51 protein-coding genes and 2 tRNA genes (1 of these 53 running past the window's edge) are annotated in these 55839 nt (G+C 69.1%); 34 read left to right on the plus strand and 19 right to left on the minus strand.

Annotated elements, in window-relative coordinates:
- The 3 genes in view from BHS09_RS12945 to BHS09_RS12955 are tightly spaced (at most 26 nt apart) and all read right to left on the minus strand, a layout consistent with a single transcriptional unit that may run on beyond the window.
- Positions 1 to 68, minus strand: the 5' end (the start) of a protein-coding gene (locus BHS09_RS12945) for a DUF3108 domain-containing protein (RefSeq protein ID WP_140790098.1). 829 nt of this gene lie to the left of the window's left edge; the window shows 68 of its 897 coding nt (coding positions 1–68); it begins with the start codon at positions 66 to 68; its stop codon lies beyond the left edge, outside the window.
- A 17-nt stretch (positions 69 to 85) separates the two neighbouring features.
- Positions 86 to 1774 carry a DUF4091 domain-containing protein gene (locus tag BHS09_RS12950; protein ID WP_140798020.1) on the minus strand — a complete coding sequence of 563 codons (1689 nt, stop codon included), beginning with the start codon at positions 1772 to 1774 and terminating at the stop codon, positions 86 to 88.
- 26 nt (positions 1775 to 1800) lie between these two features.
- Positions 1801 to 2604 carry a DUF3108 domain-containing protein gene (locus tag BHS09_RS12955; RefSeq protein WP_140790102.1) on the minus strand — a complete coding sequence of 268 codons (804 nt, stop codon included), beginning with the start codon at positions 2602 to 2604 and terminating at the stop codon, positions 1801 to 1803.
- 306 nt (positions 2605 to 2910) lie between these two features.
- Here BHS09_RS12955 and BHS09_RS12960 point away from each other — a divergent pair, with 306 nt between their 5' ends.
- Complete coding sequence (locus BHS09_RS12960) at positions 2911 to 3132, plus strand: hypothetical protein (protein WP_140790104.1); 222 nt, start codon at positions 2911 to 2913, stop codon at positions 3130 to 3132.
- On the opposite strand, the gene BHS09_RS12965 is transcribed toward BHS09_RS12960, so the two are convergent.
- Both BHS09_RS12965 and BHS09_RS12970 read right to left on the minus strand, forming a co-directional pair.
- Entirely contained in the window at positions 3119 to 3802 is a 684-nt protein-coding gene (locus BHS09_RS12965) for a YggS family pyridoxal phosphate-dependent enzyme (RefSeq protein ID WP_140798021.1), read from the minus strand. The genes BHS09_RS12960 and BHS09_RS12965 overlap by 14 nt on opposite strands.
- Positions 3799 to 4395, minus strand: a complete 597-nt coding sequence (locus BHS09_RS12970) for a Maf family protein (protein ID WP_140790108.1) — start codon at positions 4393 to 4395, stop codon at positions 3799 to 3801. The genes BHS09_RS12965 and BHS09_RS12970 overlap by 4 nt, the downstream gene beginning before the upstream one ends.
- A 53-nt stretch (positions 4396 to 4448) precedes the next feature.
- Between BHS09_RS12970 and BHS09_RS12975 the strand changes: the two genes are divergently transcribed.
- The gene (locus BHS09_RS12975; RefSeq protein WP_140798022.1) at positions 4449 to 5543 is read left to right on the plus strand and encodes a GGDEF domain-containing protein; all 1095 of its coding nucleotides are present in this window, start codon (positions 4449 to 4451) and stop codon (positions 5541 to 5543) included.
- Positions 5544 to 5648: 105 nt separating this feature from the next.
- Here the strand turns inward: BHS09_RS12975 and BHS09_RS12980 are convergent, their stop codons facing one another.
- The gene (locus BHS09_RS12980) at positions 5649 to 7214 is read right to left on the minus strand and encodes a peptidylprolyl isomerase (RefSeq protein ID WP_174260533.1); all 1566 of its coding nucleotides are present in this window, start codon (positions 7212 to 7214) and stop codon (positions 5649 to 5651) included.
- 211 nt (positions 7215 to 7425) lie between these two features.
- On the opposite strand from BHS09_RS12980, the gene mreC reads away from it, so the two are divergent.
- The 5 genes from mreC to BHS09_RS13005 all read left to right on the plus strand — a co-directional run bounded on the left by mreC (position 7426) and on the right by BHS09_RS13005 (position 12770).
- Complete coding sequence (mreC, locus tag BHS09_RS12985; RefSeq protein ID WP_140790114.1) at positions 7426 to 8286, plus strand: rod shape-determining protein MreC; 861 nt, start codon at positions 7426 to 7428, stop codon at positions 8284 to 8286.
- Complete coding sequence (locus tag BHS09_RS12990; protein ID WP_140790116.1) at positions 8283 to 8783, plus strand: hypothetical protein; 501 nt, start codon at positions 8283 to 8285, stop codon at positions 8781 to 8783. Before mreC ends, BHS09_RS12990 begins: the two co-directional genes overlap by 4 nt.
- Positions 8780 to 10819 carry a penicillin-binding protein 2 gene (gene mrdA, locus BHS09_RS12995; protein WP_140790118.1) on the plus strand — a complete coding sequence of 680 codons (2040 nt, stop codon included), beginning with the start codon at positions 8780 to 8782 and terminating at the stop codon, positions 10817 to 10819. The genes BHS09_RS12990 and mrdA overlap by 4 nt, the downstream gene beginning before the upstream one ends.
- A 7-nt stretch (positions 10820 to 10826) precedes the next feature.
- Positions 10827 to 11954, plus strand: a complete 1128-nt coding sequence (gene rodA / locus BHS09_RS13000; RefSeq protein WP_140796438.1) for a rod shape-determining protein RodA — start codon at positions 10827 to 10829, stop codon at positions 11952 to 11954.
- 126 nt (positions 11955 to 12080) lie between these two features.
- Entirely contained in the window at positions 12081 to 12770 is a 690-nt protein-coding gene (locus BHS09_RS13005) for a PilZ domain-containing protein (protein WP_140798024.1), read from the plus strand.
- A 55-nt stretch (positions 12771 to 12825) separates the two neighbouring features.
- On the opposite strand, the gene BHS09_RS13010 is transcribed toward BHS09_RS13005, so the two are convergent.
- A complete protein-coding gene (locus tag BHS09_RS13010; protein ID WP_090489138.1) occupies positions 12826 to 13161 on the minus strand; it encodes a hypothetical protein in 336 nt (111 codons plus the stop codon).
- 177 nt (positions 13162 to 13338) lie between these two features.
- Here BHS09_RS13010 and BHS09_RS13015 point away from each other — a divergent pair, with 177 nt between their 5' ends.
- Positions 13339 to 14040, plus strand: a complete 702-nt coding sequence (locus BHS09_RS13015) for a polyphosphate kinase 2 family protein (RefSeq protein WP_174258756.1) — start codon at positions 13339 to 13341, stop codon at positions 14038 to 14040.
- A 78-nt stretch (positions 14041 to 14118) separates the two neighbouring features.
- Here the strand turns inward: BHS09_RS13015 and trxA are convergent, their stop codons facing one another.
- On the minus strand, positions 14119 to 14451 hold the full coding sequence (trxA, locus tag BHS09_RS13020) for a thioredoxin (protein ID WP_011552722.1): 333 nt from the start codon (positions 14449 to 14451) through the stop codon (positions 14119 to 14121).
- A gap of 100 nt (positions 14452 to 14551) precedes the next feature.
- Between trxA and BHS09_RS13025 the strand changes: the two genes are divergently transcribed.
- From BHS09_RS13025 to BHS09_RS13050, 6 genes are all read left to right on the plus strand, one after another.
- Positions 14552 to 15013 carry a hypothetical protein gene (locus tag BHS09_RS13025; RefSeq protein ID WP_140790123.1) on the plus strand — a complete coding sequence of 154 codons (462 nt, stop codon included), beginning with the start codon at positions 14552 to 14554 and terminating at the stop codon, positions 15011 to 15013.
- Positions 15014 to 15047: 34 nt separating this feature from the next.
- Positions 15048 to 15866: a cytochrome C assembly family protein gene (locus tag BHS09_RS13030; protein ID WP_140790125.1), complete on the plus strand. Its 819-nt coding sequence runs from the start codon at positions 15048 to 15050 to the stop codon at positions 15864 to 15866.
- A 2-nt stretch (positions 15867 to 15868) separates the two neighbouring features.
- Entirely contained in the window at positions 15869 to 17194 is a 1326-nt protein-coding gene (gene hemA / locus BHS09_RS13035; protein WP_140790126.1) for a glutamyl-tRNA reductase, read from the plus strand.
- Complete coding sequence (hemC, locus tag BHS09_RS13040) at positions 17191 to 18135, plus strand: hydroxymethylbilane synthase (RefSeq protein WP_140790128.1); 945 nt, start codon at positions 17191 to 17193, stop codon at positions 18133 to 18135. The genes hemA and hemC overlap by 4 nt, the downstream gene beginning before the upstream one ends.
- 12 nt (positions 18136 to 18147) lie before the next feature.
- Positions 18148 to 18918 carry a uroporphyrinogen-III synthase gene (locus BHS09_RS13045; RefSeq protein ID WP_140798025.1) on the plus strand — a complete coding sequence of 257 codons (771 nt, stop codon included), beginning with the start codon at positions 18148 to 18150 and terminating at the stop codon, positions 18916 to 18918.
- A 181-nt stretch (positions 18919 to 19099) separates the two neighbouring features.
- A complete protein-coding gene (locus tag BHS09_RS13050; RefSeq protein ID WP_140798026.1) occupies positions 19100 to 20947 on the plus strand; it encodes a GspE/PulE family protein in 1848 nt (615 codons plus the stop codon).
- Between the two features lie 80 nt (positions 20948 to 21027).
- Here BHS09_RS13050 and BHS09_RS13055 read toward each other — a convergent pair whose 3' ends face one another.
- From BHS09_RS13055 to BHS09_RS13065, 3 genes are all read right to left on the minus strand, one after another.
- Positions 21028 to 22563, minus strand: coding sequence for a hypothetical protein (locus BHS09_RS13055; protein ID WP_140790134.1), 1536 nt, complete (start codon positions 22561 to 22563; stop codon positions 21028 to 21030).
- 77 nt (positions 22564 to 22640) lie between these two features.
- Positions 22641 to 24611, minus strand: a complete 1971-nt coding sequence (locus tag BHS09_RS13060; RefSeq protein WP_140790136.1) for a single stranded DNA-binding domain-containing protein — start codon at positions 24609 to 24611, stop codon at positions 22641 to 22643.
- Positions 24612 to 26996, minus strand: coding sequence for a bifunctional metallophosphatase/5'-nucleotidase (locus BHS09_RS13065; protein ID WP_140790138.1), 2385 nt, complete (start codon positions 26994 to 26996; stop codon positions 24612 to 24614). It abuts the gene before it with no gap.
- A 143-nt stretch (positions 26997 to 27139) separates the two neighbouring features.
- Between BHS09_RS13065 and BHS09_RS13070 the strand changes: the two genes are divergently transcribed.
- From BHS09_RS13070 to BHS09_RS13100, 7 genes are all read left to right on the plus strand, one after another.
- Complete coding sequence (locus tag BHS09_RS13070) at positions 27140 to 27820, plus strand: NUDIX hydrolase (protein WP_140790140.1); 681 nt, start codon at positions 27140 to 27142, stop codon at positions 27818 to 27820.
- Positions 27821 to 27899: 79 nt separating this feature from the next.
- Positions 27900 to 29363, plus strand: coding sequence for an MFS transporter (locus tag BHS09_RS13075; protein ID WP_140790142.1), 1464 nt, complete (start codon positions 27900 to 27902; stop codon positions 29361 to 29363).
- 74 nt (positions 29364 to 29437) lie between these two features.
- Positions 29438 to 31003, plus strand: a complete 1566-nt coding sequence (locus BHS09_RS13080) for a hypothetical protein (protein WP_140790143.1) — start codon at positions 29438 to 29440, stop codon at positions 31001 to 31003.
- A gap of 100 nt (positions 31004 to 31103) precedes the next feature.
- Positions 31104 to 31850: an HAD family hydrolase gene (locus tag BHS09_RS13085; protein WP_140790145.1), complete on the plus strand. Its 747-nt coding sequence runs from the start codon at positions 31104 to 31106 to the stop codon at positions 31848 to 31850.
- 136 nt (positions 31851 to 31986) lie between these two features.
- The gene (pdhA, locus tag BHS09_RS13090; RefSeq protein WP_174258757.1) at positions 31987 to 33108 is read left to right on the plus strand and encodes a pyruvate dehydrogenase (acetyl-transferring) E1 component subunit alpha; all 1122 of its coding nucleotides are present in this window, start codon (positions 31987 to 31989) and stop codon (positions 33106 to 33108) included.
- 53 nt (positions 33109 to 33161) lie between these two features.
- Complete coding sequence (locus tag BHS09_RS13095; protein WP_140790149.1) at positions 33162 to 34148, plus strand: pyruvate dehydrogenase complex E1 component subunit beta; 987 nt, start codon at positions 33162 to 33164, stop codon at positions 34146 to 34148.
- Between the two features lie 6 nt (positions 34149 to 34154).
- Entirely contained in the window at positions 34155 to 35753 is a 1599-nt protein-coding gene (locus tag BHS09_RS13100) for a pyruvate dehydrogenase complex dihydrolipoamide acetyltransferase (protein WP_140798027.1), read from the plus strand.
- A 74-nt stretch (positions 35754 to 35827) separates the two neighbouring features.
- On the opposite strand, the gene BHS09_RS13105 is transcribed toward BHS09_RS13100, so the two are convergent.
- Positions 35828 to 36076 carry a hypothetical protein gene (locus BHS09_RS13105; RefSeq protein WP_140790152.1) on the minus strand — a complete coding sequence of 83 codons (249 nt, stop codon included), beginning with the start codon at positions 36074 to 36076 and terminating at the stop codon, positions 35828 to 35830.
- A 183-nt stretch (positions 36077 to 36259) separates the two neighbouring features.
- Between BHS09_RS13105 and BHS09_RS13110 the strand changes: the two genes are divergently transcribed.
- Both BHS09_RS13110 and BHS09_RS13115 read left to right on the plus strand, forming a co-directional pair.
- Positions 36260 to 36544 carry a DUF2795 domain-containing protein gene (locus BHS09_RS13110; RefSeq protein ID WP_140790154.1) on the plus strand — a complete coding sequence of 95 codons (285 nt, stop codon included), beginning with the start codon at positions 36260 to 36262 and terminating at the stop codon, positions 36542 to 36544.
- A gap of 165 nt (positions 36545 to 36709) precedes the next feature.
- Positions 36710 to 37867: a sensor histidine kinase gene (locus BHS09_RS13115; RefSeq protein ID WP_140790155.1), complete on the plus strand. Its 1158-nt coding sequence runs from the start codon at positions 36710 to 36712 to the stop codon at positions 37865 to 37867.
- On the opposite strand, the gene BHS09_RS13120 is transcribed toward BHS09_RS13115, so the two are convergent.
- Complete coding sequence (locus tag BHS09_RS13120) at positions 37839 to 38423, minus strand: hypothetical protein (protein WP_140790156.1); 585 nt, start codon at positions 38421 to 38423, stop codon at positions 37839 to 37841. The two genes, BHS09_RS13115 and BHS09_RS13120, sit on opposite strands and share 29 nt — an antisense overlap.
- Before the next feature lie 51 nt (positions 38424 to 38474).
- Here BHS09_RS13120 and BHS09_RS13125 point away from each other — a divergent pair, with 51 nt between their 5' ends.
- Positions 38475 to 39464 (plus strand): response regulator, encoded by a 990-nt coding sequence (locus BHS09_RS13125; protein ID WP_140798028.1) that lies wholly within the window; start codon positions 38475 to 38477, stop codon positions 39462 to 39464.
- Positions 39465 to 39608: 144 nt separating this feature from the next.
- Here the strand turns inward: BHS09_RS13125 and BHS09_RS13130 are convergent.
- The 4 genes from BHS09_RS13130 to gltX all read right to left on the minus strand — a co-directional run bounded on the left by BHS09_RS13130 (position 39609) and on the right by gltX (position 41856).
- Positions 39609 to 39680, minus strand: a tRNA-Glu gene (locus BHS09_RS13130).
- 130 nt (positions 39681 to 39810) lie between these two features.
- Positions 39811 to 39881 (minus strand) — tRNA-Gln (locus BHS09_RS13135).
- A 69-nt stretch (positions 39882 to 39950) separates the two neighbouring features.
- Positions 39951 to 40358 (minus strand): hypothetical protein, encoded by a 408-nt coding sequence (locus tag BHS09_RS13140; RefSeq protein ID WP_011552742.1) that lies wholly within the window; start codon positions 40356 to 40358, stop codon positions 39951 to 39953.
- 58 nt (positions 40359 to 40416) lie between these two features.
- On the minus strand, positions 40417 to 41856 hold the full coding sequence (gltX, locus tag BHS09_RS13145) for a glutamate--tRNA ligase (protein WP_140798029.1): 1440 nt from the start codon (positions 41854 to 41856) through the stop codon (positions 40417 to 40419).
- 87 nt (positions 41857 to 41943) lie between these two features.
- On the opposite strand from gltX, the gene BHS09_RS13150 reads away from it, so the two are divergent.
- The 4 genes from BHS09_RS13150 to BHS09_RS13165 are packed head-to-tail and all read left to right on the plus strand — an operon-like array spanning position 41944 to position 45053.
- Positions 41944 to 42498 carry a hypothetical protein gene (locus BHS09_RS13150; RefSeq protein ID WP_011552744.1) on the plus strand — a complete coding sequence of 185 codons (555 nt, stop codon included), beginning with the start codon at positions 41944 to 41946 and terminating at the stop codon, positions 42496 to 42498.
- On the plus strand, positions 42495 to 43382 hold the full coding sequence (locus tag BHS09_RS13155) for a myxosortase-dependent metalloprotease, MXAN_2677/MXAN_2678 family (RefSeq protein WP_140798030.1): 888 nt from the start codon (positions 42495 to 42497) through the stop codon (positions 43380 to 43382). The genes BHS09_RS13150 and BHS09_RS13155 overlap by 4 nt, the downstream gene beginning before the upstream one ends.
- Positions 43340 to 44323 (plus strand): myxosortase-dependent metalloprotease, MXAN_2677/MXAN_2678 family, encoded by a 984-nt coding sequence (locus tag BHS09_RS13160; RefSeq protein WP_140798031.1) that lies wholly within the window; start codon positions 43340 to 43342, stop codon positions 44321 to 44323. The genes BHS09_RS13155 and BHS09_RS13160 overlap by 43 nt, the downstream gene beginning before the upstream one ends.
- Positions 44324 to 44333: 10 nt before the next feature.
- Complete coding sequence (locus tag BHS09_RS13165; protein ID WP_140798032.1) at positions 44334 to 45053, plus strand: HAD family hydrolase; 720 nt, start codon at positions 44334 to 44336, stop codon at positions 45051 to 45053.
- Between the two features lie 39 nt (positions 45054 to 45092).
- On the opposite strand, the gene BHS09_RS13170 is transcribed toward BHS09_RS13165, so the two are convergent.
- On the minus strand, positions 45093 to 47150 hold the full coding sequence (locus tag BHS09_RS13170; RefSeq protein WP_140798033.1) for a TonB family protein: 2058 nt from the start codon (positions 47148 to 47150) through the stop codon (positions 45093 to 45095).
- Between the two features lie 245 nt (positions 47151 to 47395).
- On the opposite strand from BHS09_RS13170, the gene BHS09_RS13175 reads away from it, so the two are divergent.
- The 6 genes from BHS09_RS13175 to BHS09_RS13200 are packed head-to-tail and all read left to right on the plus strand — an operon-like array spanning position 47396 to position 54768.
- Positions 47396 to 47962 carry a chemotaxis protein CheW gene (locus BHS09_RS13175; RefSeq protein ID WP_140790166.1) on the plus strand — a complete coding sequence of 189 codons (567 nt, stop codon included), beginning with the start codon at positions 47396 to 47398 and terminating at the stop codon, positions 47960 to 47962.
- Positions 47959 to 49605 (plus strand): CheR family methyltransferase, encoded by a 1647-nt coding sequence (locus BHS09_RS13180; protein ID WP_140798034.1) that lies wholly within the window; start codon positions 47959 to 47961, stop codon positions 49603 to 49605. Before BHS09_RS13175 ends, BHS09_RS13180 begins: the two co-directional genes overlap by 4 nt.
- A gap of 21 nt (positions 49606 to 49626) precedes the next feature.
- Positions 49627 to 51243, plus strand: coding sequence for a methyl-accepting chemotaxis protein (locus BHS09_RS13185; RefSeq protein WP_140790170.1), 1617 nt, complete (start codon positions 49627 to 49629; stop codon positions 51241 to 51243).
- Positions 51240 to 51623, plus strand: a complete 384-nt coding sequence (locus BHS09_RS13190; RefSeq protein ID WP_011552752.1) for a response regulator — start codon at positions 51240 to 51242, stop codon at positions 51621 to 51623. Before BHS09_RS13185 ends, BHS09_RS13190 begins: the two co-directional genes overlap by 4 nt.
- A 4-nt stretch (positions 51624 to 51627) precedes the next feature.
- Positions 51628 to 52212, plus strand: coding sequence for a chemotaxis protein CheW (locus BHS09_RS13195; protein WP_140790172.1), 585 nt, complete (start codon positions 51628 to 51630; stop codon positions 52210 to 52212).
- A gap of 9 nt (positions 52213 to 52221) precedes the next feature.
- Entirely contained in the window at positions 52222 to 54768 is a 2547-nt protein-coding gene (locus BHS09_RS13200) for a hybrid sensor histidine kinase/response regulator (protein WP_140798035.1), read from the plus strand.
- A 12-nt stretch (positions 54769 to 54780) separates the two neighbouring features.
- Here the strand turns inward: BHS09_RS13200 and BHS09_RS13205 are convergent, their stop codons facing one another.
- The gene (locus BHS09_RS13205; RefSeq protein ID WP_237080341.1) at positions 54781 to 55815 is read right to left on the minus strand and encodes a sensor histidine kinase; all 1035 of its coding nucleotides are present in this window, start codon (positions 55813 to 55815) and stop codon (positions 54781 to 54783) included.
- Positions 55816 to 55839 lie beyond the last annotated feature (24 nt).

Consider the following 55839-nt stretch of genomic DNA (forward strand, 5'->3'; position numbering starts at 1 on the left):
AACTGGGCCCAGGCGCTGACGCTGGACAGTGACAACAGGGCCGCGAAGAGGGTGCGCAGGGGGCTCATCCTTTTCCTTCCAGGGACTACGGGGTGCTCTGCGGCGTCTGACGGTCCGGGCGCTTCGCATATTCGGATTCCGCCCAGCGCTTCCGGAGCCGGGTGGTGACTTCCTCGCGGACCGCCTCCCATTCTCCCGCATCCGCGTTGATGTCCCAACCGGTGCGCGCCAGCTTGCGCGCGGCCGTCCGGGCGAAGGTGGCGTCACCCAGCTCGGCGAGCAGCCGGAGGTACTCGTAGTCCTCCAGTCCGTCCCGGATGTGCTTCAGCCGCAGCGTGAGGATGGGTTGGTGGCCGGAAGGACCCACCCTGGCGGGTGTCCCCGGGTAGAAGAGGGTGCCGTCGCCGTTGCCGCCGAACTCGAAGACGTCCTTCCAGGGGTCCTTCTTCGTGTTGTAGGCGAAGACGGTGTCGAAATAGAGCTCGCCGTCCACGCCGGAGGAGAAGGCGAGCACGCCCATGGCCCGGTTGAGCGGGGCGGGGTGGTCCACCATGTACGAAGCCCAGCCGCTGTAGGCCGCGTCCACCGCCTTGTCCGCAGGGGGGCCGCCGTTGCAGCCGTGCGAATTGCAGCTCTGGTACCACCACACCCGGGTGTCACCTGCCAGCCGTTTGCGCAGCGCGCGCGTCTCCACCACGCTGCGGCACGTCTGCGGCCCGGGGCGCGGATAGAAGCAGTTGAGCGTGGGCGTAAGGATGTCCGCCGAGCCGTTCAGCGCGTCATCCAGCGGGCTGGTGACGAGCACGGGAATCGCGCCCGCCGCGCGCACTCGCGTGGACTGGGCCTTCACCAGCGGCACGTCCTCGGGCTTGGGTTCGTCCTTGGCGTAGAAGAAGAGCTGCGCGGGCCAGCCCTTCTGGCGGAAGTGCTCGGCGAAGGCGCGGTAGTACGCCGTCTTCTCCGCGTCCGTCTTCGCCTGCTTGCTGTCACGCACGTCGGTGCTGGTGAAGCGGGCGCCGGAGGGCAGCAGGCTGCCGTCCAGGAAGGGCGCCATCTCCGCGTCGTACTCGCGCCAGTCCAGCACCGCGCGGCCCTTCTCGAAGCGCACGGGAGGCGGCGTCATGCTCATGCCATGGGCACTCACCCGGTGCTCCAGGAGCGCGCGTCCGTAGTCACGCAACAGCTTGCGCGCCTCCGCCGACTCCGGCGCCACGCCGTGGCCCCGGGCGATGCTGTACATCGACACCCCGAAGCTGTTGGGCAGCGAGGACGTGGCGGGCAGGGCGAAGGGCTGCACCTCGGCGGTGAATGGCACCGGCCGGACCTTCGCGTCACCCGCCTTCACCAGCAGCTGTCCCCGGTACGTCCCCGGCTCCTGCTTCTCCGGGGCGCACACCTCCACGTAGAAGACGGTGGGCAACTTCGAGTCATGTCCCGGCGCATCCACCGGAACCAGCGCGTCCGGCCACGGGCCCTTGCGGCCCTGGCCGTTGGACGGCGTCTTCACGTCGATGAAGGCCTCGCGCCAGACGCTGGCCTTCAGCACCGCGCCCGGGCCCTTCAACGTCAGCGACTCCACGGCGGGGCGCTCCACCCGGCCGGGAAGCGCCACCTGCACGGCCTCACACTCACCGCGCGCGAGGCTGAGGCGCGCCTCCTTGCGTCCCTTCACGGCTTCGCCCGGCCGGACCTTGACCAGGGGCGACACCACCTGAGGCTCCTGCGTGGCGGACATCGCCGCCGCCACCACCGCCCACGCCCATCCTGCGCCCATCCGCCCCCTTCACTCTCCGGCGGGTGCTACCCGCCATTCTCGGCGCGGGCCACCGTCATGCTCCGGCCCGGCTTGTAGTCGGTTATCTCCGCGACGATGGTGCCCAGCGCGAACTCCGCCTCCACCCGCACCGGCACGTGGCTGGGGTCCGTGGTGAAGTAGACGAACATGTCCCGCTTCGAGGCGAGGTTGCCGCCGAACTCCGTCTTCACGCTGAGCTTGAAGACCTCTTTGTCGCCCAGCGCCGTGCCCAGGACTTCACGCCCTTCCACCTTCGCGCGGAGGGTGAACTGCTTGCTTCCGGTGAAGACGGGATAGGCATACTCCTGCCCCACGACCAGCTCCCGGTTGCGCAACGCGAACGTCGCACCGGTTACATCCAGCGTGCCCTCCGTCACCTCGCGGGTGGACTCGCGCGGGGACTCGCCTTCCTTCTGCTTCACCACGAAGGCCGTCTTGCCGTCCGGCTCCATCTTGATGCGCTGCCGGCGGCGTGAGCCGTTCTCATCCGCGTGCAAGTCACTGCCCACCACGCGCTGGCTCTCCGGCTGCCAGTAGGACACGAACTTGTCCTTGATGGGCCACACGCCCAGCATGTCGTTGGAGCGTGCCACCGCGACGATGGGCCACACGTCCTGGCCCCACTGCTTCATGTGGGCGCCCACGGTCACCTGCGCGGTTCCCGCGGTGATGCCCAGGTACCTGACGCGGTAGGAGCTCTGCTCCCCAGGGCCGAACGCCGGGTTCACGGATTCCTGGGCCATGGCCGTCGCCGACCAGACCAGACCCGCGAGCGCCGCCGCGAACCCCCACTTGGACTGCGTTTGCATCGGGTGAGCTCCCTCGCTTGGAAATTAGGTAGCCTGGCCGCACCGCGCTAGACCCGGCTTGGAACCATTCCCGCCACCGCCCATTTCCACTGACGCGGTTGTTGACCAGCCATTCAATTGATGGCCGCTCACTTCACGGGGAGGCACACTTTCCCACGTCACGCTCCCGCGCGCCTCCTCCCGGCCGGGGCCTGTTCGCCCGGCAGGCGGGAGTGCCGCGCAGCGGCGTGTCCACTCGACGACACCGCTGGTAGCCTTCGCGCGAGGCAGCCCGCGGTGTCGGGCGCCATCCCGCAGGAGGGGCACATGTCTGGTGGTGGCGGTTCGTTCGACTTCGACGATGACGAGAAGGAGTCCGCGCGCGGAGGTGGCAAGGCGCACAAGGACTTCGACTGTCCTTCGTGCAACGCCAACAACCCCGTGGATGAAGCGCTCGCCCACGGGGACGAGGTGCGCTGCAACTACTGCGGCTCCGAGTTCAGGGTCAGCGTGAACTCGGAGGGGCGGGTGAAGTTCAAGGAGATTTGAGCGCGCGCTCGCCGAAGATGGCGGTGCCCACGCGGACGACGGTGGCCCCTTCTTCAATGGCCCACTCGAAGTCATGGGTGGTGCCCATGGACAGGCCCGGCAACCCGTGGACACGGGCCAGCTCGCGCAGGGCCTGGAAGTCCGCGCGGGCCCGGACCTCGTCCTCCGTGGGGGGCGGCAGCGCCATCAGCCCCACCGCCTGGAGGCCAGGCAGGGCGCGGACCTCATCCAGGAAGGCGCCGAGCGCGTCGGGTGCCAGGCCGCTCTTGGTGGCCTCGCCGCCCACGTTGACCTCGACGTAGACGGGCAGGGGCGGGGCGCCGTCGCGGCGCTTCGACAGCTCGCGGGCGACCTCCAGCCGGTCCAGGGCGTGGAAGGCCCCAGCCACCCGCGCCACGTACTTCACCTTGTTCGTCTGGAGCGCCCCAAGGGCATGCCAGCGCAGGCCGTCCAGGTCCGCCAGCTCCGCGGCCTTGTCCCGCAGCTCCTGCGCGTAGTTCTCCCCGAAGTCGCGCTGGCCGGCGGCGTAGGCCTCGCGGATGAGGTCCGCGGGCTTCAGCTTGGACACCGCCACCAGTGTCACAGACTCCACGGGCCGCCCCGCCCGGGCACAGGCCGCCGCCACCCGCTCCCGCACCGACGCCAGCCGCTCCGCCACGCTCCCGCTCATGAGGCCCTCCAGGGAAGGGGCACGCCGGCCCGCTCCAGCAGGGCCACCGTCTCGCCCAGCGGCAGGCCCACGACGTTGGACGTGCTGCCTTCCACGCCCGCCACCAGGAAACCGCCCTTGCCCTGGATGGCGTAGGCACCCGCCTTGTCCAGGGGCTCGCCGCTGTTCGCGTACCAGGACATCTCCCCGGGGCTCAGGGCGCGGAAGGTGACGCGGGTGTGGACCACCAGCGTCTCCTCATGCCGGCCTGCCAGGGCCACGCCCGTGTAGACGTCATGCGTCCGCCCGGACAGGCGCGTGAGCATGGCCTGGGCCTCCTCGGCGTCGCGGGGCTTGCCCAGCAGCTCGGCGCCCAGGGCGACGGTGGTGTCGGCGGCCAGCACCCAGGCGCCCGGGTGGCGGGAAGCCACCACGCGGGCCTTCTCCCGGGCGAGCCGCCCGACATAGGCCTCCGCCGCCTCACCGGCGTGGGGCGTTTCGTCGATGTCCGCCGCGGAAACGGTGAAACGGAGGTCCAGCTGTGACAGAAGTTCCCTGCGTCGCGGCGACGCCGAGGCCAGGACGAGCAACGTTTGATCTGCGTTCATGTGCATGTTACGGCTCGGTCCGGCCTTACCAGACTTGTGCCCCGGAGTGGACTCTACGGATGAATCCCGCGGACCTCCTGTCGGCCATGAAGCGGACAGTGGAGCAGTTGGCCGCCTTCAATGAGATGGCGAAGGCCCTGACGTCCACGCTCGAGCTCCGCGAGGTGCTGGCGCTGGTGATGCAGAAGGTCAGCAGCCTGCTGCTGCCTCGCAACTGGTCGCTCATCCTCCAGGACGAGCGCACCGGAAAGCTCTACTTCGAAATCGCGGTGGGTGACGGCGCGGACGTGCTCAAGGGCCTCCAGCTCAACCCGGGCGAGGGCATTGCCGGCGCCGTCTTCACGTCCGGCGCGGCCCGGCTCGTCCATGACGTGGGCGGGGACCCCAGCTTCTCGCCGCGCTTCGATGAAGCCTCCGCCTTCCACACCCGCTCCATCCTCGCGGTGCCGCTGCTGGCCCGGGGCCGGGTGCTGGGCATCATCGAACTGGTGAACGGGCCCATGGACCCACCCTTCACCAACGAGGACCTCACCATCCTCACCGCCATCGCGGACTACGCGGCCATCGCGATTGAGAACGCGCGCAACTTCCGGCGGGTGCAGGAGCTGACGATTACGGACGAGCACACCGGCTGCTACAACGCCCGGCACCTGCGCGCCTTGCTGGACCAGGAGGTGAAGCGCTCGGAGCGCTTCCGCCACCCGCTGTCGCTCGTCTTCCTGGACCTGGACCACTTCAAGAGCGTCAACGACACCCACGGGCACCTGGTGGGCAGCGCCACCTTGAAGGAAGCGGGGGACCTGCTGATTACCCTGGGCCGGCAGAACCTGGACGCCGTCTTCCGCTACGGCGGCGACGAGTTCGCCATGTTGCTGGTGGAGACGGACCAGGAGGGCGCGGCCGTCATCGGCCAGCGCGTCTGCGAGGCCTTCCGGGGGCGGGGCTTCCTCGTGGAGCAGGGCCTGGACGTGCGCCTCACCGCCAGCGTGGGTGTGGCCACCTATCCGGACCATGCCTCGTCCGCGCTGGACCTCATCCGCGCGGCGGACTTCGCCATGTACGCGGCCAAGGCCCGGGGGCGGGACGCGCTCTGCATCGCCGAGCCCATTGCGCCCAACGGCGGCACGGGCTCCCACGAGTTCCCGGAGCGGTAGCTGGCGCTCCGGCCCTGTTGGCAGCGAAGCCCGCAATGAGAGAGGGCCGGGGAGGGGAGTACCCTCGGCCCGGCCCTCGGGGGCGTCACGGTTGGACGCCGGGACTCACCCGGTGCCCACCACGGAGTCGATGGCAGCGGTGTTCGTCACCACCGAGCCCTGCTCACGCAGCGCCTTGAGGAAGGACTCCGTCAGTTCAATCTGCTTGGCCTGACGGGCCTGGGTGCGCAGCTCCTCCTTGCGCTTCTCGAAGCCCTCGGCGTCCGGCTTCTGGCGCTCCACCACCTGCGCCACCACGAAGCCCTCACCCATGGGGAACACGCTGTCGAGCGGCTGCGGGGCGCTGACGGCGAAGGCCGCCTTCACCAGTTCGGGCGCGGGGCCCAGGTGCGGCACCGCCTCACCCTCGGCGGTGAAGCTGTCCGTCTCCACGGCCTCCGGGCGCGTCTCCGTCTCGAAGCGCAGCAGCGCGGGCTGCTCCTTCTCCGGCGGGAAGAGCGTCTTCAGGCCCTGGCCCGACTTGACGGAGGCCAGCGCCTTCTCCGCCTCGGCGCGGGCCTGCTGCTTGGCGCGGTCCTGCTTGTAGAGCGTGGTGGCAATCTCGTCCTGGACGTCCTCGAGCTTCTTGTCCTGGGCGGCTTGCTTCTCATCCACCTTCACCAGGTGCACGCCGAACTTCGTCTCCACCGGCTGCGTCACCTCGCCCTGCTTCAGCGCGAAGGCCGCGTCCGCCAGCGCCGGCTCCCAGCTGCCGCGCTCCACCCAGCCCAGGTCGCCACCGCGCGTCTTGCTGCCCGGGTCCTCGCTGCTGTCACGCGCCACCTGGGCGAAGTCCTTGCCGCCCTCGATTTCCTTGCGCAGCGCCTGCGCCTTCTCCAGGGCCGCCTTCTTCTGGTCGGCGGTGGCCTCCGGGGGCAGCTTCACCAGCACCTGCCGCGCACGGATGCGCTCCGGCTGCTGGTACACGAAGCGGTTGGCCTCGAAGTACTCCTTGATCTCCTTCTCGTGCGCCTTCTTCCACTCGGCCAGCTGCGCCGCCGTGGGGTTGGGGACCTTGTCGGCGTACATGGCCGGCAGGAAGCGCGCGAAGACGACCTTCGCCTGGTTGCCTTCCTTCTCGAAGCGGGCGCGGACCTCGTCGTCCGACACCACCGCGTTGGCGCGCACCACGCCCATCATCTTCTGGGCCGCCAGCTGCCGGCGCAGCTCCAACTCGAAGTCCTGCGGGGTCTTCCGGTAGAAGTCGCGCAGCACCTGCTGGTAGCGCTCGAAGTCGAACTGGCCATCCTTCTGGAAGTCCGCGTTCTGGTGGATGAGCTTGCGCAGCTCTTCGTCGGACGGGTTGATGCCGTGGCGCTCGGCCGCCTGGGCCAGCAGCTCCGTGTTCACCAACCGGTCGAGCACCTGGTTGTGCATGCCGAACTGGCGGGCGAGCGACTCGGGCACCGGGCTGCCCTGGGAGCGCAGGAAGCTCATCTGCTGGGCCCAGGCCGCCGCGAAGTCACGCAGCGGGATTTCCTTGCCGTTCACCGAGGCCACCGAACCGGGCGCCGTCGCCCCACCCGTGGCGCCGAAGCCAGTACTGCCCGGGCCGAACTGGAGCGTGAACACCACCGCGATGCCGATGATGAACAGGAGCGAGGCAACCTTCCGGGGATTCAGACCGTCCATTGTCGTCACTTCTGGGGCAAACGCGCCGAGAAAAGCCGTGCGGAAGGACTCGCGACGCGGTGTTGTTGGTAGCCCGGCCGGTGGGTGGTGGACCAGGAACCGCCCCCCATGCAGGCCTTGACTGCCTAGGACAACGCACCGGAAAATGCAAGCGATTTAGAGCCCTTAGCCAGCCCCTGCTCCCCCATTACACCCCCGGAAACTCCTGCCTGTGTGGTCGCTCCTGAAGCGGTACTACCGCCCCCTCATCGTGGGCTTTCTGCTCCTTTCGCCGCTCGTGGCCTTCCTGCTCGGTGGCCGGAAGGGCAGGGAACCCAACTTCGTCGACCGGGCGATCATCGCCGTGGCGTCCCCCGTGCAACAGGGGCTGACGTCCGTCATTGAGGGCGGGGTGGCTGGGGTCCAGAACTACCTGGACCTCCGGGGCGTGCGGCAGGAGAATGACGCGTTGCGGCTGGAGAACCTCCAGCTGCGCGCGGCGGTGCAGTCCCTGGGGGAGTCGCGGATGGAGAACGAGCGGCTGCGCAAGCTGCTCAACTACGCGGAGGCCGAGCCCGGGCCGGAAATCCCCGCGCGGGTGGTGGGCGTCAATCCGGTGGCGAAGCTGCTGTCGGTCCGCATCAGCAGTGGTGAGCAGCAGGGCGTGTTTCGCGGCATGTCCGTGGTGACGCCGGACGGAATCGTGGGACAGGTCATCCGGGCGACGGGCGGGTATGCGGATGTGGCGCTGGTGACGGACCCGCAGAGCCGGGTGGCGGTGCGTGTGCAGCGCTCGCGGGCCCGGGGCACGGCGGCGGGAACGGGAGGCGGGCCCCTGAAGTTGGAGAACATGCTGCGCACCGAGGATGTCGAGGACGGTGACCTCATCATCACCGCGGGCACGGACGGCATCTATCCTCCCGGCGTGGTAGTGGGACGCGTGACGAACCTGGAGAAGAAGGAGCACGGCATGTTCCAGGGCGCGGACATCGTTCCGGCGGTGGATACGAGCAAGCTGGAAGAGGTGTTGGTGGTGGGCAGCCCCTACAGCGCCATGGCGCCGGGCAGCACCGCGGAGGGCGCGTCGAAATGAAGTTCCTGGTGTCTGTTGCACTGGCGCTGGCGTTGCTCACGCTGGAATCGGTCCTGGTGAAGCAGGCGGGCCTGGAGCTCGGCCGGATTGACGTCACCGTGGTGCTGGTGGCGTTCCTGGCCTTGCGGGCCTCGCTGCTCGAAGGGACCTTCTCCGCCTTCTCGGTGGGATATCTGCTCGACCTGATGAGCGGGCAGCCCACCTGGCTCTACACCTTCCTGGCTGTGTTCATCTTCCTGGTGGGAAGGCTGGTGCCGACCTTCGTGGAAGTCCGGGGCCCGCTGGCCTTCGCCTTGTTCGCCATGGGCGCGGACGTGGGCCATTCGCTGCTGGCCACCTTCTTCACCTGGCTGACGGTGAAGGACGACGGTCCGGGCTCGCAGCTGGCGGAGATGCCGCTGCAGGTGGCGCTCACGGGCATCGCGGCGCTGGCGCTCTACCCGTTGCTGCGGCGCTTCGAGGCGTCTCAGGAGCGGCCCGCGGGGTTGCTGCGGTGACGCCACCCACCTTGGGCAACACGACGCCGGGGCGCGAGCTCAAGCGGCGCTTCCTGTGGCTGGGCCTGGCCATGGTGGCGGGCCTGGGGCTGATTTCCATCCAGCTCTACCGGCTGCAAATCACCCGGGGCGAGGAGTACGCCGCCAAGAGCGTGGCCAACTTCGTCAAGGAGGTGCGGCTGCGCGCCGACCGCGGCGTCATCAAGGACGCGCGAGGCACCATCCTGGTGGACAGCCGTCCGTCCTTCGACGCCTTCATCACCCCGGCCTTCTGCACCGACTGCTACGAGCAGGTCATCCCCCGCCTGGCGGAGCTGCTCCAGTGGGACCCGGACCAGCGCAAGAAGGTGGAGGACATGGTGCGCATGGGGCGGCGCAACGCCCCCTTCCAGCCGGTGCCGGTGCGCGTGGACCTGTCGCGCGACGAGTACGACCGGCTGGCCGCGCGCCGCGACATCCTGGACGGCGTGGAGGTGGCGCCCGTGCCGCACCGGCACTACCGCACCAACTCCGTGCTGTCGCACGTGCTGGGCTACATGAATGAAATCACCCAGGAGGAGCTGGAGCGCCTCAATGGCGACGGCGCCCGCTATGCCCTGGGGGACTACATTGGCCGGCGCGGGCTGGAGCGCTACTTCGAGCAGCGGCTGCGTGGCACCGACGGTGTGCGCAAGGAAGTGGTGAACGCGCGCGGGCAGACCATTGAAGAGCTGAACGACAAGCTGGGCGACAACGCCGTGGTGTCGCCGCGTCCGGGCAGCAACCTGGTGCTGTCCCTCGACATGCGGCTGCAGGAGGAGGCGGAGCGGGCCTTCCCCGGCGTGACGGGCGCGGTGGTCGCCATTGACGTCAACACGGGCTTCATCCGCGCGCTGGTGTCGCGCCCGGGCTTCGACCCCAACCTGCTCACCGGCCGCGTGACGCCCGCGCAGATGGCGCTCCTGTCGAGAGATCCGCTGGACCCGATGATCAACCGCGTGGCCGCCGAGCACTACAGCCCGGGCTCCACCTTCAAGGTCGTCACCGCGCTGGCCGCGTTCAAGTCCGGCGCCTTCCGCCCGGAGACGGTGGTGAACTGCCCCGGTGGTTACCGCCTGGGCGCGCGCACCTGGCGTTGCCACAGGGACGCCGGACACGGGCTCGTGGATGGCTTCACGGCGATGAAGTCGTCGTGCGACACCTGGTACTACAAGGTGGCGGACACCATCGGCCTGGACCCCATTGGAGAGATGGGCAAGGCCCTGGGCCTGGGCAGCCCCACGGGCGTCAACGTGGTGGCCGAGGTCCCGGGCATCATGCCGACCAGCGCCTACCACGACAAGGCGTCGCCCGGCGGCTACACCAAGGGCATGGCGCTCAACAGCTCCATTGGCCAGGGCGACAACAACGTCACGCCGCTCCAGTTGGCGCTGGTGTACGCGGCCATCGCCAACGGCGGCACGCTCTACAAGCCGCAGATGGTGAACCGTCTGGAGGACCTGGACGGGCAGACCATCGAGTCGTTCCAGCCGGAGGTGGTGCGCAAGGTGGACCTGCCGCCCGCGCACCTCAAGGCGGTGGTGGAGAGCCTGGTGATGGTGGCACACGAGCCGGGCGGTACCGCCTATCGCGCGCGCATGAATCACATGCGGGACAAGGACATCCTGGTGGCGTCCAAGACGGGCACCGCGCAGGTGGCCCGCCTGGGGGCAATCCGCCTGCGGACGCACCAGATGAGCTACTTCGAGCGCGACCACGCCTGGTACGCGGGCTTCGCGCCGGCGGACAAGCCGGAGCTGGTCATCGTCGTGCTCAACGAGCACGGCGGCCACGGCGGTTCGGACGCGGCGCCCACCGCGATGGCGGTGTTCCAGAAGTACTTCGATTTGAAGAAGCTGGACGCCACGGCTCCGCCGCCGCGTCCCAATCAGCCCTACACGCCGTCCTCCGTGACGCGCGCGCCCTCAGCCGACGAGGCGGCGCTGACGCGAAGGGTACGGCCACCGGCCCGGCTTCCGGGCGATGAAGAGGACCGCACGCGTGCAACTGCGGATTGAGCGCCGGATGGTGCCCCACATCCCCTGGGGCCTCATCTTCTCCGTGCTGGCGGTGTGCGGGCTGGGCATCTGGAACCTCGCCTCGGCGTCACGGCCGCCGCACTCGCCCGTCTGGGGCTCGCAGATGGGCTACCTGGGCATCAGCATGGTCGCCGTGCTGGTGGTGTGCCTGGTGGACTACCGGTGGATTCAGCGCATGGCGCTGCCCATCTATGCGGGCAACATCCTGCTGCTCATCGCGCTGCGCTTCTTCGGCCACACGGCCAAGGGCGCGGAGAGCTGGTTCGTCATCGGCCCGTTCCGCATGCAGCCCGCGGAGTTCATGAAGATTGGCGTCGTGCTGATGCTGGCCAAGGTCTACCACGACGACTTCCAGCCCAATGCGCCCTCCTACAGCCTGACGCGGCTGTGGAAGCCGGTGCTCGTCGTCTTCGTGCCCTTCGCGCTCGTGCTGGTTCAGCCGGACCTGGGCACCGCGCTGATGATTGGCCTGTCGTCGCTCACCATCATCCTCTTCGGGAAGGTGCGCTGGTATCTGGTGGCCACGCTGGTGGCGGGCGTGTTCGCCGCGGGCATCGTCATCTGGAACGACTACATCCGCGACGTGCCGGAGCCTCGGCCCACCATCGTCCGGCACCACCTGAAGAAGCACCAGAGCCAGCGCATCTCCGGCTGGCTGGACCCCGAGGCGGACCTGCGCGGCAGCGGCTATCACGCGGCGCAGTCGAAAATCGCGGTGGGCAGCGGCGGCGTGTCCGGCAAGGGCTGGCGCGAGGGCACCCAGACGGGCCTGCGCTTCCTGCCCGAGCAGCACACCGACTTCATCTTCTCCGTGTGGGCGGAGGAGCATGGCTTCGTCATGTGCATCGTCCTGCTCGTGCTCTATGGCGCCATCTTCATCTTCGGCCTGGGCGTGGGGTTCAACGCGCGCGACAGGTTCGGCGCCTTCGTCGCGGTGGGCGTCGTGGCGATGCTCTTCTGGCAGGTGTTCGAGAACATCGGCATGGTGATTGGCCTGCTGCCGGTGACGGGAATCACCCTGCCGTTGATGAGTTATGGCGGCTCATCCCTGCTTTCCGTGATGCTCAGCATCGGCTTGCTGGTGAACATCAGCATGCGCCGTCACATGTTCTGAGAATTTCCGGATTTATCCTCGCGAGACGGGCGCAAGCGTTTCTCGGCGCGCGGCATGGGGTGGTGTATGAATCACCCCACCAACGCACGTGGAGGGCGAGTCCTCCCGGGCAGATGAGGACGCGTCATGCAGAGGAAGGGTGGCCAGAAGGCAGTCGGGAGCACGCGGGTGGAGGCGCCGGTGCGAGCGCCCGCGCGAGCGCCAGCGCAGGCCGCGGCGCCGGTGAAGGAGGTCCGCCCCGCGGTGGTTCCGGCGCGTCCTGGTGGCAACGTGGCGGCGGTGAGCCCCGAGCCGAGGCCGACCTTCTCGCCGTTGATTGAGATGAATCAGGGCGAGGCGGAGCACCGTCACTTTCCCCGCGCCCAGCTCGCCACGCGCTTCGAGGTGTGGGTGGATGACGAGGCGGGCGAGCGTCGCTTCGAGGCGAGCCTCGTGTCCGTCAACGTCAGCGTCAGCGGGGCGTTCCTGGAGAGCACCTTCTATCTGCCGCTGGGCACCGTGCTGGGCGTGAGCTTCGCGCTGGAGCCGGGCGCCGCGCCCGTGCAGGCGCGCGCGGAAATCGTGCGGGAGGAGCGGGGGAACGGGCCGGAGGGCCGCAGCGGCTTTGGCGTGCGCTTCCTCGACTTCAGCGGTCAGACAGAGGTGGCACTGGCGCGGCTCTTCGTGGGGATGCGGCTGCGGGCCTTCGCGGAGGACTATCTCAAGTCCCAGCGGGCTCGCTCCCTGCCCAACGAGGTGGAGCGGGTGGTGGACGTGCTGGCGGCCTGGGAGCTGCTCAAGGCGACGTCGTCCGTTTCCGACCCTTGGCAGGGCTGATGCGTTGGACCGGTCATCGCCCAGGGCCGTGGGCGGGTGTCCGGTGTGCAGGCACTCAGGCCGACTTGCTGCCCGAAATCTGGCGGCGGCGTTCGGCCTGGTAGTGCGCGGAGCACAGACCCTTCGAGCGCTGCTCGCGAGTACAGCCCTCCATGGTGCAGCGGCGATCCAGTGAAACCAGGCTGGCGCCCGCCATCACCTTCGGCGGACGGCCGCGGCGCCGGCCCGCGGTGAGCGCGGTGGAGCTGGGCGAGGTGCTCCCCAGCCTGGGCATCCCGTCGTTGAGCGCGCGCAGCATGCCGCGTCCAATGGCGTCTCCCAATGCTTCGGCCCAGTTCACCATGGCCGGCGTCAGCGGGACGGTGGACAATTCTTTGCGTGGACGTGCCATGAATACTCCAAGTGAAAACAGTCAGCCAACACAGACACTGCTATGTGCCTATTTGGCGGTTGAAGTCATCGCTGTCAATACAACCTTGGAGGGTCTGTCTTGACTCGTAAACGATCTCAGAAAATTGATGACAAGACTGCAAATGGATACGTATTTCCCGTATGTCCTCACGGCACTGTGACACTCGCAGCGGTCGACCCGTCTGTCTCGGCGGGTGAACACGCGAAATATGAGAAGACGCTCAAAACGCTCCAGGAGCGCGTCTTCGAGCTGCAGATCCAGAACTACCTGGCGGGGCGGAAGGCCGTCATCGTCTTCGAGGGCTGGGACGCCTCCGGCAAGGGCGGCGCCATTCGCAGGCTCACCACGCTGATGGACCCGCGCGGTTACAAGGTCTGGCCCATCTCCTCGCCGTCAGAGGACGAGCGCAGACACCATTACCTGTGGCGCTTCTGGCGCAAGACGCCGGGCGCGGGCGAGGTCTGCATGTTCGACCGGAGCTGGTACGGCCGGGTGCTGGTGGAGCGGGTAGAGGGCTTCGCGAAGCCGGCGGAATGGCGGCGCGCCTACGATGAAATCAATGCTTTTGAACACATGCTCACCGCGGACGGTGTGCGGATGGTGAAGTTCTTCATCCACATCGACAAGAAGACGCAGCTGCAGCGGTTTCGCGAGCGCGAGGCGGACCCGGCCAAGCGCTACAAGCTGGGGCCCGAGGACTGGCGGAACCGGGCGAAGTGGAAGAAGTACGAAGCGGCCATCCAGGAGATGCTGGACCGCACGCACCGCCCCGACGCGCCGTGGCACGTGGTGCCAGGGAACGACAAGCGCTACTCGCGGCTGGAGGTGCTCCGCCGCTGCGTGGAGTTGCTGGGCTGAGACAGGAGGAGGCGCACGGGTGGTGCGCGGAAGAGCAGCAGGGCTCTCTCGCGCGTCCGACCCCGCAGTGCGGCGAGTCTACGTCAGGGCCTTCTTCACCGCCTCTTCGATGCGGGCCTTGGGCACCGCGCCGACAATCTGCTCCACCACGCGGCCGCCCTTGAACAGGAGCAGGGTGGGGATGGAGCGGATGCCGTACTCCTGCGGCGTGTCCTGGTTCTCATCGATGTTGAGCTTGGCGAACTTCACCTGCCCCTTGTACTGCGAGGCCAGCGCTTCGATGGAGGGCGCGATGGCGCGGCACGGCGCGCACCACGTCGCCCAGAAATCCACCAGCACGGGCTCCTGGGAGTCCAGGACCTGCTGCTTGAAGTCGCCATCCCCGATGTTCGTCACGTCCGCGCCTGCCATGGTGTCTCCTCGTGCCCTGTCCGGGCACCGCCGTCGCGTGTAGTACGCGTCCGGTGGGCCTGCAAGGATCGGCCGGCCATCAGCCAATCTGGCGGCTCAGATGCGGATGGATGGCGCCTGTTTCAACCATTTCCCCCAAGCGTTCCCCCAGGGGAGGGGTGGCTGGTGTAAGCTGGAAGGCGTGACGAAGCTCTTCCTGCCCCAGACCCAGCTCGAGGAGTGGGCGCTGGCGGACAAAGCAGACCTGCGCGAAGGCCGGCTGGTGGTGATGGCGGAAGGCGGCGTGGCCTTCCCCCTCACGCCCGCGGTCCACTTCGTCCAGCTCGTGTCGGGCGAGGACACCCAGGGGTTGGTGGCCCGGGTGAAGACCGAGGAGCAACTTGCCCGACTGGGTGCCGAGCAGATGGCCGACTCGGTGCTGGTGGGGGACAACGCCTATGAGGTCGTTCCAGGGTATGTAGCGGAGGTCGCCGCCGGCGCGCCCAGGCCAGAGGGCGCGGACAAGAAGCCGGACTCTGAAGCAGACCTTCTGGCTGCCTTCATCCTCAACAAGATGGGCTGATTCGTCCGTCTCCCGTGGTTATGAGCCTGCCCCTATGAGCCACACGCTCGTCTCGCTCGCCTGCCACGCGTATGGCATCGCCGCTATCGTCTACCTGGCCTACCTGGTCCGCCAGTCCGAGGCCCTGGCGACGGCCGGGCGGGTGCTGGTGGGCGGTGGATTGGCGCTGCATGGCGTGGCGCTCTTCGAGCTGCTCGGGGTGCAGAGCGGGCGGCCGGTGGGCCTGGCGCAAGGCTTCTCCGCGCTGGCCTTCCTGCTGCTGGCCATCTTCCTGCTCCTGGACGTGCGCTACCGCCGGCCCGTCATCGGCGCCTTTCTCACGCCGCTGGCGCTGGCCGCGTTGCTGCCCGGCTTGCTGATGCAGGGCGGGCAGGCGCCGCTGCCTCCCGGGGTGCGTCAGCCGCTGTTGCCGCTGCACATCACCCTGGCGCTGCTGGGGCTGGCCGCGTTCGCGGTGGCCGCGGGCGTGGGCGTCATGTACGTGCTCATGGAGCGGCAGGTGAAGGCCAAGCGCTTCGGGTTGCTGTTCTCCCGCCTGCCCTCCCTGGAGTTCCTGGACACGCTGAACCGGCGCCTGGTGGTGTGGGGCTTCCTGGCGCTGTCCATCACGCTCGCCACGGGGGCCTTCTTCGTGGGCACCACGCCGGGCCCCTGGACCGTGGATGGGAAGACGCTGGCCACCCTCGTCGCGTGGGCCGTCTTCGCCGCGCTGCTGGTGGCGCGTTCCGTCGCGGGCTGGCGGGGGCGGCGGGTGGCCTTCCTCACCATGGCGGGGTTCTGCCTGGTCATGGTGTCCTTCCTGTCCTCGTATGACGTGTCGTCGCCCTCGGAGGCGGCCATGAGGATGCCCTGAGTATGGAGCTCATCTGCATTGGCCTGTCCCACCGGACGGCGCCCCTTACCGTCCGCGAGCGACTGGCCTTGCCGGAGTCGCGTCAGGTGGACGTGCTCCAGCGGCTGGCCCAGTCGCCCGTGGAGGCCCTCTGGGTGTCCACCTGCAACCGCGTGGAGGTGTACCTGTTGGCGCCGGACACGGCGATGGCGCGGCAGCGCGCGTTGGCGGAGCTGCAGGTGCTGGGCGGCGTGGAAGCCCTGGAGCACCTCTACGAGCACCAGGGCGAGGCGGCGCTGGTGCACCTGTTCCGCGTGGCGTGCAGCCTGGACTCCATGGTGCTGGGCGAGGCCCAGATTCTGGGCCAGGTGAAGGACGCCTTCGAGCGGGGCCAGGGCGCGGGCGCGGTGCGCGGTGAGTTGATGCGCGCCTGCGCGGCCGCGTTCAGCTGCGCCAAACGCGTGCGCACGGAGACGGCCATTGGCCGCGCGGCCACGTCCATGGCGGCGGCGGCGGTGCAACTGGCCAGCAAGGTGTTCGACGGGCTCGCGGGCAAGACGGTGCTGGTGGTGGGCGCGGGGGAGATGGGCGAGCTGGCGGCGCGCCACCTGAAGCAGGCCGGCGCGTCGAAGCTCTATGTCACCAACCGCACCCTGTCGCGCGCGGAGGCGCTGGCGGCGGAGGTGGGCGGACAGGCGCGGCCCTTCGAGGAGCTGCTCGCTCTGGTGGCCGCGGCGGACGTGGTGGTGTGCAGCACGGCGTCGCCGGTGCCGCTCTTCACGCGGGACAACGTGGGCGCCTTGGGGCGCGGGCGCCGGGGGAGGCCGCTGTTCATGGTGGACCTGGCGGTGCCGCGCGACATCGACCCGGCCGTGGGCACGCTGGACTGGGTGCACGCGTACGACGTGGACGACATCCAGAAGTTCGTCGCGGACAACGCCGCGGCGCGCGCGGAAGAGGCGCAGAAGGCGGGCGTGCTCGTCGCGCAGGAAGTGGCGCGTTTCGTCAAGGAGCGCGCGCTGCGTGAGGGCACGCCGGTGCTGGCGCGACTGCGTCAGCGCGCGGAAGCCATTGCCCGCTCCGAGGTGGAGCGCACGCTGGGCGCCCTGGGCGACGGACTCAACGACAAGCAACGCAAGAGCATCGAGGCCATGGGTCGAGCCATCGTCAACAAGCTGCTGCATGAGCCCACCGCGCGGCTGCGCGCCGTGGGGCCGGAAGGGGAGGGCAACCGCCTGGCGGGGGCCGCCGCCGAGTTGTTCGGGCTGCTGGAGGAGGAGGTTGGCACCGCCGCCGCCGCGCCCTCCGTCATGGCCGCGCCGGTCCAGGTCGCCACGGGGGGCAAGTGATGGCGCCCGTGCGCATCGCCACCCGGCAGAGTCCCCTGGCGCTCTGGCAGGCGCGTCACGTGGGCGCGCTGCTGACCTCGCATCATCCCGGTTTGGAAGTGTCCCTGGTGGAGATGACCACCGAGGGAGACCGCTTCCTGTCCGCTCCGTTGTCCGCGGTGGGCGGCAAGGGCCTGTTCGTGAAGGAAATCGAGCAGGCGCTGCTCGATGGCCGCGCGGACGTCGCCGTGCACAGCCTCAAGGACATGACGTCCGTGTTCCCGGAAGGGCTGATGCTCGCCGCGGTGCCGGAGCGGGAGGACCCGCGCGACGTCTTCTGTGGCCTGGGCGGGCTGACGCTGGACACGCTTCCCCAGGGCGCGCGCGTGGGCACGTCGTCGCTGCGCCGAAGCTGCATCCTGCGCTCGCGCCGGCCGGACGTGGACATCGTCAGCGTGCGCGGCAACGTGCAGACGCGCCTGGCGAGGACGCGGGAGCAGGGGCTCGCGGGGGCGCTGCTGGCCTACGCCGGACTCAAGCGCCTGGGCCTTGAGGACGTCATCACCCAGGTGCTGCCGCCCGAGGTGAGCCTGCCCGCGGTGGGGCAGGGCGTGCTGGCCATCCAGTGCCGCACGGACGATGCGCGCGTGCGCGAGCTGCTAGCGCCGCTGGAGCACGCCACCACGCGCATCGCCGTCACCGCCGAGCGCGCGCTGCTGGCGAAGCTGGAGGGGGGCTGCACCGTGCCCCTGGCCGGGCATGCCACCGTGTCGGGCGACACCGTCTTCCTGCGCGGACTCGTGGGCCGTCCGGATGGCACACACGTGGTGCGGGGCGAGGTGCGCGGCCCCGTGTCGCGGGCCCATGCGCTGGGTGAATCCCTGGCGGATGACCTGCTGTCGCGTGGGGCGGCGGACATCTTGCGTGATTTCGCGCGCCGCTCCGAGGCGCGGGAGTCCTAGACTGGCGCTCGCGTGGAACGGCGACTGGAAGGCAAGAGAGTCTTGGTGACGCGCCCGCGTGAGCGGGCCGAGGAGTTGTGCTTTCTCCTGGAGGATGAGGGCGCTGAAGTGCTGAGCGTGCCCCTTCTGGAACTGCATCCTCCGGAGGACCCACGTCCGCTGGCTTCAGCGGCCGAGCACATCCAGCGCTACACCTGGGTGGTGTTCGCGAGCCCGACCGGCGTGGATGCGCTGATGGAGGCCCTGCGCGAGGCGGGCACCCAGGACCGGATACAGCGGGTGAAGGTGGCCACCGTGGGGCCGCGCACGACGCGCGCCGCGGAGGGCTACGGCCTGGACGTGGTGGCCGAACCTTCCGAGGGCACGGGCGCGGCCCTGCTCAACCTCATCAAGGATGCGCTGCAACCGGGTGACGAAGTCCTGCTTCCCGCCGCCGAGGAAGGCCGGCGTGAGCTGGAAGACGGGCTGCGAGAGCACGGCCTCCTGGTGACGCGGGTGACGGCGTATCGCGCCACGCCCGCGCCCCTGCCACCGGAGTCGTTGGCCTTGCTGGATGCCTCACCGCCGGACGTCGTGCTCTTCGCTTCGCCGCGCACGGCCGAGGCCTTCGTGGAAGAGGCCGGACGCGAGCGCCTGGCCACCGCGCGGGTGGTGGCGATTGGTCCAACGACGGCGTCCGCCCTGGAGCGGCTGGGCGTGCCCGCGGCGGCCGTCGCGGAGCGGCCGACGCCAGAGTCCCTGGTGGATGCCGCCGTGCTCGCGGTGACGAGCACCGTGCACTGACGGTGGCGCGGCGCCGTGCCCGCACGGCCGCATGACGGGCCTGATAGCGGCTCCATGCCTGGCTGGTGGCGCGGAGGGCACCATGGGTGTTTTCCGCTCGGTGCACCGCTGTGTGCCGGAATCCGTCTGGTACGCTTCGGGGTCGCACTCCGGCGGGCGGCCGGGGTGTAAGGAGACGCGCTTGGTACAGCCAGTGAGCGGCGTGGGTGGCACTGCTCCGAAGAGCCGGGATGACTTCACCACGCTGTTCGTGCTGGAGGCGCTCGTTGCCCAGGGGCTGCTGCAACCCCAGCAGGCACAGGAGGTGCTAGCCCGAGAGGGCGCCGCGCGCGCTCGGGTGCTCAAGGCCCATCAGGGGACCACGGGCGGCGGCAAGGAGGCCGCGCGGTACGACGTGTCTCCGGTGGAAATCGTGGCGGCGTTCCAGGTGCCGCTGTCCAACGGCCGAGGCGTGCTGGACGAGGACCGCGTCACGGAGGCCGCCGCGCGCGCCGCCGGCATGACCTACCGGAAGATTGACCCGCTCAAGCTCGACATGGCGCTGGCCACGCGCACGGTGTCCAGGCCCTACGCGCAGAAGCACGTGCTGCTTCCCCTGGAGCGCACCCCGCAGGGCCGGCTGCTGGTGGCGGTGGCCAACCCATTCGACCGGGAACTCTTCGAGAGCTTCCACCGCCTGACGGGGCTGCCCGTGGAGCCCGTCCTCAGCGCGAAGGCGGACATCCTCAAGTCCATCAGCGACATCTACGGCTTCAAGAAGACGCTGGCGCGCGCCGCCGACGACTTCAGCGCCGCCGCTGGAGCCCAGGTCGCCAACTTCGAGCAGCTCGTCTCGCTCAGTGGCACCCAGGAGCTGGAGGCGTCGGACCGGCCCGTGGTGCAGGCGGTGGACTACCTGCTGCGCTACGCGTTCGACAATCGCGCTTCGGACATCCACATCGAACCCAAGCGCACCACCAGCGTGGTGCGTCTGCGCATCGACGGCGTGCTGCATCCGGTGCACACGCTGCCGGCGCCGGTGCATCCACCCATCGTCTCGCGCGTGAAGATGCTGGCGCGCATCGACATCTCCGAGCGCCGCAAGCCGCAGGACGGCCGAATCAAGACGGAGCGCGACGGCCGAGAGGTCGAACTCCGCGTGTCCACGCTGCCCACCGCGTTCGGTGAGAAGGTGGTCATCCGTATCTTCGACCCGGAGACGCTGGTGCAGGACATCGCCCAGCTCGGCTTCGAGCCGGACGAGAAGAGCGCCTTCGAGTCCTGGATTGACCAGCCACACGGGCTCATCCTCGTCACCGGCCCCACCGGTAGTGGCAAGACGACGACGCTCTACTCCGCGCTCAAGGCGCTGGCGGGTCCGGACGTCAACGTCACCACCATCGAAGACCCCATCGAAATGGTGTGGGACGCCTTCAACCAGGTGCAGGTGCAGCCCAAGGTGGGGCTCGACTTCGCCGGAGCGCTGCGCCACATCCTCCGCCAGGACCCGGACGTCATCATGGTGGGCGAGATTCGCGACCCGGAGACGGCGGAGAACGCGATTCAATCCGCGCTCACCGGCCACCTGGTGCTGTCCACGCTGCACACCAACGACGCGCTGGGCGCGGTGGCGCGCATGCGGGATTTGGGCGTGCCGTCCTTCCTCTTGGCGCAGAGCCTTCTGGGCGTCATGGCGCAGCGCCTGCTGCGACGGGTGTGCAGTCATTGCGCGCAGGAGACGACGCTGACGCCGGACGAACTGCTCGCGCTCCAGGCCCCCCTGCCGCTGCTGCCCGGTGGCGTGCGCCTGCTCAAGGGGGCAGGGTGCGTGCGTTGCCGTGGCACCGGCTTCGTGGGCCGCACGGGCGTCTTCGAAATCGTCACCAGCGCGGGCGAGCTGAGAGACCTCATCGCCCGCGAGGCCCCCTATTCGCAGATGGTGGATGCGGCCCGGCGCTCCGGCATGCGGACACTGCGCGAGGCCGCCGTGCGTAAGCTGGCCCAGGGCTTCACCGCCTTCGACGAGGTGGTGCGGATGACGACCGTCTGACGCGCGACGGCCCGGCCTCCCACGAGGAGAGACCGGGCCGCGGAGTCCTTCCGGCTGCCCCGGTGGGGCAGGGCGGTGGACTAGAAGCGCGCCTGGAGCATCGTGTTGAAGCCCAGCGCGTGCGGGCGCTCGAAGCTCGGCTGCGCCACACCCGTCACGTCGTCCCGGAACGTGGTCCGGTTGGTGTCGTACGTGTAGTAGACCTCGCCGACGGCGGCGACGGAGTCGGACAGGTCCCAGCGGAACGTGGCCTTCGCGGAGTAGATGGGCTCCGCCTTGCACGCCGCGCTGCCGCGGCCGCACGTCTCCGGAAGGATGCTGAGCTGATTCACGTCACGCACCACGACGGTGCGCGTGCCGATGAGGTTCGGCGGTGGGTTGTTGCCGCCCAGCACCGGCGTGGGGCTGCGGAACGAGGCCGGCTGCTGCACACCGAGGATGAAACCCGGCGTGAAGTGCAGCTTCGGCAGGTGGTAGTCCGCGCCCACCGCGATGAACATCTCCGGCTTCAGCTCCGTGCCCTCCGGGAAGTCCTGGAACGGCGGGAAGCCCGGCACCTCGAACTGGATGAAGGACAGGCTGCGGTACAGGCCGAGGAGGCTGACGCGGAGCAGGTCGTACTTCGCGCGCGCCTGGAGGGCCACGGCGGTGGCGCCCTGCGGCTTGGTGGCGCCAAAGTCGTTGGGCTTCTCCAGCGTCTGCGACAGGTAGCTGCCTTCCAGCGACACGGTGTACGACAGGCCGCCCGGGTACTGCTCCGGCGCGAAGAAGCGCTGATAGATGTCCGGGTCGTTCTTGTAGAGCCGGAAGTCCACGCTGGTGCCGACGGGCACACCCACGTGGTAGACGACTTGTCCGGACACACCCGCGGCGTTCACCGGCGCTTCCACGCCGAGCGTCGCCAGGCCGGGCACCAGGCCCTTCTGGAAGTAGCCGCCGCCCGCCTCGACGCGCAGCGTCTCCAGGATGTCCCAACCCGCGCCGGCCATGAGGCCGTACTTGGTCTCTTCCTCGCGGATGAGCTCGTTCTGCATGAGCGCCGTCTTGCCGCCGACGTACGCGTACCAATTGTCGCGGGTGATCTGCAGCTTGCCGCCGGGCACGCCGTTGGTGGCGGCGCGGGTGGTGAACACGCCGCTGCCACCCCAGGAGATGCGGTACGCATAGCCCAGACGGAAACGGTCCGCGGACACCGGGAAGCCGACGAGCGAGATGCCTTCCTTCTCGCTCCAGCCCGGCGGCTGATAGTTGAGGCGGATGTAGCTGGAGTTGTCGCGGATGTCGACGCCACCCGACGGCCGCTCGAGCACCAGCAGCGTCAGCGCCGCTTCGGTCGTCAAACCCTCGAAGAAGGCCGGTGCTCGCTTGTAGAGCACCACGTTCGACAGGGACTCGAAGCCGGAGAACCGGGTGTTGAAGTTGTCGTAGAACTGCGTGTTCTGGTTGCCGGCGCCGAACCGCGCATTGGGGCTGTTCGGCGTCGTTTCACCAGAGCCTGCGAGCACGTTGTCGTCCGCGAAGACGAACGACAGACGGGTGTCCACGAAGTCACTGGCCCACGCGGGCGCACTCAGGGAAATCAGGCCGGTCAGGGCCAGCTTCTGCAGCGTTTTCAATGTCCCTCTCCACGGAGCGGTCCAGTGGACCGCTCCTCCCTGCTTCCCGTCACCGGGTCGCGAGAATCATCAGAAGACTACGGATTGACGCAAGGCCGGATCGGCTTCGGGCACTCCATGCCCTGGCCGGGGTAGCAGCAGATGTCGTCCAGGTCGCGAGGCAGCACGTTCCACCGCGGGCGGGCGGCGCTCACCTGCCGCAGGTGGCCCACGACGTCGAAGCTGGCCGCATGCAGATTGCGGCACTGCTGGGCCGCCTCGGCGTTCGGGTCATCCTCGCTGCAGTCGGGCGCCAGGTCCGGCACCGCGTCCTTCGTGACCAGGTTGATGCGCGTGCGCGCGTCCGCCGCCACCTTGCAGGTGAGGGTGCCGTCCTCGCGGTTCTGGACGGAGGCGTACACGACGCCCTCGCCCGAGGCCATGGTGTGCTGCAGCGGAGTCTGGGCCGCCAGCGCCACCGGCGTGCCGTTGGCGCCGAAGCGCACGTTGGCCGGCTTGTCGCACGACACGTTGACGCGCTGATCCCTGCTGAACGTGTCCGACTGGGCCCAGTTGACGACGGTGGGGTCCGCGTTGACGGAGGCGGTGAAGGTCTGGATGCGCCCGGGGACGGACTCGTCCAGGCCCGCCGCGGCGGCGCCGGTGGGGTTCATCTCCACGACGAACTGGCCGAAGCCGTTGTACGTGTTGCGCTCGGCGCAGTGGACGCCGGCGAACTGGCCAATGCCCATGGTGCAGTCGATGTTGCACTGCCGCTCGGCGATGTCCGGATCATTCGGGTTGTCCGTGCCGCAGCTTCCCCACGTCCCCGCGCGGGTATTGGGACAGAAGAAGGGGACGCTGCCGTTGCCGTTGGCGTCACAGTTGTGGAAGACGCGCGGGAACTTCACCCGGCTGAGCTTCACCAGTGACGACTCCAGGCTCTCCATCTTGTAGTTGCCGTAGCTGTAACCACACAGCGGGTCCGTCATGTAGAGCGAGCCGCTGTAGCCGCACAGTCGGCCGTTGATCTCCACCGGCGGCGACAACTTCAGATACTTGTCCCACTCCGTCTGGGGCAGCAGCCGGACGCGCTCGCGCACCGTCCAGGCGGGGAAGGTGAGCTGCGTGGTGGCGGTGAACTCCTGCACGGAGCCGGACACCGACCACAGCAGGTCGCCCGGGTCGAGCCCTTCGGGGAAGGAGTAGTTGTAGACGTAGAGCGAGTTGAAGCGGCCGGGGTAGTTGCCGTCCGGTTCACCCGTCTGGATGTTGGCGCCCGGGACGCTGTTCTCGCCCACGCGGCAGGCCGTCATGTCCGTGACGAAGAAGCCGCCCGGGTCCGTGCCCGTCACCAGCAGCGTCACCGGCTGCTTGTCGTTCGGGTCACCCTCGGGGCAGTTCTGCAGCAGCGGTGAGCCGGCCTCCGGGTTGCGCCCGATGCGCATGTACGTCCCGGCGTACGCGGTGAGCTGATCGCTGTTCTGCGGAACCTGGACCGTGGCGATGGTCGGCTCCTCGAACTTCATCATCCGCGACAGGCCGGTGGAGTTGGTGCGGGTCGCCGGCTCCTGAGGCAGCTCGCCGGGAACGACCTGTCCGTCGGCGTAGTCCACCTGCGGCGGTTCATCCTGCACCCAGACGTGGGCGTCGCCGTAGAGCTGGCCGGCGCGCACCGTGCCGGTGCCCCGGCCGTTGGTGAGCTGGGTCCAGCGGTAGCGGTACTCGCCCATCAGGTTGCCCGGCACCGTGCGGAAGGACACCGGCCCGTTGAACGACTCCATGGGCTGGCCCTTCGCGTCCAGGGCGAGGATTTCCACGTCGAAGTCCACCGGCGTTCGGGGCAGGGCCAGCCGGCAGTCCGCCGTGCCGCGAACCTCCAGCGGCACCTGGTTCTGGCCGCCGTGCGCGGTGGCGCACTCATTCACCACCGGCAGCGGGGTACGCGTGCCGCCGGTGTAGATGCCCGTGAGGTTGACCCGGAACGAGGCGACGCCATCAGGCTGAGGCGTTTCCTGGGTGTAACAGCCGGCCGCCGCCAGGGCCGACAGGAAGAGCAGGCGCTTCATTTACTTCACCCTCCGGCCGATACGGGAATCCTCAACCGCGTCCGCGATGGACACGGAGGTGGGGTTCTCACAGAAGTTCCGCAGCTGGTTCGTCACCGTGCCGCAGATGGGGTTGTTGCCCGCCAGCACATCCCGGCAGCTGCAGCGGCCTGTGTACGGACCCTCCGGCACGTCGCACTGGCTCTGGATGTCCTCGGCCGTCAGGCCCGGCACGCCGCAGCGCTCCGCGGCGTCCGAGGGGAGCGCCAGCAGATCCTTGCAGTCGCAGCTGCCCACCTGCTTGTCCAGCGCGGCCTTGAAGTCGGCGGCGGCGCGGCAGGAGCCCACCACCTGTTCGTTCACCGTCCAGCGGCCGTTGATGAGGTTGCCGCAGTAGTGGCCCGACTTGGACGTCTGGCGGCCCGCGAGGATGTCCTCGCAGGTGCAGAAGCCCTGCATGTAGCCGATGAGCGAGTCGCGCAGCGAGATGCCCGTCTCGATGCGGGTGGTGTTGCGCTTGAGGACGTTGAAGCCCGAGCCACCCTTGGCGATGTAGTCGTTGACGGCGATCTTGTACGTGCCGGTGATGTCCAGCGGCTTGCCGTTGATCTGGATGTCGGTGCCCGGGTGCGCGTAGCAGCGGCCCACGCTGGAGTCGTTGCTCTGGTCCACCAGGCACTGCCACGGCGCATGACCCTGGCGGTCCTGGTTGGGGCAGTCCGTGCCGTTGAGCGCCGGGTTGCAGGCGGTCTGCAGGTCGTTCACCTGCACCTGGGCGCAGTCCATGGTGAAGCGGGCGCCGGAGATCTGCGCCTGGCTGACGCAGCCGCGCTCCGCGGAGCGCTCGGTGACGAAGTCGAACATCTCCTGCATCTCCTTGCCGGAGAGGTACATGATGTTGATGGTGTTCTCGAACGGGAACACGTTGAACATCGACTCCTGGCTCACCACGCCCGCGTAGAGGTTGTCGCGGATGCCCAGTGAGTTGGTGAGCGCCATCTCCGCCTCGACGCGGCGGCGCTTGCGCATGGAGTCCGCGGCGATGTTGCCCAGCGGCGAGTCACCACCCGTGGAGTTGTTGCGGCGCTGCACGTCGCGCGGCGCGTAGGAGAAGATGGACGTCAGCTGGAAGTTGAAGTCCATGCCCAGGATGTACGGCTGGAGCAGATGCGTGGTCATCCGGTCCTCCTGGTTCGTGCACGCCTGGATGGCCTGACGGACGCGCTCGTCGCGGAGGAACTGGCCCTCCGCCCAGAACACGTTGCCATCGTGACGGAAGCGACGCATGGCGTCGTCGCACCACAGGGCGTCCATGGGGAACACGCGGAAGTCCTGGCTGATGATTTCGCCGCCCTCACCGGCGCCGAGCACCTCGGGCATCTTCACCACCAGCTCCAGCCGGCCCACGTACTTGGCGAACGCGCCAGAGTGCGCGAGCACCACCTTGCGGCCCGCGGGGTCGGTGAGCAGCTGCGGCGGGTTGAGCACGACGTGCAGGTGACCACCCATCACCGCGTCCACGCCCACCACGCCGGGGATGCGCACGCGCACCACGGACTTGTCGTCCCCTTCGGGGCCGAACCACTCCAGCACCTGCCAGGGCTCCTTCTGGCGCTGCACGTAGGCCTTGGCGCGGGAGTACTCGTAATAGGCGTCGTAGCCCTGGATGACGTCCTGGTCCTCATGGAGGCCCAGGTGGCTGACCAGCACGATGAGGTCGGTGACGGGGCGCAGCAGGTCCACGTAGGCGCGCGCCACCTCGTTCTGCTCCAGCGGCGTCACCTGGAGGCTGTTGCCACCTTCGACGATGGAGTTGAGCGAGGAGATGTTGGCCATGCCGATGATGGCCACCCGGAGGCCCTTCACGTTGCGGATGGTGTACGGCTCCACTTCCAGGGCTGTCTGGTGGTTGCCGTTCGCCCGCCAGTCGTCCCAGAAGTAGTTGGCCGCCAGCAGCGGGAACATCGCGTGCTGCTGCGCCATCTGGGTGAAGTTGAGGAGGCCCGCGTCGAACTCGTGGTTGCCCACGACGGCCGCGTCGAGCCGCGCCTCGGAGAGGAACTTGAACTCCACCTCACCGGTGTTGAGGTTGAAGATGGGCGCGCCCTGGAAGCAGTCGCCCGAGTCCACGTGCAGCACACGCTCGCCCTGGGAGCGCTCGCGCTTGAGCAGCGCCCCCATGCGCGTGGCGCCGCCGAAGGGGCCCGCTTCCGGGATGGTCCCCAGGTCCACGTCCGTCTTCAACGGCGTGAAGTCATAGGGGATGAGGCGCGAATGAATGTCCGAGGTATGAAGGAGCGTCAGACGCACCTCCTGCCCCTCGAGGTTGTAGTCCTGGCCTTCCAACACCGGCATGCACGAAGCAGATGCCAGGGCGCAGCAGAGGCCGAGCAGGAGGCGACGCATCAAGAGAATTCCGTGTTTCAGAGGGGAGACAGCGGTAAAGCGGGCGCAAGGTACGGGATCAAGCTTTGTCGGGCAAGCAACGCCACCATGGCGGGCCAGGTTCCTGCCATCGGCGTTCCTACTCCACAGGAGAGCAGGCGGACATGCGGCAGCGTCATTCCAGTGTGACTGACATCGAGATCATCGAGGATTTCTCGTCTACCGCGAGGTGCGACGAGGGCTTCCTCAGGGTTCGGCGGCTGCGCTGCCGCAACCGGCGCGCGGACGGTTCTTCCTCTCCCGTATACCGAGTGGACGTGGTGGACCGGCCCCGGTTGGACGCGGTGGCGGTGCTCGTCTATCGCCGCGGTGCGTCAGGCCTGGAGGTCCTGACGCGGATGAACCTCCGGCCCGCGGCGTATTTCCGGAAGGACAACCGGGGCGCGATGACCGTTCCAGACCCTGCGTCTGGCTACTTGCGCGTGGAAGAAATTGTCGCGGGACTGCTGGAGCCGGAGGACAAGGGCGAGGAAGGCCTGCGTCGCCGCGCCGCGGCAGAGGTGCATGAGGAGGCCGGGTTCAACGTGAATCCGGAGGACATCCGGCTGTTGGGCGGCGCCTTCTTCCTGGCGCCGGGCATCCTGTCCGAAAAGGTGTTTCCCGCCGCGGTGGACGTCACCGAGCTGTCACCCGAGGAGCCCGAAGGGGATGGTTCGCCCCTAGAGGAGGGCACGCAGCTGCACTGGCGTCCCATCCAGGACGTGTTGGACGCGTGCCGGCGCGGTGACATCCCGGATGCGAAGACGGAAGTCGCCTTGACGCGGCTGCTCGCCCTTCAGCCCTGAAGGGCGTGCATTGGTTTCGCGCGGCCGCGTGCCGGGGTAGGGTGCGCGGCGTTCCGCAATCCACCGCAGAGGTCGCTGCATGTCGTCGCTGCCCCCCTGGCTGGCCCAGTTCCTGCCCATCCTCATCCTCCTGGGGGCCATCGGCCTCGTCCTCGCGCGCCTGCCCAAGGTGGAGCTGGGGCACACGGAGGCATTCAAGCGCCGCCGGTTCTTCAACTGGTTCCCGTTGGGCATGACGTACGCGTTCCTCTACATGGGGCGCTACAACCTCAACGTGGCCACCAGCGCCATGGGGGACCGCACCTCCAACGCGGACTTCGGCACCATCTTCGCGTGGGGCACCGCCGTCTACGGCGTGGCCTTCCTCCTCAACGGCCCGCTGACGGACAAGTTGGGTGGCCGGAAGACCATCCTGATGTCGGCCGCGGGTTCGGCGGTGGCGAACGTGGCCATGGGCGGCGTGGTGTACGCGGTGCTGACGCACAACTGGGCGCCGCCGGGCGGCCTGGTGGCGACGCTGTCGTTCCTCTACGCCGTCAACATGTACTTCCAGAGCTTCGGCGCGGTCTCCATCGTCAAGGTGAACGCGGCCTGGTTCCACGTGCGCGAGCGCGGCCTGCTGGGCGGCGTGTTCGGCATCCTCATCTCGCTGGGCATCTACTTCGCCTACGACTGGAGCCGGCTCATCGTGAAGGCCGCGCCCACCTACTGGGCGTTCTTCGTGCCCGCGGCCATCCTCGCCGTGTTCCTGGTGGTGGACTACTTCGTCATCCGCGACACGCCCAGCCATGCGGGCCATCCGGACTTCGACACCGCGGACGCGTCCTCCGGAGAGACCGGGCCTCAGTTGGGGGTGGCGGGCGTGCTGAAGCGCATGCTGACCAACCGCGCCATCATCATCATCCTCTTCATCGAGTTCTGCAGCGGCTTCATGCGCAACGCCATCATGCAGTGGTACCCCAAGTTCGCGAAGGCGACGGGACTCGGCGAGTCCTTCGTCGCGGCCAACTGGGGTATGCTGCTGTGCGTGGCGGGCATCACCGGCGGCATGTTCGCCGGCGTCATCAGCGACCGCGTCTTCGACTCACGCCGCGGCCCCGTGTCCGCCGTGCTCTACGCCGGCATGTCGGTGGGCGCCGTCATCTCCGTGTTCGTCCTGGAGAGCGTGGCCCTGGGCTGGACGGTCATCTTCATGTCCCTGTGTGTCATTGGCGTGCATGGCATGCTGTCCGGCACGGCCAGCATGGACTTCGGCGGGAAGAAGAACGCCGGCCTCGCGGTTGGCATCATCGACGGCGCCGTGTACGCGGGCACCGCGCTGCAGTCCATCCTGCTGGGTTCCATCCTGCCGATGGGTGACGAGGCGAAGACCGCCGCCAACTGGGGCAACTGGCCCTACGCCATGCTGCCGCTGTCCTTCCTCGGGCTGCTGCTGGCCACCCAGGTGTGGAACGCCCGGCCCCAGCCGAAGTCCACGCCCGTGCCGGCCACCCTGCCGGTGCCCCCGGCGGCGCCAGCGAATCGGACCGGTACTGGCGGGTGATATCCGTGTGGCCCCAACGATGTGTGACGTTGGGGTCACTCCCGCGTGACAGGGATGTAGCGTAGACTCCCGGTGTGTCCCAGTCACCCGCACCCCTGCAGAGCCGCTTCGAGGTCCACGACCGGAAGCAGTTTGAAATCAAGCTCGAGTATCAGCCCTCCGGGGCGGATGAGACGCGCTACCTCGTGGAGGCGTATCTCTTCCTGCCGGGGAGCCTGAACATCGACGCGGAGACGTACCCGCGGGCGGACTTCTACGCGGACATCCACAACTACGTGCGCTTCAAGACGCCGGTGATGGCGGTGAACGAACTGCTGGGCTCGGACACCTCGCCGCTGGTGCGCCTGGAGGCGTGGCTGCGCACGGGGATGGGGTCCGAGAAGGACGTCGTGTACCAGGCCAAGCTCCTGTCCTGCGTGCTTCGCGGTGCGCTGCGCCGCTTCGCCACCGGGGTGGAGTCGCGGTGCGAGGGCCCCGCGGCGCTGCCGACGGACGCGTGCGCGGTGCTGGAGTCCGAGGTCCTGGCCATGCAGGCCGGTGTGACGCAGGTGCTGGCGCGCTTCCGCGTGTGGCTGCGCGCGGTGGGGGAGTTGCACCTGCAGGAGCGCTCGCGGGCGTCGCTGCGGCTGGTGGACGAATACGTCAGCCTGCTGGTGGAGGGCGGCTTCCGGCGCGCGGTGGCGGACATGAAGTCGCTGCCTCGCGGCGAGCCGTGGCATGGGCTGCGCAAGGGGCTGATGGAGGCGGTGCTGCGGGAGGAGGCGTACCGCAAGGAGCACCGGCTGCGCAGCGTGCTCAGCCCCACGGGGGACAACGAGGAGTACATCCTCCGGTTGGGCTTCCTGAAGAAGTTCTGCATGAACGTGCTGTTCCTGTCGTCGAAGCGGCGGCAGAAGCGGCAGGGCTGGGAGGAGATGCTCTTCGCGCTGGCCGCGGGCGTGGCGATGACGGTCGCCACCGCGGTGGCCTTCTGGGCGCAGGAGCGCTACGCGCAGGCCAGCCTCAACTTCTTCCTCATCCTCGTGGTGGGGTACATGGTGAAGGACCGCATCAAGGAAGGCCTGCGCCGGATGCTCAGCCGGGCGGCGGCCATGCACCTGGCGGACCGGACCACGAACCTGGTGGACCCCGTCACCGGGCGCGTCATTGGCGCGTGCGAGGAGCGGGTGGACTACGGGCCCTCATTGAAGGTGCCGGACACGGTGTCGGCGCTGCGTCAGCGCGACGACTTCCTCACCGCGACGCAGGGTGAGCTGTCGGAGACGGTCATCCGCTACCAGAAGCAGATTGTCCTGGATGCTCGGCACCTGCCGCGCACGCAGCGGGGCCTGACGGGCGTGACGGACATCCTCCGCCTCAACGTGGAGCGCTTCCTTCGCGACATGGACGAACCGGAGCTGGCGCTGGAGTACGTGGACCTGGCGGACCTGTCCGTGGGCCACATCCGCGGGACCAAGCGCTACCCGGTGGACATGGTGTTCCGCTTCACGGTGGTGGAGGAGGAGACGGACCGCCGTCAGGACTCCGTCCAGTTCGTGCGGCTGGTGCTGGACCGCAACGGCATCCAGCGCATGCAGCGCTTCACGGACCCTGGTCCCGGAACGCCCCCCAACCGTTCCGGGTGGAAGTCCGCGGCCTGAGGCGGGGCCGACGCTCCAGGCGGGGAGGGGGGCGCATGACGCCCGCGGAGGAGGATTCGGCGGCACCCTGGCGCGCGCGCGGGTAATCTCCCCGGCGCACATGGCTTACGACGACTTCAAGAAGCGTATCCGCGACGACTGGCGTGACACCCTGCGTTCCATCCTGGAGCGCGCCCGCTCCCTGGGCTCCTCCGCCGTGCTGGCGTTCGACCTGGACTCCACCCTCTTCGACAACCGGCCCCGGCAGGCCCGCATCCTCCGGGAATATGGCGTCGCCAGCTCGCTGGCCGTGCTGGCCGCCTGCGAGCCGCGCCACTGGGTGACGGGCTGGGACATGAAGGAGGCCATGCGCGCCTGCGGCCTGGAGGACGCCCTGGTGGAGTCCCACTTCGCCGAAGCCCGCCGCTTCTGGGCCGAGCGCTTCTTCACCAGCGACTACTGCGTGGACGACGAGGCCATCGACGGCGCGGCCAGCTTCACCCACGAGGTGGCGGCCACCGGCGCGAGGCTCGTCTACGTCACCGGCCGCCATGAGGCCATGCGGGAAGGCTCCGTCTCCTGCATGCGCCGTCACGGCCTGGTGCTGCCAGATGACGACCGGGTGCTCCTCGTGATGAAGCCCACGCTGGCCGAGGACGACGACGCCTTCAAGCGGGAGGCGCACGCACGGCTGGGCCGCCTGGGGAGCGTGGTGGCTGCTTTCGACAATGAGCCCACGCACGCGAACGACTACCGGCGGAAGTTTCCAGAGGCCACCGTCATCCATCTGGCCACGGACCATTCGGGCCGGCCGGTGGAGTTGCTGGATGGCGTCATTTCCGTCCCGCACTTCGCGCTGGGTTCCTGACGCACCGCGCCTGAAACAGACCAGGCGTGGACGGGGTTTGAAAGGCTTTGAAGTCCCCCTGCCGCGCGGCTATTGAGTCGCTCGGCGTTTGCCGCCCCGGGAGTTCCGTGGGCGGCCAGCATGGAGGCATTCCGCAGTGGCCAGCCCGTACTCGAAAGAACTGCTGTTGGACATGTACCGGAAGATGTACCTCATCCGTCGCTTCGAGGAGCGCGCGGGTCAGCAGTACACGCTGGGGAAGATTGCCGGTTTCTGCCACCTCTACATCGGCCAGGAGGCCGTGGCGGTGGGACCGGTGGAAGCCCTGCGTCCGGATGACTACATGCTCAGTGCGTACCGTGACCACGGCCAGCCGCTGGCCCGTGGCAGCGACGCGGGCATGGTCATGGCCGAGCTGATGGGCCGGGGCACCGGCTACAGCAAGGGCAAGGGCGGCTCGATGCACATCTTCGACATCGAGCATCACTTCTATGGCGGCTACGGCATCGTCGGCGGCCAGATTCCCCTGGCGGCGGGCATGGCCTTCGCCAGCCGTTATCGCAACGAGGACCGCGTCACCGTCTGCTACTTCGGCGACGCGGCGGCCAGCCAGGGCGCCCTCCACGAGACGTTCAACATGGCGTCCAAGTGGAAGCTCCCGGTCATCTACATCTGCGAGAACAACCGTTACGGGATGGGCACGGCCATTTCCCGCATAGCGGCGGTGCCGGAGATCTACAAGCGCGCCAGCGCCTACGACATGCGCGGCGAGCCGGTGGATGGCATGGACGTGCTGGCCATGTATGAGGCCGTCAAGGACGCCGCCGAGTACTGCCGCGCCGGCAAGGGCCCCGTGCTGCTGGAGGCCAACACGTACCGCTTCCGCGGTCACTCCATGGCCGACCCCGCCACCTACCGCACCAAGCATGAGGTGGAGGAGGAGCGCAAGGGCGACCCGATTCCGAAGCTGCGCGCCTACATCAAGAAGCAGGGGCTGGCCCAGGACGACGTCTTCGAGACCATCGAAGAGGAGGTCAATGCGCTGGTGGACCAGGCGGTGAAGTTCGCCGACGAGTCGCCCGAGCCCAGCCTGGACGAGCTGTGGCGCGACACCATCGTGGAGGAGGGCGAGGAGGACGTGCGCCCCCGCGAGCGCGTGTTGGGTCAGAAGGTGACCTGGCCGAAGTATCCCAGTGGGCAGGAGCTGAAGGTGACGTGGGACCTGGAGCCGCGCGAGCAGGCCGAGGCGGCCGACAAGAAGGCGGGCCTCATCCGCTAGGCGCGCGCTGACCTGTCTACCAACCCTTTTTCGAATTCGTGTCGGAGCCGACGATGCCCGAGTTGATGTACCGCGAGGCGCTGAACCAGGCGCTCGCCGAGGAAATGGAGCGCGACGCCAACGTCTATCTGATTGGCGAGGAAGTGGGCCGTTACAACGGCGCCTTCAAGGTGTCGCAGGGACTGCTGGACAAGTTCGGGAGCGCGCGCATCATCGACGCGCCCATCGCCGAGCTGGGCTTCACCGGCCTGAGCGTGGGCGCGGCCATGGTGGGCTTGCGCCCCGTGGTGGAGATGATGACCTGGAACTTCGCGATTCTCGCGATGGACCAGATCGTCAACAACGCCGCCAAGCTGCGGCACATGTCCGGTGGCCAGCTGCGCTGCCCCATCGTGTTCCGCGGTCCGGGGGGCGCCGGCGGCCGGCTGTCCAGCCAGCACAGCCAGGCGTTGGAGGCCAACTACGCGCACTTCCCGGGCCTGAAGGTGATTGCGCCCGCCACGCCCGCGGACGCCAAGGGCATGCTCAAGGCGGCCATCCGGGACGAGAACCCGGTGCTCATGTTCGAGGGCGAGCGGCTCTACGCCATCAAGGGGCACGTGCCGGAAGGCGAGCACGTCGTGCCGCTCGGCAAGGCGGACGTGAAGCGCGAGGGCACGGACGTCACCATCATCACCTGGAGCCGCATGTATTACTTCTGCATGCAGGCGGCCGAGGAGTTGGCGAAGGAGGGCATCAGCGTGGAGGTCCTGGACCTGCGCACGCTGCGGCCCCTGGATGAGGAGGCCATCCTGGCGAGCGTGCGCAAGACGAACCGCGCCGTCATCGTGGAGGAGGGCTGGGGGCTCGCCGGCGTGGGCGCGTCCGTGGTGGACATCATCCAGTCCAAGGCGTTCGACGACCTGGACGCGCCGGTGGAGCGCGTCACGGGCCTGGACGTCAACATGTCCTATGCAGCGAACCTGGAGAACGCGACCCAGCCGGACGCACCGAAGATCATCGCCGCGGTGAAGAAGGTGCTGTACCGCGAGGGAGCCTGAACGCGCATGGCCATTCCCATCCAGATGCCGAGCCTGTCCCCGACAATGACGGAGGGGAAGATCGTCAAGTGGCTCAAGAAGCAAGGGGACAAGGTGTCCTCCGGCGATGCCGTGGCCGAGGTGGAGACGGACAAGTCCAACCTCGAAATCGAGGCCTACGACGACGGGTACCTGCTGCAGGTGCTCGTCGGCGAGGGCGAGATGGCCAAGGTGGGCGCGCCCATCGCCTATATCGGTGCGAAGGGTGAAAAGGTGGACGCCGGCAAGCAGGCCGCGCCCGCCGCGACGCCTCCCGAGCAGAAGCCCCAGCCGGCGCCCGAGGCCCCCGCGCCGCGGGCCGCCGAGAAGCCCGCGTCGTCGGGCGGCGGCGACAACCGCATCGCCATCCAGATGCCGAGCCTGTCCCCGACGATGACGGAGGGGAAGATCGTCAAGTGGCTCAAGAAGCAGGGGGACAAGGTGTCCTCCGGCGACGCCGTGGCCGAGGTGGAGACGGACAAGTCCAACCTCGAAATCGAGGCCTACGACGACGGCACCCTGGCGGAGATCGTCGTCGGTGAGAACCAGATGGCGAAGGTGGGGTCGCCCATCGCGTACCTCACCGCGAAGGGCGCCAAGGCGGCTCCGGCGGCGAAGCCCGCGGCGCCTGCTCCGGCTCCCGAGAAGCCGGCGGCTCCGAAGTCCGCGCCTGCTCCGGCGGCGAAGCCCGCGGCGGCTCCGGCCCAGGCGGGTGGCCGGCGTGTCCGCGCCAGCCCCGTGGCGAAGAAGATCGCGCGCGAGAAGGGGCTGGACCTCACCCAGGTGAGTGGCTCCGGTCCGTCTGGCCGCGTGGTGAAGCGCGACATCGAGGAGGCGCTCGCGCGAGGACCTGCGGCGGCTCCTGCCGCGAAGAAGGCCCCGGCCGCGCAGCCCGCTCCGGGCGTGCGTCCCGAGCCGACCGTGGTCCCCCTCTCGTCCATGCGCAAGGTCATCGCGCAGCGGATGACGGAGGTGAAGCCCGGCGTTCCTCACTTCTACCTCACCATCGAGGTGGACATGGAGGCGGCGTCGAAGGTGCGCGAAGAGGCGAAGGCGATGGACCTCAAGGTCTCCGTCAACGACCTCATCGTGAAGGCCGTGGCCATGGCGGTGCGCCGCTACCCGAAGATCAACGTCTCGCTGCAGGGCGACAAGGTCGTCCAGTTCCACAGTGTGGACGTGGGCATCGCGGTGGCGCTGGAGGAAGGCCTCATCACGCCCATCCTCCGGGATGCGGACCAGAAGGGCCTGCAGGCCATCGCGTCAGGCGTGCGTGAGCTGGCGGAGCGCGCTCGCAAGCGTGCCCTCAAGCCGGAGGAGTACACCGGCGGCTCCATCACCGTCAGCAACCTGGGCATGTACGGCATCGACCAGTTCGTCGCCGTCATCAACCCGCCGCAGGCCTCCATCCTCGCGGTGGGTGCCGTCTCCGAGAAGGCGGTGGTGCGCGATGGTCAGCTGGCGGTCCGGAAGATGATGACGGCGACGCTGTCGTGCGACCACCGCGTCATCGACGGTGCCATTGGCGCCGAGTTCCTGCGCGAGCTGCGCGGGCTGCTCGAGCACCCCACACGGCTGCTGTTCTAGGCCGTCCGGTTGCCCCGCTCCGCGTGCCCGTCCTGGGGCGCGCGAGGGCGGGGCAGGGCCCGGATGGCCCCTTGTTACTTGCGCGTCGGCTCCTTGCGGCCGTGCGCCTCCTGCTCCAGCTTGCGCTGAGTCTCCGTCACGCTTGCCTGGCGCTCGCGTGACGTTCCGGTCGGCAGCTCGTTCTCCTCATCGTCCGAGCGACCGCGGATGCCGGGCCAGGGCTCTGGGCGCGTGCCCTCCACATGCTCGATGCGCTCCGCATAACCGTTATCTCCGGCTGCGTTGTGCTTCGTCTCCTCGGATTTACCCTTGCTGTCCGCCATGGTGTGTCCTCCCAAGCAGGTGCCATCCGGCACACTTCGTGGCGGTAACGGTGGGACGTGTGCCGCGTGCTGACCACCCACAAGCGGGTTGCATGGCTTGTCCCCCTGCCTGCCCCACGAGCGCGAAAAAAGGTCGGCGGCCGTGGGCGTTCGCTGCTTAACTTGCTTCCAATGAACGACGACATGACACGCGAACGGCTTGCCCAGGGTGTGTCGGAGTTGGAGTCGCGCGTAGGCCCGCCGCTGCCGCTGGCGGAATCGCTGCACAAGGCGCTCGACGGCGCCGTCTTCCCGCTGTCCGCGCGGCAGTTGACCTGGGTGGCCCGTGAGAACGAGGCCCCGTCCCTGGTGCTCTCGCTCCTGGGTTCACTTCCCCGGGTCAGCTTCGGCTCCGTGGACGCGGTGGCCCGGGCGCTGGAAGGCGACCTGGAGGCCACGGGTCCGCAACAGTTGGCTTCTTCGCGCTGACACGACCCAGGACGGACAGGGCCTCGCTGGGCGGTGCGACGCGTCAGGCGCTCGCCCTATCCTGGTGGTGCGCGCGGTACCCAGCAGATCGCGAAGGGGTTGAGGCGCTATCCTAGGCCTTACCAGCCTGGCCCCCTTCATGGGACGCTGGCCTGGAGGAGCGCCATGAACCCGTCTGAACTCCCCGCGGTCCTCTACGTCGACGATGACGCGCTGAACCTCCGGGTCTTCGACGCGAACTTCGGGCAGCGCTTCCGCATCTTCCGCAGCTCCTCGCCCAGCGAGGCGTTGGCGCTCCTGGAGCAGCGCAGGGGCGAGATTGGCGTCATCCTCTCCGACCAGCGGATGCCCGGCATGACGGGCGTGGAGCTGCTGGAGCGGGCGCGCACGATTGCGCCGGACGCCAAGCGCATGCTCGTCACGGCCTACGCGGACATGCAGGCCGTCATCGACGCCGTCAACCGCGGCCAGGTGACGCGCTACTTCGTCAAGCCGTGGGACCGGACGGAGCTCCAGGCCGCGCTCGATGACGCGCTCAAGATTGCCCGACTGGAGCTGCGCATCCGCGAGGTGGAAGGGCGCATGATGAAGTCTGAGCGTCTGGCCACCCTGGGACAGGTGACGGCGGGTATCGCGCACGAGCTGATGGGGCCGGTGGGCTACCTGTCGCAGAACGTGGCGTCGCTGCAGCGCGACCTGGGCAGCGTCATCCAGTACGTGTCGCGGCACCTGCAGACGGACCCCGACCCCTCCGTGGCGGAGACGGTGGAGGACCTGCCCGCCCTCATCAAGGACCTCGCGGACGGCGCCGAGCACCTGCGGCAGGTGGCACTGGGGCTGCGAGCCCAGGCCCGCGGTGAGGACCTGGAGGCCACGGCGGACGTCGCGGAAGTGGTGTCCTTCGCAGTGAAGCTGGCGCGCGCCGAGGTGCGGGAGCGGGCGCGGCTGACGAGCAACGGCGAGCCCGTGCGCGTCACCTTCGGCCCGGTGAAGCTGTGCCAAGTGCTGCTCAACCTCATCGTCAACGCGGCGCAGGCCATGGGCACCACGGGACGTCCCGGGCGCATCGAGGTCCGGTGGACACTGCGTCCCGACGACGTGGTGCTCACGGTGGCGGACAACGGCTGCGGCATTCCCATGGAGCTGCAGGAGCGCGTCTTCCAGCCCATGTTCACCACCAAGCCCGTGGGCGTGGGAACCGGACTGGGCCTGTCCATCTGCCGGGAACTCGTCACGCAGTTCGGCGGCAGCCTCCGGTTGTCCTCCACGCAAGGGGAGGGCACCGAAATCGAAATCACCCTCCGGCGAGCCCCGCTCCCCTGAGTCCGAAGGCGTTGCTGAGCATGCGCCATACGCGGTGAAGCGTCTGCGTCTCGGAGGCGCGGATGTCCTCCACCAGCACCGCGCGGCGCAGCGGGCCCTCCGCGTCGGTTGGCGCGTACTCCACCACCAGTGCGTAACGGGGACCGGGGCGCTCCACCATGTGGACGGCCCGCACCGCGTCGAAGGGCACCACCGCCGCGCGGGTGGCGCCCGGTGACCAGGCCAGTTGCTCCAATCGGAGGGATTCGGAGCGGAAGTGCAGGACGAAGCGCCGGCGGCCCAGCCGGGACTCCCATTTGAGGGCCAGACCCACCAGGGCCGCCGCGAGCAATCCCAGGGCGAAGGCCGCCGTCGCGCCTTCCCGGACGCCCACCAGGATGGCGGCGCCCACCGCACACCCCAGTCCTACGCCGACGAACAGCCCGGGCAGGACACGCCGCTCCCAGGGCGGCGGCAGGGATTCGCCCACCAGCCGGCCGCCGTCATAACGCAGCCGCACGTCGCCCAGCCGCCCGGGTACCCGGTTGTCCTGCAATGCGTCCTGAAAGCTCGCCACGCCTCCAGCATAGCGGGCCTCAAATGCGGGCTTCGTAGTTGGAAGTGAGCTGTGCGAATCTGCGCGGCCATGGAGTTCCCGTTCGAAACCGGTGAGGGTGAAGGAGGGGAAGGGGGGACGCTCGCCTCGACGGTGCTGGTGGTGGATGACGAGCCCGTCGTGCTGGACATCTGTGCCCGCCTTCTGGAGCGAGATGCCGACCTGGTTGTGACGCTGGCCGCGAGCGCGGAGGAAGCCCTCCCGCTGCTGGCCGAGCAGCGCTTCGACGTCCTGGTGACGGACAAGAACCTGCCTGGCATGGGCGGCGTGGAGCTCATCGCCGAGGCGCGCCGTCTCCAGCCGTCCATGGAAGCGGTGATGATTACCGGCTACGCCAGCTCCGAAAGCGTCGTCGCCGCCTTCGCCGCGGGCGCCAGTGACTACATCCTCAAGCCTTTTGACGACTTGCGGGTGCTGCGCGCCAAGGTGCGCGCCGCCCTGGAGCGCCGGACTGCGGGCCTGCTCGTGCGGGAGCAGGCCCGGGAGGTGGCCCGCGAGGCCGCGGCCCTCCTGGCCTCCGGACAGGACGCGCCGGAGCTCGCCTACGAAGTCCTGGAGGCGGAGCTGCGGGCCTACGAGGAAGCGGTGCGCCTGGGCCTCAATGGCCGGATAGCCGTCGTGGGCAGCGCGAATACCGTCACCGTTCTTCAGGACGCTGGGTTCGAGGCGGCGGAGCTGCCGCCCTACGCCCCCGAACTGGAGCGCGTGGACGTCGTCATCGTGGAGACGGGCGACCCCCAGTGGCGCACGCTGGCCGAGCGCCTTCAGCGCAGACCGCCCGACGTGCTGCTGCTCGCCAGTCCCCAGTCGGACCTGGGTGATTTGTTGGAGGCGATTACGCTGCGCATGGACCTGGTGGGCTTCGGCACCAGCCAGGGTGCCGTCGCGCTGCCGGAGAAGGTGCGCATGTTGCTGCTGCGCCGGGGCGTGCAGCGGGCGCAAGATCGGCTCGCCGCAGCGCTCGCCGCCTTCCGGCAGAGCATCGCCGCGCCGCTTCCCTGAAGAACCCCATTGAGACGTGAGGAGGCGCGCGCGGGCCGGGCCTCGAAAGAGGCGCCGAGCCCCGTGGGGGCCGTCGCATACTGCCGACGTCTGGCCCGCAAAGCGAAACGCCCACCTTCTTTTCAGAAGGTGGGCGCCTCAGTGTGACCCTGCCGGGATTCGAACCCGAGTTTGAGCCGTGAGAGGGCTCCGTCCTAACCGCTAGACGACAGGGCCGATACTTGTTTCAACCGCCGCCAACTGCCCGCGATTTCTACCTTTTTTCGTCTGCCCTCGTCAACCTTTTTTGTTTCGTCCTGCTCAGGTTGCTTCAGACCGACGAGCACTACAACTACAGGACTACAAGCTGGGGAACTAGGATTCGAACCTAGATAAGCAGAGTCAGAGTCTGCTGTCCTGCCGTTAGACGATTCCCCAAGGACCTGCTCGACTGCGGCGCTTCTCTACCAATACCACTTCGGGACTGCAACAACTTCGGTGCGGCGTTTACTTCTTCCTGCTCTTCGTCGTCTCCGGCTTCTTGGCGGGCTTGGCTGCCTGCTGGGTCGGGACGATGTAGATGCGAACTTCGTCGTTCGCCTCGTAAATGTTCAGCCCCGCGAAGTTCTTCCCCGAGGGGTTGCTGATGTGAACCGCCTTGACGCCCGGCTGGTTCACGATCTGCCGGCGGGGGTAACCGCTCGTCGAGTAGACCGCGCGGTAGTACTCCAGCGTGCCATCGAAATCCCTGGGCGACCGGTAGCGATTCTCACCGACCCGCTTGGACCCATCCGGCAACTGCGCGCCATTGATGACTTCGGCGCCCGCTGAAACCGCCCAGAGCGCCACCAGCGCCGCTCCGAGCGGGCGCGCCTTATAGAAACCGCGTTTCAGGCTGTCAAGGGCACGCATCATGGGTCCGAAAGATAGGGGCCTGGGCTGCCGACGTCCACCGCTACCTGCGCCTGACAGCTCAACCGCGCGTCAGCGCCGCGTCGATGCGCAGCAGGGATTCGTCGCGGCCCACCAACACCAGCGTCTCGCCGATGCCCGGGCTGGTGGTGTTGCCGGTGAGTGCCACGCGGATGGGCTGCGCCACCTTGCCCATGCCGACGCTGGAGGCCTCGCTCACCTGCTTCACCACGCCGTCCAGCGCCTCCACCGACCACTCCGGAAGCGCGACGAGCGTCTCGCGCACCTTTCGCAGCAGGTTGAGGGACTCTCCGGAGAGGTGCTTGGTGGCGGCCTTCTCGTCCAGGGTGATGCCGGAGCGGAAGTAGACGTTGGCCGCGGTGGTGGCGATGTCTTCCAGGGTGTTGGAGCGCTCGCGCAGCGTGCGCACCAGCGTCTCCAGACGCGGGTCGCCCTTCGCCTGGATGCCCTTCGCCTCCAGGAAGGGGAGCAGCCGCTCCACCACGGTCTCCACCGGCAGCTGCTTCATCCACTGCTGGTTGAGCCACAGCAGCTTCTCCGGGTTCCACACGCCGGAGGTGGTGCCCACGTCGCTGAAGTCGAACCACTCGAGCATCTGCTCGCGGCTGATGACCTCGTCGTTGCCGTGGCTCCAGCCCAGGCGGATGACGAAGTTGAGCAGCGCCTCCGGCATGACGCCGTTGCGCTTGTGCACCATCACGTCCGCTTCCGGGTGCTTGCGCTTGGACAGCTTCTCGCGGTCCGGGCCCAGGATGAGCGGCAGGTGGGCGAAGTCGGGAGGCGTCCACCCCAGCGCCTGGTACAGCATCAGCTGCGGGAAGGTGGAGTTGACGTGCTCCTGGCCGCGCGCGACCAGGGTGATGTCCATCAGGTGGTCATCAATGACACACCCGAAGTTGTACACGGGGATGCCGTCCGCCCGCATCATGACCCAGTCATCCAGGTCGCTGTGCGTCTTGGTGATGGTGCCCAGCGCCTTGTCGGTGAAGGACACGGAACCGTCACCCGCGGGCATCTTGAAGCGGATGACCGCGTCCGCGGCGTTGCGGCCGGCGGGGGGCTCGGTCCGCTCACGGCAGGTGCCCGGGTACTTGAACGCGCCGCCCGCCTTCTCCGCCACCTGCCGCTGCGCGTCGAGGTCCTCCTTCGTGCAGTAGCACCGGTAGGCCTTGCCCTCGGCGATGAGCTGGTCTGCGTGCTTGCGGTAGGTGTCCAGCCGCTGCATCTGGAAGTAGGGGGCGTAGGGGCCTTCCTTACCGGGGCCCTCATCCCAGTCGATGCCCAGCCAGTTCAGTCCGTCCAGGATGGCCTGCACCGACTCCGGGGTGGAGCGGCCCTGGTCCGTGTCCTCCATGCGAAGGACGAAGGTGCCGCCCTGGCGCCGCGCCTGCAGGAAATTCATCAGCGCCGTACGGGCACCGCCAATGTGAAGGTAACCGGTAGGCGAGGGAGCGAAGCGGACGCGAAGGGCAGGAGGCATACGGGCGCGCGGATTAGCAGGGCGTGGATGGAGGGTCAACGCGGAGGGACTTTCCTGGAGTAAGTTGGATGGCCAGGGAGAACTCGTATGTCGATTCGTCAGGTAGTTCGCACGTTGCTCCTGGCTGTCCTCCTGGTGGGCGTGCCCGCGACCGCCACCACCCAGCTCCGCGTGGACCTGTCCGGGCTCGCGGTAGGCGCGGACACCGTGGTCCACGGTGTCGTCCGGCGCGTGGAGAGCCGCTGGAGCGGCGACAAGATGCGCATCCTCACCGACGTCGAAATCCAGGTGACGGAATCGCTCAAGGGCCAGCCTGGGAGCACGGTGCTCGTCACCCAGCCCGGGGGCCGCATGGGGGACATTGGCCAGGTGGTGCACGGCCTGGCGTCCTTCACGCCGGGCGAGGAGGTGGTGGTCTTCCTGCAGAAGCGCGGACCCCGTGCCTTCCGCGTGTCCGACATGGCGCAGGGCAAGTTCCAGGTGAAGCGCGAGGGAAAGACGGCGCTGGCCGTCCCGGAGCCCACCGAGTCGCAGCTGCTGGACCCCGTCACCCGCAAGCCGGCCGCGTCCGCGCTCCAGTCCATGACGCTGGTGGAGCTGAAGGCCGCCATCCGTGAAGCCCTTGGGGAGCAGACGCCGTGATGCTGCTCGCGCCCCTGATGCTGGCCCTGACCCTGGGCCAGGTGGACCCCTACGTCCGCAGCCGTGTCGATGCGGGTGACACGCGCACGCAGTGCCTCTTCTGGACGTCCAATCGCGTCGTCTGGAACCAGAGCACCTACGGCAACCCGGACACGGCGGGTGACTCCGAGTTCGACGCGATTCGCGCCTCCTTCCAGAGCTGGCAGACCATCTTCGCCGAGTGCGGCAACCTCACGTTGGTGGAAGGCCCGCGCGTGGACGAACGCCAGGTGGGCTACCGGCGCCAGGGAAACAACACCAACCTGGTGCTGTTCCGCACCCGGGACTGCAACACCGTGGCGCCCGCGAGCGATGCGTGCTGGGACGACGACACGTGTGCCAACACGTATGACTGCTGGGATGACGACGACAACACCATCGCCATCACGCTCACCACGTACGACGAGCGCTCCGGCATCATCTACGACTCGGACATCTCCTTCAACGCGGCGCGCTTCTCCTTCACGACGGCGAACGGCGGCACGTGCTTCCCTCCGGTGACGACCCACTGCGTGGCCACCGACGTGCAGAACACCGCCACGCACGAGGTCGGCCACCTCATCGGTCTGGACCACACGCGCGCCACCGGCTCCACCATGAACCCCAGCGCGCCGCCGGGAGAGGTGTCCAAGCGCGTGGTGGACTCGGGCTCGCGCGGCTTCGTCTGTGACGCCTACCCCCAGGGGCAGGCCAGCCAGTCGTGCCTCCACCCGGTGACGTCCATCGACCTGGGACCCAAGGCTGGAGGCTGCTCCGCTGCGGGGCGGGGTGGGGTGCTGTCCCTGGTGGCCGTCTGGTCGCTGTGGCTGGCGCGCCGCCGCCGTCGCGAGGAGGCGGTCCGGTGAGGAAGGCGCTGGCGCTCGCGGCCGCGTGCCTGGCCACCTCCGCTCAAGCGCAGATGGACGAGGAGCCGTCCTACCGCCGCACCGTGGTGCCCAGGCACCCGCTGTGCCTGGTGTGGCCGGTGCGTGAGTACGTCTACCACCTGGATGCGGCGGGTAGCGCGCGCACGCCTGGAGACTCCGAGGTAGCGGCCATCGAGGCGTCCTTCGACTCGTGGCGGAGCATCTCCGACGGGTGCAGCGACTACCGGTTCACCCGGGGCGAGGACTGGCGAGCGCCCATCGCCGTGGGCTACGACGAGACGCGTCCCCGGGACAACTACAACATCATCACGTTCCGGGAGACGTCGTGCCACGAAGTTGCCCCGGCGGATGATGCGTGCTGGACCGAAGAGACGTGCGGCAACGTCTACCAGTGCTGGGAGCATCCGTCTGGGACCATCGGCCTCACCACGTCCACGTTCTCCTATCGGGACGGGCGGGTGTTGGACTCGGACATCGAGCTGAACGCGTCCCAGCCGGCACGGGGCTATGGCTTCCTCTTCACCACGGTGGACTCACCGGTGTGTGAAGGCGAGCCCTCGGTGGACTGCGTGGCCACGGACATCCAGAACACCATGACGCACGAGATTGGCCACGTGGTGGGGCTGGACCATGTCTTCGTCCCAGGCGCCACCATGGAGGCCACCGCGCCTCCGGGAGAGACGCGCAAGCGCGTCATCGACTCGGGGTCGGCCGCCGGGTTCTGTGACATCTACCCGCGTCACCTGCCGCCCACCCAGTGCTTCGTGCGGGAGGGGGCGGGGTTTGCGTTGAAGGCGGACGGCCGGGGCAGCGGCTGCGCGGCGGCACCGGGTCCGGTGGCGCTGGGGCTGGTCGCGCTCGTCCTGATGCGTGTGCGGCGGCGTGCAGTCCACGCTGCGGCGTCCTTCCGGCGGGATTAGAGGTCCAGGCGTGGCCGTCGCATTCTTCGACTTGGACAAGACGCTCATCGCCGCCAACTCGGGCTCGCTGTGGATTCGCCGCGAGCTCGAGCTGGGGCACATCTCCCGCTTCCAGGCGCTGCGCGCCAGCCTCTGGATCGCGCGCTACCACCTGGGCTTCGTGTCCATGCAGGACGCCGTGGCGCGCGCGATTGCCCAGCTCGCCGGTACTCCCGCGAAGCCGCTCCAGGAGCGCACCGTCGTGTTCTACGAGGAGCACGTGCGGCCGCTCTACCGGCCCGGAGCCTGGGCCGTGCTGGACGCGCACCGGCGCGCCGGAGAGCGGCTCGTCCTGTTGACGTCGTCCACGGGCTACCTGTCGGAGCTGGTGGCGCGGGAGCTGGGACTGGACGCGGTGCTGTGCAACCGCTTCGAGGTCGATGGCGAGGGCCTCCACACCGGACGCGCCCTGGGGACCATCTGCTTCGGCGAGGGCAAGCGCGTCTGTGCCGAGGCCTACGTGCGCGAGGCGGGCGTGGCTCTGTCGGCGTGCGCCTTCTACACCGATTCGTATTCGGACCTGTCGGTAATGGAGGTGGTGGGGCGGCCCGTGGCCGTCCACCCAGACCACCGGCTGCGGCGCCACGCCCGGAAGCGGGGCTGGCCGGTGGTGGACTGGGGTGTGCCGCCCGGCGGCGATGTGCCGGCCGTTCCGCCGGCGCCACCCGTGGTGCCCTCCACCGGACCCTGATGCGCGCTGGGTCCGGCGGGGACGGTCAGCGATGCATCCTCAGCGGCGCGGTGCCACCAGGCGCATGCTGAAGGTGTAGTCCACGTTCACCGGGTAGCCCTTGTAGACGATGGGCTTGTAGGTGCGGGACGTGAGGGCATCGAGCACCGCGCGCTCCATGTGGGCCACGGACTTGATGGTCCGGCACTTCTCCACGCGGCCCTGCTGGGTGATGGTGCAGCGGACAATCATCACGCCGCTCGACTTCGCGGCCATCGCTTCGCGCGTGTAGATGATGTCCTTGCCCTGGTCGACCATCTCCGGGCGAGGCATGTCCTCGTTGTAGGGGAGCACGTCGCCACGCGCGGAGGCCACCGCCGCGGTGGGGAGGACCGGCAGCGCGAGCCCGGTCGCTGAGCCCTTGGCCGGAGCCGCGTCGGTTGCCGAGGCCGTGGCGCCTCCGACGGCCGCCGCGACAGGGAGCTCCGTGGCGGGCGAGGCCGTGGGGGCGAGCATCACCGGCGCGGACATGCCGCCCGGCGTGGCCACCGGCTCGACTTCCTCCGCCGTCTCATCCGCGCTCACGGAGGCCACCTCGACTTGCCGGCCGCCGCCCGCGCCGCCCCGGCGCTTCTGGAGCTTCTGCGACAGCACCACCTCGCCGGTACCGCCCGTGACGACGGTCTCCATCTGGTAGCCCTCCATCGCGAAGGTCAGCTCCACCGTGACGGAGCCATCCTGTCCCGACGGAATCTCCAGGGTGAAGGGCGTGACGCCTCGCTCCTTGCCCCGGTAGAAGACGCGGGCGCCGGAGGGCTGGCTCATCAGCTTGAAGCGGACCTTGCCCGCGTTGGCGGCGGCCGCGGGCTCGGCGGCAGGCTCCGCGGCGGGCGCGGCGGCGACGGGCGCCGGGGCCTCCGTTTGGGGCGCGGGGGCAGGCGGCGCCGCTTCCTTGTTCGCCATGAAGAACACCGCGCCGCCCGCGATGAGGCCCGCCACCACGAGGCCGCCCAGGCCACCCGTGAGCAGCGTGCGCTGCCGGGCGCGCTCGACGTCCTTGGGCACCTCCACGCTGATGTCCACTGCCAGCGTGTCACCGGATTCGGTGTTGTTTCCCACGTTGGAGAACAGCGCGGGGGACGGGTAGGGGCCCGTCGTCGTCGCGCCGCCGGGCCGCTTGAAGATGCCGCTGTTGCCACCCGCGGCCATGCTCGCTTCGCGCAGGCCCTCCAGCAACTCGTCCATCGTCTGGTAGCGCCGCGCCGGGTCCTTCTCCAGGCAGCGCCGCACCACCGCCTCGATTTCCGGCGGGATATGGAGGTCCGGACGCACCTGCTGGAAGGTGGGCGGGGCTTCCTTGTAGTGGGCGAAGATGAGCTCGATGTGGTCGCGCGCGATGAACGGCGGACGCCCCATCAGCATCTGGAAGAGCACGATGCCCAGCGAGTACACGTCGCTGCGCGCGTCGGTGGCGTTGCGCGCCTGCTCGGGCGCCATGTACTGCGGCGAGCCCAGGAACGTGCCGTTCTGGGTGATTTCGGGGGAGAGCTGCCCCTCCTGGGGCGCCGCCACCGACTTCACCAGGCCGAAGTCCAGCACCTTGACCAGGTCCTGATCCTGCTCGTTGAGGAGCATGATGTTGGCCGGCTTCAGGTCGCGGTGGATGATGCCCAGGCTGTGCGCCTCGCGCAGTGAGCGGCAGATCTGCTGGGTGACGGAGATGGCGCGGGACCACGCCAGCGGGCCGACCTGCCCCAGCACCTGGGCCAGCGTCCGGCCGTCCAGGTACTCCATGGCAATGTAGAAGATGCCGTCGTCCGTCTGCCCGTAGTCGATGACGGTGACGGTGTTGGGATGGCGCAGCTTGGACGTCAGCGACGCCTCGCGCAGGAAGCGCTTCTGGAAGCCAGGGTCCCGGCTGCTGGGGAAGCTGGGGTTGAGCACCTTGAGCGCCACCACACGCTCGAGCGGTGCCTGCAGGGCCCGGTAGACCTTGCCCATGCCCCCGATGCCCAACGGTTCCAGGACGCTGAAGCGGCCGTTCAGGGTCCGCCCGATGAGAGGATCCGCGCCCGTTCCAGCGGGTGCCTCGGGATTCGGCGAGTCGCCCTTGATCATTCGTAGCCCCATACAGCAAGCAACATCGGTTCTCCTGAAGTGTCGCCGCACTTCATCAAACCATACCTGCCGCGCGCTTCGCACCAGGGGGCTGTCCGATCCAGCACGTCTGATGCCTTCCGTTGCCGCCATCACTCGCCCATCCGTGTGAGAGTGAATGCCGGTTAGCCCGCATTGACGCTTCTTTGTCTGACAGACTAGCGTGCTCCAATCCCGCGCTTCAGTGACAGGCGGGAGTTCCCCTGATGGCAGACACCCCAGACAATTCCATGGTCGCGCAGTCGCGCCGTCTCTCTGTCGAGGAGCGGCTGAGCCAGCTCGAGGAGGAGCAGGTCCAGCTGCGCCAGGAGCTGGCGTCGCTGGCGGGTGAGCTGCGACTGCCGGGCATGTACCTGGCGGTGGACGCGGCGGGTACCAGCGCGCTGATGGACGCCGAGACGGTGCAGGAGGTGGTGCGGCTGGTGGAGCTGGAGCCGTTGCCCGGGGCGCCCGCGCACGTGGCGGGGACCTTCGTCTACCGGGGCAGCCCGGCCGTCGTCGTGGACCTTGCGGCGCTCTTGGGGGTGAAGCGAGAGGCCTCCCTGGATGCGCACCTGGTCGTCTGCGGCGGCGGCGCGCGGACGGTGGCGGTGCTGGTGGACCGCGTGCGTGACCTGGTGGAGTCCCCGGTGCTGGTGGACGGGACGCCGGATGGGACGTCGCCGCTGCCGTGGGATGCCAGCGGTCTGATGGCGGGCCTGTGCCGGACGCCCGAAGGCGTGCGCCCGTTGCTTCGGACGTCCGCGGTGCTCGTGGGGCCGGAGGCGCCGTGAGCGAGGGCGTGCTCGACGACGCGACGCTGGCCCGGGTCGAGGACGTCCTCCAGTCGGCCTGCGGGGTGACGTTGGCGCGCAGCCTGCGCCGCTCGCTGGAGACGGCGCTGGGCCGGGCCGCGCGTTCGCGAGGCCTGGAGCCCGACGCCTTCCTGCGCACGCTGCTGGTGCGCGAGGCCGCGGCGGTGGAGTGCTTCATCGAGCACGCCGTCATTGGCGAAACGTACTTCTTCCGTCACCCGGAGCACCTGCGCGCCCTGGCGCGCCTGGCGCAGACGCACCCAGCCCCGTGCTTCCAGGTGTGGAGCGCGGGCTGCGCCAGCGGCGAGGAGCCCTACAGCATCGCCATGGCCTTGATGGCGGAGGGTTTGCCCGAAGGCCGCTTCCGGGTACTGGCGACGGACGTGTCGGGCCGGGCGCTCCAGCGCGCGCGGGATGGCGTGTACGGTCCGTGGTCCCTGCGCCGCATCGAGCCGGAGCAGGAGAAGCGCTTCCTGGTCGCCAACGGCGACGACTACTCCGTCATCCCCCAGGTCCGGCGCGCCGTGGAGTTCCGGCGCCACAACCTGGCCGTGGACCCGCCGCCCTTCATGGGCCTGGGCGCCATCTTCTGCCGCAACGTGCTCATCTACTTCCCGACGGAGCTCGCGCGGGAGGTGCTGAAGCGCTTCATCTCCGCGCTGGCTCCCGGTGGGCTGCTCTTCGTCTCTCCGGCGGAGGTCCCGCTCACCAATGGCCTGGGTCTGGAGACAGTGGACGCCGAGGGCAGCGTGGCGCTTCGGGTCCCCGTGCCGGGGGCTCCTCGCGCCGTGACGCCAGAGGCGCGGCTTCCTCGCCTGGGGGCGGGCCGGAATCAGGTGTCCTCGGCGGTGCCGCCTGCCGGGTGGCCTCAGGCGCTGGACGATTCAAGGGCGCGCCGCGCGCGCGCGCCGGCTTGGGGCGCGAAGCCATCGACAGGCGAAGGGCCTCTGACGTCCGGCACGTCCCTGGGGGACTCCCGTGTCGGCTCGGTGTCCGGCCGCACGGCGTCGGGTCTGGCGGGAGCGTCTGTCCGTTCTGCTTCGTCAGCCGCGGGGGATTTCTCCGCGACGGGGGCTTCGCCCGGCGCTATCGACTCGCGCGGGGCGGAGGGGCGTCCATCTCCAAGCGAGCCTGGGACGTCGCGTCCTGCGTGGGCCTCGTCAACGCCAGCCGCCGCCACTCACGCCGTGTCGCGGTCCGTGGACGCACTCGCCGCCGAGGAGGTTCCTCTCCTGGAGCGCGCCATCATCGCGGCGCGCGCGGGACACTTCGAGGAGGCGGAGGCGCTGGCGCGCGAGGCCGCGAAGGCGCTCGTTCCCGAGGCGTACCTGCTGCTCTCCATGGTGGCCGAGGTTCGTGGCGACCTGAACGGGGCGGTGGAGGCGGTTCGCAAGGCGCTGTACCTGGAGCCCCGGTTGGCGCTGGGGCACGCCACGCTGGTGGCCCTCTATAGGCGCATGGAGCGGCCCGAAGACGCGGAGCGTGCGCGGCAGAACGCCCTGCGCGCGCTGGACGGACTGGATGATGAACACCCGCTGCGTGGGGTGGAGACGATGACGGCCGGCGGCCTGAGGCAGGCCCTGGCGCCAGTCGAGCAGGCTGGCTGGCATGGAGTGCGCTGAGAGGCGCGCGCTCCGCACGAGGTGGGAGGCAACGTGGACGTCAAAGGGACACACCTGACACCGCCGGGCCGCGCGCCGGGGAGCAGGCTCAGTCTGCGGATGAAAATCCTCGCGCTCACCGGGGCGACGGGGGGGCTGGTGGCCGTCATCCTCATCACCACGACGTGGATGCAGATGGGCGACGCGCTTCGCAATGACCTGTCCCGCCGCGCCAACTCGGTGAGCGTGGAGCTGGCGAAGACGCTGACGCCCGTGCTGGGCGCGAAGCGCGACCCGGAGCGGCTCCAGGAGCTGGTTCAGGGCGCGCTGAGCCTGGGGCCCGAGGTCGCCTATGTCCGCATCCATGACGCGGACGGCATCCTCCTGGGCGAGGCCGCCGCGGAGCGCTACGACGGCGAGGCGCAGGCTCCGGCCTCCGTCGAAGGCGATGCCTCGGTGCTCCGCCGCAGGTCGGTGAAGGGCACGGGCCTGGTGGAGACGACGACGCCGGTGCTCGCGGCCGGCTCCACCGCGCATCTGGGCACCCTTCAGCTGGCGCTCCACGAGGAGGGGCTGAGCCAGACGCTGCGGGAGGCCACGCGCTTCACGGCCATCATCAGCCTGCTCGTGCTGGTGGCCTGCCTGGTGGCGGCATGGCTGGTGTCCGGGATGCTTGTGGTGCCGCTGGAGCGGCTGGCGCGCGCGGCGGCGGGCATCGCGGCGGGGGATTTGCGCCAGCAGGTGGACCTCCAGGGCTCGGATGAGATTGGCGACGTGGCGCGCAGCTTCGCGGTGATGACGGACGCGCTCTCCCACCTGCTGCAGGACCTGCGCAGCGCGGCGGCGGAGATGGAGCGCGAGGCGGCGGGCGTGCTGGCCACCTCCACGCAGCAGTCGGCCATGGCCCACCAGCAGGCCTCCGCCATCAACGAGACGAGCACCACGGTGGCGGAGATTGCCCAGACGTCCAAGCAGGCCACGGCCTACGCGGACTCGGTCATCTCCCAGACGCAGAAGTCCGAAGCCCTCAGCGCGGAGGGGCAGAAGGTCGTCAGCGAGAGCGTCTCCGGCATGGAGAACCTGGGCGAGCAGGTGAAGGCCATTGCCCTGTCCATCACCGACCTCAGTGAGCGCACGATGCAGATTGGCGACATCATCGGCACGGTGAAGGACGTGGCCGAGCAGTCCAACCTGCTGGCGCTCAATGCCTCCATTGAAGCGGCCAAGGCCGGGGAGCATGGCCGGGGTTTCGCGGTGGTGGCCACGGAGATGCGCACGCTGGCGGAGCAGTCCCGCATCGCCGCGGAGCAGGTGCGCGGCCTGCTCAACGAGGTGCAGAAGGGGACGAGGCAGGCCGTCAGCGCCACGGAGGAAGGCAGCCGCCGGGCGCAGGCGGCCATGGAGCTGGCTCGCGAGGCGGGGACGACCATCCTGGGCCTGTCGGAGGTCATCCGCGAGTCGTCGGGCGCGGCGCGGCAGATTGCCGGAAACACGCGTCAGCAGACCATTGGCGTGGAGCAGATTTCCACGGCCATGAGCGAGCTGACATCCGCCATGGGAGACTCGGTGGAGAGCACCCGGCGCATCGAACAGGTGTCAGGCAATCTGACCAATCTCTCGAAACGGTTCTCGGACCTGGTGGGTAGGTACCAGTTATGAACGCAAAGGTGCTCATCGTCGAAGACACGAAGACCATCACCAACCTTCTTCAGGTGTACCTGATGGGGTGGGGGTTGGAGTTCTTCGACGCTCCGAATGGCGCGATTGGACTGACCAAGGCGCGGGAGCTCAAGCCGGACCTCATCATCTCCGATGTGCAGATGCCGGAGATGGACGGCTTCGCGCTGTGCGCGGCGATCCGTGCGGACCGGCAACTTCACGACACCCCTTTCATGATGCTCACCTCGCTGAAGGACGATGCGAGCCGGCAGAAGGGCAAGCTGGTGGGTGCCAGCGCCTTCCTCAACAAACCGGTGTCCGTGGACGACCTTCGTTCGAAGGTGCGCGACATCCTGAAGCTGCCCGCGACCCGGTACTGAGCGCATGTCGAAGGACGACGCCAAGATTGATTACGCCGGGCTGCGACGCCAGCTCACCGAGGCGCACTCGCTGCTGGACGGCAAGCAGGGTGTGAGCCCCGAGAAGCGTCGCGAGGTGCTGAGCGCCCGTGCCCGGGCCCTGGCCGAATCCCGCCACGAGGAGCGCCAGGAGGTGCTCTCCGTGCTGGCCTTCACGGTGGGCGGCGAGCGCTATGCGGTGCGAATCGAGCACGTGGACCACGTGATCGAAGCGCGCGGCATCGCCTCGCTGCCCGGTGCTCCCCGGCACGTACTGGGGGCGCTGGTGAGCCGCTCGCGCGTGGTGCCGGTGTTGGACCTGCGCCAGCTCCTGGGACTGGAGGGTGGCGGCATGTCGGACCTCAGCAAGGTGGTGGTGGTCGAGGCGGATGACAGTGAAGAGGGGTTCGGGCTGGCGGCGGAGTCCGTCGAAGGACGCAAGGAATTGCCGAAGGTGGAGCTGTCCCAGCCTCCGCCCGGGCCGTTCTTGTTTCTCACGCCGGACCGGCTGACCGTGTTGGACCTGGAGCAGCTCGGGGGCCCGTCCGCCACGCGGCCCGAAGGGGAGTAGGCACGCGCCATGGATCCTCAGCTCTTGCGCAGCATCTGGCCGGTGTTCTCCGCGGAGACGCGCGAGCAGATTCAAGCCATCGGGTCGAAGGTGTTGGGGCTGGAGGGCCCGGCGCAGGGGCGTGAGCCGGACCTGCTCCCTTCGCTCAAGCGGCTGGTCCACAGCCTCAAGGGCTCCGCGGCCAGCCTGGGCCTGGACGACATCGAGCAGGTGGTGCACGCCATCGAGGACGGGCTGGCCACCTTCAATCAGGAGGAGCGGCTGCCCCGCGACACGGTGGAGGCCATGCTGCGCGGCCTCTCCGCCATTGAAGGCGCCATGGCCCGTGGCGACGCCGGACAGTCGCCCGTGGTGGAGGGGCTGTCCTCGCTGCTGGCCGCCCTGGGCCACGAGTCCGCGGAGGTCATCCCCCAGACGGCGGCCTCGGGCGCGGCCGCGCAGGGGCTGGAGGTGCTGGACCTCCTCGAAGCGGGGTTGGGCGCGCTGTGCTCGCCGGATGTGCCGGACCGGGCCGCGGTGGTGCGCACTGCGGTGGAGCGGGCCCGCACGCTGAAGGCGTCCGCCGAGTCCGCCGGGGCGCAGAAGGTGGCCACGCTGGCGGATGCCGCGGCGCTGGGCTTCACGCGCATGGAGCCGGGCGGTGACTCCGCGGGGCTGGCGGCCTCGGACGTGGCTGGCACGCTGGTGGATCTACGGACCGCCTTGGAGGCGGCGGGTGGAGCAGGGGCGGTGGCCCGCGCCGTCCATTCGCTGCGCGCGTCGCCGTCTCCCGCGCCCGTGGAAGGCGCGGCGGCCCAGGGGCCCACGGGGGCCGTGGCCACGACGGAGTCCCGCGGACCGGCAGACCAGACGGTGCGCGTGTCGGTGAAGACGCTGGAGTCCATCGCGCTCCAGGTGGAGCTGCTCCTGGCCGGACGCGCGCAGCAGACGCGGCGTGGTGCGGCGCACCGCGTGTTGATGGACGGCATGCGCGAGGTGCTGATGCACCTGGAGCGAGCATCGTCGCAGCTCGCGATGGCGGGCGGCGGTCCCGCGCTGGAGCCGCTCCGCGCGGGCGTGACGCAGATGCGCGGGCTCCAGAAGCAGCTCCTGGAGCTGACGAAGGAATCGCACCGCGACGGTGAGCAGCTCACGCTGGTGGCCCAGGTGGCGCGGGATGACTTGCGCGACCTGCGCATGGTGCCGGCCTCGCAGGTGCTGGAGCCGCTGCGCCGCACCGTGCGCGAGACGTCCGCGCGGCTGGACAAGCAGGTGACGCTGGAGCTGTCGGGCGGCGAGGTGCGGTTGGACCGGCGCATCCTCGACGCGCTGAAGGACCCGCTGCTGCACCTGGTACGCAACGCCATCGACCACGGCTTGGAGTCCACCGAGGAGCGGCGGGCCGCGGGCAAGCCCGAGGCGGGGCGCCTGACGGTGCGGGTGGAGCCCCGGGGCTCGCGCATCGCGGTGGTGGTGGAGGATGACGGCTCCGGCCTGTCGCCCAGCCGGGTGCGCGCCACGGCGGTGCGGCGGGGGCTGCTGCCGGCCGACGAGGCGGAGAAGCTGTCGGACGCGCAGGCGGCGCGGCTCATCTTCCAGCCGGGCTTCTCCACGCGGGAGCAGGTGACGGCGACGTCCGGGCGGGGCGTGGGACTGGACGTGGTGCAGGCGACGGCGCAGCGGCTCCAGGGCTCGGTGGACGTGGCCTTCACGGCGGGCCGGGGCACGCGCTTCACCGTGGACCTGCCGCTGACGCTGGCCGCGGCGTTGGGGTTGCTCGTGCGCACGGGCACCACGGTGTCCGCGATTCCCTCCGACAGCGTGAATCGCATCCTCCGGCTGAACCCGGACGACGTGGGCACCGTCGCGGGCCGCGTGGTGGCGCGGCTGGATGGGGAGCAGCTCACGTTCCTGTCGCTGGCGGAGGCCATTGGCCTGCCCCGGCTGCCGCTGGCGCTGGACTCCGGGAAGGTGCAGGCCGCCGCGCTGCTGACGGTGGGCGAGGACAAGGTGCTGTACGCCATCGACGAGGTGGTGGGGCAGCAGGAGATTGTCGTCCGCTCCCTGGGGCGCCACCTCAAGGGCGTGCGGCACCTGGCGGGCGCGGCGGTGCTGGACGATGGCCGCGTGGTGCCAGTGCTCAACGCGGCGGAGCTGGTGCGCGCGGCGCGGCCGGAGACGCGCTCGGTGGCCCGCGAGACGGCGCGGCCTCGCATCCTCGTGTGTGACGACGCGCTCACCACGCGCTTCGCCATGAAGTCGCTGCTGGAGATTGCCGGCTACCCGGTGGTGACCGCGGCGGACGGTGAAGAGGCGTGGGGCATCCTGGAGCGCACGCCCTGCCAGCTGGTGGTCAGCGACTGGCAGATGCCCCGGCTGGACGGCGTGGGGCTGGCGCGGCGAATCAAGTCGCACCCGCAGCTACACCGCACGCCCATCATCCTGGTGACGTCGCTCGACAGTCCCGAGGACCGCGCCGCCGGTCTGGAGGCGGGCGCGGACGGGTACCTCGTCAAGCGCGAGGTGGAGCGAGGCCGCCTGCTGGAGCTGGTGCGCCAGCTGCTGCCCGCATCCTGACGGCGCCGCGCCTCACGCGTCGCGAGGCGCCACGGGCACGGTGTCATCCACCGGCAGGTGGACCACCCAGCCGTTGCCGGTCTCCTCCGGCAACGAGAGGCCACCCCGCAGCCGTTGCGTCAGGTGCCGCAGCAGCGTGACAGTCTTCTCCGGCAGCGCCTTGCTGCCGCGGATGTTGACGCGCAGCTGCCACACGCCCGCGTCCCCCGCGGCTTCCACGCGCACCGCCGAGGGCGCGCCCGACGCCGCCACCGCGCGGGCCAGCGTGCGCACCAGCAGCTCCACGTCATCGCGGGGGCCCGGAATGGCCACGGGCCGGTCCGGGAGCGTCATCGTCGTGTCCACGACGCGGTGGCCGCGCGCGGCGGGGATGAAGGCCGTGCGCAGCATGGGGCGCAGGTCCTCCACGCCCTCGTCCTGCACCTTCGCCAGCCGGCGCTCGATGATGGCGCTCTGGTCGTCCGCCGAGCGGCGCAGCCGCTCCAGGTAGCGCTGGATGGGGGCCGTCAGCCCACCCGCCGTTCCCTTCAGCATCATGTCCACGTATCCCTTGATGACCATCAATGGTGTCCTGAGGTCGTGTGACGCCCGGGAGCGCCGGTGCTCCTGGTTCTCCACCCGCCGTTCCAATCGCCGCTGCGTCTTCAGCAGATGCACGTGCCGCGCCGCCGCGTCCGACTCCCGGGTATGCGCCGCGAGCAGCACGGCGCCGAACGCCGACATCCGCGCGAGCACCCGCGCATCCCTGCCTGTGAGCCGTTCGGGCCACACGACCAGGGCTGGCCGACGACGCATCCTTCCCCGGGCGCGCGTGGCCGTGACGACCCCTGTCGCCGCTACACAGACGCGTCCGTCATAGAAGGCCGCTCCGGAAGCGCCCGTCATCCGCTGGGCCTCGCGTACCAGGGACTCCAATCCCGCACGAGCACCACAGCGGAAGGCACGTTCGGCAACCTCCGCGAGCGCCTGTTCCACCCCTGCATCGGACTCGTTGCCGATGCGCCACCCCGTCCAAGCACCTGCCAGCACGCGGGAAGGTATGGGCACTCCACGCACGCGCCGCAACACTGC

The sequence above is a fragment of the Myxococcus xanthus genome, assembly GCF_006402735.1.
Classification (GTDB): Bacteria; Myxococcota; Myxococcia; order Myxococcales; family Myxococcaceae; genus Myxococcus; species Myxococcus xanthus_A.

What these genes read in the sequence shown, in the direction of transcription:
- BHS09_RS13095 (WP_140790149.1), top strand. Translation starts at nt 33,162, where the DNA reads ATGCCCGAGTTGATGTACCGCGAGGCGCTGAACCAGGCGCTCGCCGAG.
- BHS09_RS13175 (WP_140790166.1), top strand. Translation starts at nt 47,396, where the DNA reads ATGGCAGACACCCCAGACAATTCCATGGTCGCGCAGTCGCGCCGTCTC.
- BHS09_RS13140 (WP_011552742.1), bottom strand. Translation starts at nt 40,358, where the DNA reads ATGATGCGTGCCCTTGACAGCCTGAAACGCGGTTTCTATAAGGCGCGC.
- BHS09_RS12990 (WP_140790116.1), top strand. Translation starts at nt 8,283, where the DNA reads ATGAAGTTCCTGGTGTCTGTTGCACTGGCGCTGGCGTTGCTCACGCTG.
- BHS09_RS13060 (WP_140790136.1), bottom strand. Translation starts at nt 24,611, where the DNA reads ATGAAGCGCCTGCTCTTCCTGTCGGCCCTGGCGGCGGCCGGCTGTTAC.
- BHS09_RS13030 (WP_140790125.1), top strand. Translation starts at nt 15,048, where the DNA reads ATGAGCCACACGCTCGTCTCGCTCGCCTGCCACGCGTATGGCATCGCC.
- BHS09_RS12960 (WP_140790104.1), top strand. Translation starts at nt 2,911, where the DNA reads ATGTCTGGTGGTGGCGGTTCGTTCGACTTCGACGATGACGAGAAGGAG.
- BHS09_RS13010 (WP_090489138.1), bottom strand. Translation starts at nt 13,161, where the DNA reads ATGGCACGTCCACGCAAAGAATTGTCCACCGTCCCGCTGACGCCGGCC.
- rodA (WP_140796438.1), top strand. Translation starts at nt 10,827, where the DNA reads ATGGTGCCCCACATCCCCTGGGGCCTCATCTTCTCCGTGCTGGCGGTG.
- BHS09_RS13190 (WP_011552752.1), top strand. Translation starts at nt 51,240, where the DNA reads ATGAACGCAAAGGTGCTCATCGTCGAAGACACGAAGACCATCACCAAC.
- BHS09_RS12955 (WP_140790102.1), bottom strand. Translation starts at nt 2,604, where the DNA reads ATGCAAACGCAGTCCAAGTGGGGGTTCGCGGCGGCGCTCGCGGGTCTG.
- trxA (WP_011552722.1), bottom strand. Translation starts at nt 14,451, where the DNA reads ATGGCAGGCGCGGACGTGACGAACATCGGGGATGGCGACTTCAAGCAG.
- BHS09_RS13005 (WP_140798024.1), top strand. Translation starts at nt 12,081, where the DNA reads ATGCAGAGGAAGGGTGGCCAGAAGGCAGTCGGGAGCACGCGGGTGGAG.
- BHS09_RS13070 (WP_140790140.1), top strand. Translation starts at nt 27,140, where the DNA reads ATGCGGCAGCGTCATTCCAGTGTGACTGACATCGAGATCATCGAGGAT.
- BHS09_RS13200 (WP_140798035.1), top strand. Translation starts at nt 52,222, where the DNA reads ATGGATCCTCAGCTCTTGCGCAGCATCTGGCCGGTGTTCTCCGCGGAG.
- BHS09_RS13150 (WP_011552744.1), top strand. Translation starts at nt 41,944, where the DNA reads ATGTCGATTCGTCAGGTAGTTCGCACGTTGCTCCTGGCTGTCCTCCTG.
- BHS09_RS13195 (WP_140790172.1), top strand. Translation starts at nt 51,628, where the DNA reads ATGTCGAAGGACGACGCCAAGATTGATTACGCCGGGCTGCGACGCCAG.
- BHS09_RS13085 (WP_140790145.1), top strand. Translation starts at nt 31,104, where the DNA reads ATGGCTTACGACGACTTCAAGAAGCGTATCCGCGACGACTGGCGTGAC.
- BHS09_RS13105 (WP_140790152.1), bottom strand. Translation starts at nt 36,076, where the DNA reads ATGGCGGACAGCAAGGGTAAATCCGAGGAGACGAAGCACAACGCAGCC.
- BHS09_RS13115 (WP_140790155.1), top strand. Translation starts at nt 36,710, where the DNA reads ATGAACCCGTCTGAACTCCCCGCGGTCCTCTACGTCGACGATGACGCG.
- BHS09_RS13100 (WP_140798027.1), top strand. Translation starts at nt 34,155, where the DNA reads ATGGCCATTCCCATCCAGATGCCGAGCCTGTCCCCGACAATGACGGAG.
- BHS09_RS13075 (WP_140790142.1), top strand. Translation starts at nt 27,900, where the DNA reads ATGTCGTCGCTGCCCCCCTGGCTGGCCCAGTTCCTGCCCATCCTCATC.
- BHS09_RS13170 (WP_140798033.1), bottom strand. Translation starts at nt 47,150, where the DNA reads ATGATCAAGGGCGACTCGCCGAATCCCGAGGCACCCGCTGGAACGGGC.
- BHS09_RS12975 (WP_140798022.1), top strand. Translation starts at nt 4,449, where the DNA reads ATGAATCCCGCGGACCTCCTGTCGGCCATGAAGCGGACAGTGGAGCAG.
- BHS09_RS12950 (WP_140798020.1), bottom strand. Translation starts at nt 1,774, where the DNA reads ATGGGCGCAGGATGGGCGTGGGCGGTGGTGGCGGCGGCGATGTCCGCC.
- BHS09_RS12980 (WP_174260533.1), bottom strand. Translation starts at nt 7,214, where the DNA reads ATGGACGGTCTGAATCCCCGGAAGGTTGCCTCGCTCCTGTTCATCATC.
- BHS09_RS12965 (WP_140798021.1), bottom strand. Translation starts at nt 3,802, where the DNA reads ATGAGCGGGAGCGTGGCGGAGCGGCTGGCGTCGGTGCGGGAGCGGGTG.
- BHS09_RS13025 (WP_140790123.1), top strand. Translation starts at nt 14,552, where the DNA reads ATGCGGATGGATGGCGCCTGTTTCAACCATTTCCCCCAAGCGTTCCCC.
- BHS09_RS13110 (WP_140790154.1), top strand. Translation starts at nt 36,260, where the DNA reads ATGACACGCGAACGGCTTGCCCAGGGTGTGTCGGAGTTGGAGTCGCGC.
- hemA (WP_140790126.1), top strand. Translation starts at nt 15,869, where the DNA reads ATGGAGCTCATCTGCATTGGCCTGTCCCACCGGACGGCGCCCCTTACC.
- gltX (WP_140798029.1), bottom strand. Translation starts at nt 41,856, where the DNA reads ATGCCTCCTGCCCTTCGCGTCCGCTTCGCTCCCTCGCCTACCGGTTAC.
- BHS09_RS12970 (WP_140790108.1), bottom strand. Translation starts at nt 4,395, where the DNA reads ATGCACATGAACGCAGATCAAACGTTGCTCGTCCTGGCCTCGGCGTCG.
- BHS09_RS13065 (WP_140790138.1), bottom strand. Translation starts at nt 26,996, where the DNA reads ATGCGTCGCCTCCTGCTCGGCCTCTGCTGCGCCCTGGCATCTGCTTCG.